Genomic DNA, 57,671 nt, shown 5'->3' on the forward strand with positions numbered 1-57,671 from the left:
TGGTCCACGGCGAATCGGGTACAGGCAAGGAACTGGTAGCCCGTGCGCTGCACGCCTGCAGCCAGCGCGCCGATGGGCCTCTGGTTGCCGTCAACTGCGGCGCCATTCCCGAGAACCTGCTCGAAGCCGAATTCTTCGGTGCACGCAAGGGCTCGTACACCGGCGCCACTCAGGACAGGCCCGGCTATTTCCAGGCCGCCCAGGGCGGCACCTTGTTTCTGGACGAGATCGGTGATCTGCCGCTGGCCATGCAGGCCAAGCTGCTGCGCGCGATTCAGGAACGCAAGATCCGCTCCCTGGGCAGCACGCAGGAGGAGGCCGTCGATGTGCGCATCGTCAGTGCCACCCACCGCGACCTGGCTGCGCAGGTTCAGGCCGGACAGTTCCGCCAGGACCTGTTCTATCGCCTCAATGTGATCGAGATCGCCCTGCCGGCCCTGCGCGAGCGTCGCGGCGACCTGCCCGACCTCTGCCGCGCGCTGCTGGCCAAGCTGGCCCATGAATCAGGCCTGCACACCCCCGAGCTCGACGAAACCAGCCTGGCCCAGATTGCCCAGCTGGAGCTGCCGGGCAATGTGCGCGAGCTGGAAAACGTGCTGCATCGCGCCATTGCCTTGGGTGACGAAGGGCCGCTGCGCCTGCCGCCGTCCATGGAGTCGTGCGAGGCAACACTCTCCAACCAGCCCTCGTCATCCACGCTTGCGCCAAAACCACCGCAAGCCGCAACGGCCGACACACCAGCCGAGCTGCCCCAGGACCTGCAGGCCTGGCTCGATGAAAAAGAGCGCAACATTCTGGTGCAGGCCCTGCAAGACAACGGCTTCAACCGCACCGCCACCGCCACCCGCCTGGGCATAAGCCTGCGCCAGATTCGCTACCGCATTGAACGCCTAGGCATCGACCTGCCCTCGGAAGGAAACAAGCACCATGGCGACAATGCCTGAGCCATCCGGCAGCCAGACGGCATGGCAAGCCGGTTGGTGGCAACCCGCGCAGCAGTTGCCCTCGCCCAATTTCGGCCTACGCCCGCAAGGCGCGGTCATCGATCTGGTGGTCATCCACTCCATCAGCCTGCCCCCGGGCCAATACGGCACAGGCGCCGTTCAGCAGCTGTTCACCAATCAACTGGACTGGGATGCCCATCCCTACTACCAGGGCATTCGCGGCCTGGAAGTTTCCTCACATTTTTTCATCACGCGCCAGGGCGAGATCTGGCAGTTCGTCAGCTGCGACGATCGCGCCTGGCATGCGGGCGTGAGCCAGTGGCGGGGACGCGATCGCTGCAACGATGACTCCATCGGCATCGAGCTGGAAGGCCTGGAGGGACTGCGCTTTGAAGCGCCGCAATACCAGGCCCTGCAACGGCTCTGCGAAGCCATAGCCGCCGAGTACCCGGTGCACTACATTGCCGGGCACGAGCACATTGCCCCAGGACGCAAGCAGGACCCCGGCCCCGGCTTTGACTGGCCCAGGCTGCAGCAGCAACTGGGCGGTGCCCCAGGCACCCGGACCTGGGAACTTCCTGCGCCTGCGGTCTGAAGTTTTCATAGCGTCTTCCGCAACTCAACCAGCGGCCCCAACGCCAATACTTGCTACAGCCGGCTGCAGACTGGCGCCCCAAGCTCACATTTTGAGAGCATCATGACCGCCACTTCATAACCCAAGCCCCGCGCCCGCATGTCAATGCGCACCTGCAACAACTGTCGCCTGCATCAAACACGCAAATTTTTTACATATTTCCCGTGCGGAATCAGCTGCTTCGCAACCCCGCCACAAGCCTTTATTCATGCGGGATGAGGTCATTTCCGAAGCTGTCAAGCGGCTGCAGAAATGTCCGTTTCAGTAGTTTCATCAGGTCGGCCAGATTGAAGAGCGATACACTACCGGTAGTGTTTTAGAGCGCCTCAGACCCCACATATAGTGTTTACAAGTTGTGCACACCCTGTGCAAACTGTGTGCAAACCCGGCGCCGAATCGTTTGTTTGCTGGCCTGCTTAGCGTGCAGGCCTTTGTCTGCCTATCCACCATTTGAACCAGAGGAAACTTATGCAAGAAGCGTTGAACCCACTGTCTTCTGCCGCGCCCGACAGCGCAGCCAATTCTTCCTCCCAGTCCGACAGCTACCAGGTCATCCGCCGCAGCGGTGACGTGGTTTCCTTCGCCCCCCAGAAAATCGCCGTGGCCCTGACCAAGGCATTTCTGGCTGTGCGCGGCGCACAGGGTGCAGCCTCCGCCAGCGTGCGCGATACCGTCAACGAATTGACCGAAGGCGTGGTTCGCGCTCTGCAGCGCTCGCGCCCCAACGGCGGTACCTTCCACATCGAGGACATCCAGGACCAGGTCGAGCTGGGCCTGATGCGCGGCGGCCACCAGGACGTGGCCCGTGCCTATGTGCTGTACCGCGAGGCCCGCAACCAGGAGCGTGCCGAGCAGAAAAAGGCCGCCGTGGCCGCTGCCGCAGCAGCCGCTGCCAAGCCCGCCCTGCAGGTGACCGATAACGGCCAGCGCGTGCCCCTGGATCAGGAACGCCTGCAGTCGCTGATAGCATCGGCCTGCCGCAATCTGAATGCCGACATCCAGTCCGCGCCCATCGTGACCGAGACGCTGCGCAATCTGTATGACGGCGTGCCTATCGAAGAAGTGTTCAAGGCTTCCATCCTGGCGGCCCGCACGCTGATCGAAAAAGATCCCGACTACACCTATGTCACGGCCCGTCTGCTGCTGCACACCATCGTGCGCGAAGTCATGGGCCGCGATGTGGCACCTGCCGAAATGCAGGCCGCCTATGCCAACTACTTCCCCGGCTTCATCCAGAAGGGCGTGGACAACGAGCTGCTCAACCCCGAGCTGCTGAACTACGACCTGCCCCGTCTGGCCAAGGCCCTGAAGGCCGACCGCGACCAGCAGTTCGACTACCTGGGTCTGCAGACCCTGTACGACCGCTACTTCCTCCATGTGCGCAAGACGCGCATCGAACTGCCCCAGTCCTTCTTCATGCGCGTGGCCATGGGCCTGGCGCTGCAGGAGCAGGACCGCAATGCCCGCGCCATCGAGTTCTACGAGCTGCTGTCTTCGTTCGACTTCATGTCGTCCACCCCCACGCTGTTCAACAGCGGCACGCTGCGTTCGCAGCTGTCTTCCTGCTACCTGACCACCGTGCCCGACGACCTGGACGGCATCTACGAATCCATCAAGGAAAACGCGCTGCTGTCCAAGTTTGCTGGCGGCCTGGGCAACGACTGGACCCGTGTGCGCGCCCTGGGCTCGCGCATCAAGGGCACGAACGGCGAATCGCAAGGCGTGGTTCCCTTCCTCAAGGTGGTCAACGACACGGCCGTGGCCGTGAACCAGGGCGGCAAGCGCAAGGGCGCGGTCTGCACCTACCTGGAATCCTGGCACCTGGACATCGAGGAATTCCTCGAGCTGCGCAAGAACACCGGCGACGATCGCCGCCGCACCCACGACATGAACACGGCGAACTGGATTCCCGACCTGTTCATGAAGCGCGTGATGGAAAAGGGTGACTGGACGCTGTTCTCACCCGCCGACACTCCCGACCTGCACGATCTGTACGGCGAAGCCTTCGAAAAGGCCTACACCGCCTACGAAGCCAAGGCCGACAAGGGCGAGCTCAAGCTGTTCAAGCGCGTGCCTGCCGTGGATCTGTGGCGCAAGATGCTCTCGATGCTGTTCGAGACCGGCCATCCCTGGATCACCTTCAAGGATCCTTGCAACATCCGTTCGCCCCAGCAGCATGTGGGCGTGGTGCACTCGTCCAATCTGTGCACCGAAATCACGCTGAACACCAGCGACACCGAAACCGCGGTCTGCAACCTGGGCTCGGTCAATCTGTCGCGCCACATCAAGGACGGCCAGATCGACCACGACAAGCTGCGCAAGACCGTGAACACGGCCATGCGCATGCTGGACAACGTGATCGACATCAACTACTACGCCGTGCAAAAGGCCAAGGACTCCAATCTGCGCCACCGCCCCGTGGGCATGGGCCTGATGGGCTTCCAGGACGCGCTCTATGAAATGCGCACGGCCTACGCCAGCCAGGGCGCCGTGGAATTCGCCGACGAATCCATGGAAGCCATCTGCTACTACGCCTACTGGGCTTCGACCGAGCTGGCCAAGGAGCGCGGCACCTACTCCACCTTCAAGGGCTCGCTGTGGGATCAGGGCATCCTGCCCCCCGACACCCTGAAGCTGCTGGAAAAGGCCCGCGGCGGTTATGTGGAAGTGGACCGCTCCGCCAAGCTGGACTGGGATGCCCTGCGCGCCAAGATCGCCAAGGACGGCATGCGCAACAGCAACTGCGTGGCCATTGCGCCCACCGCCACCATCTCCAACATCGTGGGCGTGGATGCCTCGATCGAACCTTCGTTCGGCAACCTGTCCGTGAAGTCCAATCTGTCGGGCGAATTCACCGTCATCAACCAGTACCTGGTGCGCGACCTGAAGCGCCTGGGCCTGTGGGACGACGTGATGGTCATGGATCTCAAGCATTTCGACGGCTCGCTGCGTGCCATCGACCGCGTGCCGCAAGAGATCAAGAATCTTTACGCCACGGCGTTCGAAGTCGCGCCCGAATGGCTGGTGGAAGCCGCCTCGCGCCGCCAGAAGTGGATCGACCAGGCCCAGAGCCTGAACATCTACATGGCCGGTGCCTCGGGCAAGAAGCTGCACGACACCTATATGCTGGCCTGGCTGCGCGGTCTGAAGACCACCTACTACCTGCGCACCACCAGCGCCACCAATATCGAGAAGTCCACCGTGCAAAGCCGTGTGCTGAACGCCGTGTCCTCCGGTGCTCCTGCCGCTTCGGTAGCCCCTGCGGCCAAGCCTGCAGTGAGCGCACTGGAAGCCGCTGCCGCCGCTGCCCGTGCCCAGGCACCCGCCACGGACATCAAGTTCTGCGCGATCGACGATCCTGGTTGCGAGGCTTGCCAATAATTGGCAAACACCCCCTGAGGCGCTTTGCGCCTTCCCCCTCTCTCTACGGGAGGGGGACGACATCCTCGCTGCGGGGCGGCCCTTGCTCGATGTCTCTCGCGTGGGCCACGCCAGTTTTCACTGGCATTGACTAAATAGATAAATCAGAAGGCTGGATGTTGATTTCAATGCACCCAGCTTTTCCCTTAAAGGAATAACTCATGCTGAGCTTTGACGACGACACTTTTGCGCCTTCCGCCCCCAGCAGCGAAGCCGCTGCGTCCACCAGCACGCACAAGCGCGTGAATGCTGCCGACAAGCGCATCATCAACGCCAAGACCGACGTGAACCAGCTGGTTCCGTTCAAGTACAAGTGGGCCTGGGAAAAGTATCTGGCCACCTGCGCCAACCACTGGATGCCGCAGGAAGTGAACATGACGCGCGACATCGCGCTGTGGAAGGACCCCAACGGTCTGACCGAAGACGAGCGCCGCATCGTCAAGCGCAATCTCGGCTTCTTCGTGACGGCCGACTCCCTGGCCGCCAACAACATCGTGCTGGGCACCTACCGCCACATCACAGCGCCCGAGTGCCGCCAGTTCCTGCTGCGCCAGGCATTTGAAGAAGCCATCCACACCCATGCCTACCAGTACATCGTGGAATCGCTGGGCCTGGACGAATCAGAAATCTTCAACGCCTATAACGAAGTCCAATCCATCCGCGACAAGGACGAGTTCCTGATCCCCTTCATCGAAGCGATCATGGACCCCAACTTCAAGACCGGCACGCACGAAACCGACCAGACTCTGCTCAAGTCGCTGATCGTCTTTGCCTGCCTGATGGAAGGTCTGTTCTTCTACGTGGGCTTCACGCAGATCCTGGCCCTGGGCCGCCAGAACAAGATGACGGGCGCTGCCGAGCAGTACCAGTACATCCTGCGCGACGAGTCCATGCACTGCAACTTCGGCATCGACCTGATCAACCAGCTCAAGCTCGAAAATCCCGGTTTGTGGACTGCCGAGTTCAAGCAGGAAATCACCGCTCTGTTCCAGAAGGCCGTGGAGCTGGAATACCGCTATGCCGAAGACACCATGCCACGCGGCGTGCTGGGCATGAACGCATCGATGTTCAAGGGTTATCTGCGCTACATCGCCAACCGCCGCGCCACACAGATCGGTCTGGAAGAGCTTTTCCCCGGTGAAGAAAATCCCTTCCCCTGGATGAGCGAAATGATCGATTTGAAGAAAGAACGTAACTTCTTTGAGACACGAGTGATCGAGTATCAGACCGGAGGCGCACTTTCTTGGGATTAATTGCTTCTAAGCAGGCACAATGCGAGTCATGACTTGCTTCACTTCATTGCTACAAAAAACGAGATTTGGCGTGAAGCAAATTTGTGTTCCTAGCGATGCGTAACTCCACATCGCTTTGAATCGTCCGGCACTGCAAAGAGCCGGACGTCTTATGCAAATCAACGAAGGAGAAAATGATGGCAACTGCGAAGAAGACGGCCGCCAAGGCCACAACCGAGAAAAAAACACCTGCCAAGAAGGCGGCCGCGCCCAAGGCTGAAGCTGTGAAGAAGGCAGCGACAACCAAGACCGCAAGCTCCAAGGCAGCTGCGCCAGCAAAGGCCGCTGCTCCCAAGAAGGCTGCAACTGCTGCCAAGGCCGCTCCCGCCAAGAAGGCTGCAACGGCTGCCAAGGCCGCTCCTGCCAAGAAGGCTGCAACGGCTGCCAAGGCCGCTCCCGCCAAGAAGGCTGCAACTGCTGCCAAGGCCGCTCCCGCCAAGAAGGCTGCAACTGCTGCCAAGGCCGCTCCTGCCAAGAAGGCTGCAACTGCTGCCAAGGCTGCGCCCGCCAAGAAGGCTGCAACTGCTGCCAAGGCTGCTCCCGCCAAGAAGGCTGCAACGGCTGCCAAGGCCGCTCCTGCCAAGAAGGCTGCAACGGCTGCCAAGGCCGCTCCTGCCAAGAAGGCTGCAACGGCTGCCAAGGCCGCTCCCGCCAAGAAGGCTGCAACAACTGCTGCCAAGGCCGCTCCCGCCAAGAAGGCTGCAACGGCTGCCAAGGCCGCCCCCGCCAAGAAGGCTGCAACGGCTGCCAAGGCCGCCCCCGCCAAGAAGGCTGCAACGGCTGCCAAGGCCGCTCCCGCCAAGAAGGCTGCAACTGCTGCCAAGGCCGCTCCTGCCAAGAAGGCTGCAACTGCTGCCAAGGCCGCTCCTGCCAAGAAGGCTGCAACTGCTGCCAAGGCCGCTCCTGCCAAGAAGGCTGCAACTGCTGCCAAGGCCGCTCCTGCAAAAGCTGCAACCAAGAAGGCTGCCAGCAAGAAGGCCGCAGCTCCTGCACCAGCCGCTGTTGAAGCTGCCGCACCTGTCGCTCAGACTCGCCTGGCACCTCAGGCTGCATGGCCCTTCCCTACTGGCAACAAGCCCTGAGCGATCTACTGATCAACTCGCCATAAAAAAAGCCCGATCTCTCTACCGAGAGATCGGGCTTTTTTCTGCTGGCCCCCGGTTCAAGGCCCGGGATGCAAGCGGATTCTCATCAAGGCTGGAAGTCCAGCTGATAGTTCTGCGGGCCACGGTGGGCAATCTTCAGCGCACCCATGCGGTTACCCAGCTCGGCGCAGCGCACCAGATCCCAGCCACGCTCCAGGCCAAACAAAAAGGCTCCGCGCCAGGCGTCGCCACAGCCTGTGGGGTCCACCACCGCAGCAGGCTTGACGGATGCAACCAGGCTCTTCTTGCCTTGCTCCCAGACTTCGCAGCCCTCAGCGCCCAATGTGACTATGAGACCTTTGACCTGATGCGAAATCTGCTCGAAGCTCAGGCCCGTGCGCTCGCTCAGCATCTTGCCTTCATAGTCGTTCACCGCAACCCAGTCCGCCTGTTCGATAAAGGCCTTCAGTTCGTCGCCATTGAACATGGGCAGCCCCTGGCCCGGATCGAAGACAAACGGAATACCCGCAGCCTTGAACTGAGCCGCATGCTCGATCATGGCCTGGCGACCATCGGGAGCCACGATGCCGACCTTGATCTCGGCAGCCATCTCGGCCGTGATCCGGTTTTCGTGTGCCTGCATCATTGCGCCAGGGTGGAAGGCCGTGATCTGGTTGTTGTCACGGTCCGTCATGATCATGCATTGCGCCGTGTGCGTGCTCTGCAGCTGGCCCACATGGCGTGTCTCGATGCCCAGATCCTTGAAGCGCTGCACATAGTCGGCGCCATCGCTGCCCACCATGGCCATGGGCTGGGCATCGCCGCCCAGCAGCCTCAGGCTGTAGGCGATGTTGCCGGCGCAGCCGCCGAAGTCGCGGCGCAGCGTGGGCACCAGAAATGACACGTTGAGGATATGCAGCTGGTCAGGCAGGATCTGGTCCGCAAAACGACCTTCAAAGGTCATGATGTTGTCAAACGCCAGCGATCCGCAGATCAAAGCAGCCATGGTGTTGTTCTCTTTCTATGAGGAATTAAGGGTAGAAGACCAGTGCTCGGTAACCGGCCACAGATGCAGACAAGTCCTGCACCCGCACTGGCACATTCACACTCCACTCCTGACGGGGCTGCAGCTGCTCCGGAGCACCCAGAGACTTGAGGTCCACAACGCGCCGCAGCAAGGGCTTGTCCTGTGCATCCGTGAGCGTCAGCTCGGCCACGGGTGTGGCCACCGGCGTATCGGAGCGATTTTCCAGCGTCAGGCTCCACTGATATTGATGAGCATCCGCCAGTTGCTTGAAGCCCGAGCCACTGATCACCACATCGCCAATCTCGCGCCTGGCATGCAACTCGCAACCAGCAGCCTGGCAGGCTTTGGCCAGCACCGGGGCCAAAGCGGGATACTCTGCCGCCAGCGCATCGCGCTGCTGCCACGCATACTGCGCAGCCATGCCGCCAGCGGCCAGCACACTGCCCAGCACCAGAGCCACACGCATGCCGCGGGAATGCCAAAAGGCCTGGCGTCGGGCCTGGCGTACAAAATCAGGCTCATCCAGAGCTGCGGTGGAGCTTGCGGCTGCAGCTTCATCATCGGCTGGCTGTGCGGCATCGACCTCGCGCCGCACCTGATCCACATCGGGTGACGGCAGTACGGAAACCGCCTGCGCATGAGCATCGACATCCGGTGGGTCGGCCTGCTCCGGCACAGACTCCGGCGCTGTCTCGATTGAAGCTTCAACGGACTTGCCTGCCGCGTCCGGCGCCTGCTCAGCCTGCGCGAGCACAGAGGCCTCTGTGCTTTCAACCGCCTCCAGCACAGCCTCAGGCTCGTCCAGCAAAGGCCTGGCATGGTCGATAAACGATGACTCGGGCGGCTCCGGCTCCAGTCCTGCAGCCACTGGCGCAACCTCGGGCTCAGGCTCGGCTTGCAGGTCTGCAGGAACCGACTGCACCACAGCGCCAGCCTCGTCGGCGGGTACAGAGGAATTCAAGTCGAAACGGCTTTCAGCCCTTTCCTGACTTGCGCCATCAGCTTCCAAAGAAGGAGCATCCGGTTCCTCGGGCTGCACCTGTGCCGAGGACTTCGATGCTTCGGCGGCCTGGGCCTGCTCCACGGCCGACTGCAGCACCTCGTCCGGTACGGACTGCAAATCCTCGGAGGCATCGAACACGCTCTGGCACATCCCGCAGCGCACCCAGCCTTGCGAAATACGCAATTGGTCGGCAACCACTTTGAAGCGGGTTCCACAAGAGGGGCAACGGGTGACTTGGCTCATCGGTTTGCAATTGTAGGCAGCAACCACCGGCTCACCTGGCGGAGCACGGATGGTGTCGCAATCAGGCGGCTCGCTGGGCTGTCATCAGGATCCAGCCATCTTCGCTGTCGGCAACTTCCAGCTTGACATAGGGCGCATAAGCTTCTTTGAGCTCGTCCGCCTGACGCTCCAGAATACCGGCCAGCACCAGATGGCCGCCAGCCTGTACACGGCCGCACAGCAACGGCGCCAGCACCTTGAGCGGCGTCGCCAGAATATTGGCCAGCACGGTCTGGTACTCACCACCGGCTGCCTCGGGCAGGCCAGCCTTGACTTCCACATGGTTGGCGCTGGTGTTGTAGTTGGTGGACTCCACCGCTGCGGGGTCGATATCCACGGCATCAATGTCGGAGGCACCGAACTTGGCAGCACCAATGGCCAAGATGCCCGAGCCACAGCCATAGTCCAGCGTACGACCCAGCGAGCCCTTGGGCTGACGCGCAATCCAGCGCAGGCACATGCGGGTGGTGGGGTGAGTGCCCGTGCCAAAGGCCAGACCGGGATCCAGACGGATGCTGACCTTGGCCTGCTCTGGCAGTTCATGCCAGGTGGGCACGATCCAGAACTCGGGTGTGATCTCCACGGGCTCGAACTGCGATTGCGTCAGACGCACCCAGTCCTGCTCGGGCACAGGCTTGACGGCCAAAATCTTGCAGCCTTCAAAGAAGTCCTGCGGCAGCAGCAGATCGCGCGCTTCGGTGGCGGCTGCTTCATCGGGATACAGGGCAATCACGCGGCTGCGATTCCAGCCTTCCTTGGGCGCAGGCATGCCAGGCTCGCCAAACAGCGCCTGCTCGGCATCAGTCTGTGCGTCGGCATCTTCCACGGACACGCTCAGCGCATCGAGGGCATCGAGCGCATCGCTAATCGTCTCGACCCGGTCCTCCGGGCACAACAGGCTCAGCTCGTACATGGCCAATCCTTTCCTGGGCCTGCCGCTACGCACGGGTGCGCTGCTGCAGGCCGTTTATTCCTGAAAAACGAAAATGCTGGCCTCCGTTGCCAGAGGCCAGCATGAGAAGTCAAAGCGGCAAATGCCAGCTCATCGCTTGGTGGGATTGCGGCGTGTCAGCCACTCTTCCAGATAGTGGATATTGGTGCCGCCTTCGAGGAACTTCGCATCCACCATCAGATCCTGGTGCAGCGGAATATTCGTGCTGATGCCTTCCACCACGGTCTCCAGCAAGGCGGTGCGCATGCGGGCAATCGCCTGCTCGCGGGTGTCGCCATACGTGATGACCTTGCCAATCATCGAGTCATAGTTGGGCGGCACAAAGTAATTGTTGTACACATGCGAGTCCACGCGCACACCGGGGCCACCTGGGGCATGCCACATGGTGATGCGGCCAGGCGAGGGCGTGAACTTGTAGGGGTCTTCAGCGTTCACACGGCATTCAATGGCATGGCCCTTGAACTCGATCTGACGCTGGGTGAACGGCAGCTTTTCGCCGGCGGCCACCATGATCTGGGTGCGCACGATGTCCACACCGGTGATCAACTCGGAGATCGGGTGTTCCACCTGCACGCGGGTGTTCATCTCGATGAAGTAGAACTCGCCGTTCTCGTAGAGGAACTCGAAGGTACCCGCACCGCGATAACCGATCTTCTTGCAAGCGGCCACGCAGCGGTCACCGATGCGCTCGATCAGCTTACGTGGAATGCCGGGAGCCGGCGCTTCCTCAATCACCTTCTGGTGGCGACGCTGCATGGAGCAGTCGCGCTCGCCCAGGTAGACGGCATTCTTGAAGGTATCGGCAATCACCTGAATTTCCACGTGACGTGGGTTCTGCAGGTACTTTTCCATGTACACGGCAGGATTGCCAAACGCGGCAGCCGCCTCGGCCTTGGTCATCTGCACGGCATTGATCAGCGCGGCTTCGGTATGCACCACGCGCATGCCGCGGCCACCGCCACCGCCAGAGGCCTTGATGATCACAGGATAGCCAATGGTCTTGGCAATGCGCTTGATCAGCGCAGGATCGTCGGGCAACTCGCCGTCCGAGCCCGGCACGCAGGGCACGCCGGCCTTGATCATGGCCTGCTTGGCAGACACCTTGTCGCCCATGATGCGGATGTTTTCGGGAGTCGGGCCAATGAAGGTGAACCCGCTCTTTTCCACGCGTTCGGCAAAGTCGGCGTTCTCCGCCAGGAAGCCGTAACCGGGGTGAATGGCTTCCGCATCCGTCACCTCGGCGGCCGAGATGATGGCCGGCATGTTCAGGTAGGACAGCGGAGATGGAGCCGGGCCGATACACACGGCTTCGTCGGCCAGCTTGACGTACTTGGCATCGCGGTCGGCTTCGGAATACACCATCACCGCCTTGATACCCAGCTCACGGCAAGCGCGCTGGATGCGCAGGGCGATCTCGCCCCGATTGGCAACCAAAATTTTCTTAAACATGAAGTTCCTCGCAGCTTGGTGCCCGCGCCTCAGCGCAGGCCACTGCCAATGACCCAGTCGCGCAGCCAGTGGCTTGCGCACCTCGGCGCTGCAATGCCAGCCGCATGCAACGCCTCATGATCTATCACTCGATCACGAACAGAGGCTGGCCGTATTCCACAGCCTGGCCGTTTTCGCCCAGAACGCGAACAATGGTGCCGCTCTTGTCGGCTTCGATCTCGTTGAGAATCTTCATGGCTTCAACGATGCAGATGGTGTCGCCTTCCTTGACCTGGCTGCCCACATCGACAAAAGGCTTGGCGCCTGGGCTGGAAGCACGGTAGAAAGTGCCGACCATGGGCGACTTGACCACATGACCTTCGACAGCAGCAGCAGCCGGTGCAGCAGCGGGGGCTGCGGTCACAGGAGCGGCAGCTACGGGTGCAGCCATCACAGGGGCTGCCTGCACGGGAGCAGCGACGAACTGCTGCACCACACCTTCGCTCTTGACGATACGGACCTTGCCCTCTGCTTCGGTGATCTCCAGTTCCGACACATTCGATTCGGACACGAGATCAATAAGGGTCTTGAGTTTTCGCAAATCCATGGGAGCTCCAGCGACGTAATTCTAAACAGGGCGCGAATTTACCTCAAATTCGCCCTTCTGCGTGCATTGGCGCATATTTTTCAGTAACGTCACCATGGAATTCAGTTACCTACACTTTTCTGACGACAACAGCAAGGCTCATTCGCTCTACTTGCTCCAATTCGCCAGATCTTCACTGGAAAGCTCGCCTATTTTACGCTGCCGTACCTGCCCCTTGGCATCGAAAAGCACCGAAAAAGGCAGTCCCCCTTGAAGGTTACCCAGAGCCCGTGATAGGCCTAATCCCCCTTGCATCGCCAGGGCAACTGGAAATTGCACAGGTTGACGCTGCAAAAAGCGCAGCACCGCCTCCGGCTTGTCCACCGCCAGCCCCACGACCTGAATACCGCCCGCGCCCTGCTTGGCAGCGAATTCGCTGAGCATGGGCAGCTCCTTGACACAAGGTGGGCACCAGGTAGCCCAGAAGTTGACCAATAAAGGCTTGCCCTTGAGGTCCGCCATGCCAAAAGACTGACCATCGGGGGTCGTGAATACCTGACTCCAGAGCTGCGCCTCGGCACTGGGGCCCATGGCCTGGGGCTGACTGCGCCACCAGGCGACACCAGCACCCGCCGCCGCCGCTGCGGCCGCCACAGCCCCGGTCAGCCACAGCCGGCGCGAGCCGCCTTGCGGCTTGGCATCAGTGCTTGGTACCTCAGTCATCGCTTTCCTCCTCCAGCAGTTTGCGCAGCGCCTTGGCATCGCCACGCGGACTGCGCCCGCCGGAGTCCGGCTTCATCGCTCCACGCATATCGTCACGGTCATAAATCATCAGATGCACGCCCACGGTTTCACCGAGTGGTTGGCACAGCGCATGAATGGATAGCGCCTCTACAGGCTTGCCCTGAAAGCCCGTCACCGTGCTGGGTTCGTACTGCACATGGTTGTTGATCAGCGCAATCTCGGCAGACTTTGGATCATCGCAAAACAGTTGCAGATATATATCTGACAAACGTGTAGCGGTACCGCGCCAGACCGCTCCCGCCAGATATGGGCGGAACTCCTGCAGCCTGTCCATCCATACCAATGCCAGCTCGCGCAAGGCATGCAGCTCCTGTGGCTGGGTGTCGCCACAGAACAACTCTATATATTCACGGATCGCCGCTTCCAGCTGGTCGTTGTCTGGCAAGGCTGTGCGAGCGGGCAGGCCCAGCTGCCTCACGGCACGCTGCTTGGCGGGGCCCCATTCCAGACCCTCCTCCACCACCATGCGGGCCGCCGTCTGGGCAATTTCAGCAGTCACATCATCCAAACTCATAGCGCACTTCCATTGGGCCGGCGCAGTATGCGCCATGGGCCGAGCAGCCATTGTGACTCAGATGGCTGCAGGTCTTTTTCCCATTCCGCACAGGTCAGGCAGGCAGTCTGCATTTTTCATAGCTGCTACCGTAGAAAGAGTCTCATCCTTCAATTCATAACATCTTGGAAAACATGACAAACAAGCGCATGCAGCTATCAATTTGATAAGAAAGGTTACTGCCAGCGCCATACCAGCCCACAGCTTGCTTCCAGGTCATGCCCGCAACCGTAGAATCCCCGACCATGCACATACATATTCTGGGCATTTGCGGCACCTTCATGGGAGGTCTGGCCGCCTTGGCACGTGAAGCCGGCCACAAAGTCACCGGTTGCGATGCGGGCGTTTACCCGCCGATGAGCGATCAGCTGCGTCAACTGGGCATAGAGCTGATCGAGGGCTACGGCGCCGACCAGATCGCCCTGCAGCCCGATATGTATGTGATCGGCAATGTGGTCAGTCGCAAGCGCCTTCCCGACGGCTCGCCCAAGTTTCCGCTGATGGAAGCGATTCTGGATACAGGCGCGGCCTACACCAGCGGCCCGCAATGGCTGGCCGAGCATGTCTTGCGCGGCCGCCATGTGCTGGCCGTGGCTGGCACGCATGGCAAGACAACCACCACCTCCATGCTGACCTGGGTACTGGAATGCGCAGGCCTGCAGCCTGGCTTTCTGGTCGGCGGCGTACCGCTGGACTTTGGCGTCTCGGCCCGCCTCGGTGCGGCCAGGCGCCCCGCCCGCGGCCCCGGCCCTGTGGGCGATGAACCGGTGTTTGTGATCGAAGCCGATGAATACGACACGGCCTTCTTCGACAAGCGCAGCAAGTTCGTGCACTACCGCCCCCGCACGGCCGTGCTCAACAATCTCGAATTCGATCACGCCGACATCTTTGATGATCTGGCAGCCATCGAGCGCCAGTTCCACCACCTGATCCGCACTGTGCCTTCGACCGGCCGTGTTGTCACCAATGGCCTGGAAGAAAGCCTGACCCGCGTGCTGAGCCAAGGCTGCTGGAGCGAAGTGCGCAATTTCGGCTCTGCCGTCAGCGACTTCAGCGCCGAAGGCGACCCCAGCGACTTTGCAGTGCTGCACCATGGCAAAAAAGTTGGCCAGCTGACCTGGTCGCTGACCGGCGTGCACAACCAGCTCAATGCCCTGGCGGCCATTGCGGCAGCCGATCACCTGGGCGTGAGTGCCGAAGTGGCCTGCGAAGCCCTGTCGCGCTTTCAGAACGTCAAGCGCCGCATGGAACTGCGCGGCACGGTGAACGGCATCGAGGTCTATGACGACTTTGCCCACCACCCCACGGCCATCCGCACCACGCTGGACGGCCTGCGCCGCAAACTGGGCCCCGATGCCCGCATCCTCGCCGTCTTCGAGCCCCGCAGCAACACCATGAAGCTGGGCACCATGAAGAGTCAACTGCCCTGGTCGCTTGAAAATGCCGACCTGGTTTTCTGTCACACCGCAGGTCTGGACTGGGATGCCGCCGAAGCACTGGAGTCCATGGGCGTAGGCCCCGGCCAGCGCGCCCAGGTAGCAGGCGACATCGCCACGCTGATCGAGCAGATTACCGCCGTGGCCCGCCCCGGCGACCATATCGTCTGCATGAGCAACGGCGGCTTTGGCGGCATACACGCCAAGCTGCTGCAAGCGCTGAAATAAGCCCCGATAAAAGCAAATGCCCGCTCTACGCGGGCATTTTTCATTAGCGATCTTCAAAACTGGCATGCTTCCACATGGGGACAGCAAGCAAGAGCCGTCTCGCAGCGAGGCTGTCGCCCCCTCCGCGAAGCAGAGAGGGGGAAGCCGCGCAGTGGCTCAGGGGTGTCAATAACTAATCGACATCGCCGGCACATCCACCCGGATCAATGGTTTGGACAACACGGCCTGGGCGGCTACAGCATAGGTGTTGCGCCAGTCTTCGTTGTCAAACAGCTCGGGACGGTTGCGAGCTTCACGCGCTACCACAACCAATTTGTCGGCCAGCAACACCTTGCCTGTGGCGCGCAAAGGTTCACAGTCCAAAGAGACAAACTGCTGATCCAGCCAGCGGCGGCCTTCGTCCGAGCTCACAGGTGTCAGCGCCTGGGTATCCACCCGGTATTCATGATCACCATCCAGAATCACAATTACTTCACTACGCATAGATCTCCTCTCACTTCCTGACACATCTGGCGCCAGTCATTGTCATGACCACAGCTTAATGGCGGCCGCATGGACTGAAGACGCCGCAAGCTGACTGCATGCACACTGCCTTGATCGCAATACAGGGCATGATCGACTCACTAGACATCACAGCAGTTACATAAGAATAGTCAATCAGAGAGCATGAATTCCTCAATATTCATAGCATCCATCACATGATTGATAACAATATATGGGCGCTCTCATGTATTTCAAGTGCTGTTGAAGAGAAGTAACTCCCTCGTTATCGAGACAAGGCCACGGACTTGAAATCCGTACGAGAGGGCTTACATACTTGGCAACATATTTGTGCCAAGCACAGCCTCGGAGCCCATCACCATGACCACCCCAAACATCCACAACGAACTGCGCGAGCAACTGCAGCAACTGCAGGCTGAGCTGCAGCTGCAAAAGCTGTGGTCATCCGTGGCGCCTGACCCCAAGGCGCTGGAGTCCACCGTCCCTTTCATGTATGACACGCTCAAGATCCATGAATGGCTGCAGTGGGTCTATATCCCGCGCCTGCATGCGCTGATCGATGCCGATGGCGTTCTGCCACATCAAAGCCATGTCTTCCCCCTGGCCGAGCATGAGTGGGAAAAGCGCACCGACTTTGACAAACAGCATCTGCTGCGCCTCATCAACCGCATCGATGCCACACTCAACGGCTGCGCAATGACACCAGACCTGCCGCAAGAATCCCAGGGCTGACCCTCTTCTGCAGAAGGCATACCCAATAGAAACAGGCCACGGAGCAAATCGCTCAGTGGCCTGTTTTTATTCATACGACTCGCTTCTCGCTTCAGGCAGCGACTGCCGCTTCCTTCTTGCTGACCGCTGCCGCCTCACGGCGTTGCAGCACGGCTTGTGACAGCTCTTCCAGCGTGGACAGAGAGTCGTCCCAGCCCAGGCATGCGTCGGTAATGCTCTGACCATAGGTCAGATTGCAGACCTCATCCTTGCCCGGGGTGAACTTCTGGGCGCCGCCGACCAGATGGCCTTCGATCATCACGCCGAACACGCTGCTCGAGCCACCAGCAATCTGGCCGGCGATATCGCGCGCAACATCCTTCTGGCGTTCATGCTGCTTGTTGCTGTTGGCATGGCTGCAGTCCACCATCAGCGAAGGCGTCAGACCCGCAGCCTCCAGGTCTCTGCAGGCGGCTGCCACATGCTCGGCGTCATAGTTGGGGGTCTTGCCGCCGCGCAGAATCACGTGGCAGTCCTGATTGCCGCCCGTGTGCACGATGGCGACCTGGCCGTTCTTGTGCACCGACAGGAAGTGGTGACCGCGGCTGGCCGACTGAATCGCATCGGTGGCAATGCGGATATTGCCGTCCGTGCCGTTCTTGAAACCTATCGGCGCCGAGATGCCCGAAGCCAGCTCGCGGTGCACCTGGCTTTCGGTGGTGCGGGCACCGATCGCGCCCCAGCTGATCAGGTCGCCAATGTACTGGGGCGAGATCACGTCCAGGAATTCGCTGGCCGCAGGCACACCCAGGCGGTTGATGTCGATCAGCAGTTGGCGCGCGATGCGCAGGCCTTCGTCAATGCGGTAGCTCTGATCCAGGTAGGGATCGTTGATCAGCCCCTTCCAGCCCACGGTGGTACGGGGCTTTTCGAAGTAGACACGCATCACCACTTCCAGCGTGTCCTTGTACTGCTCGCGCACCACGGCCAGTCGGCGTGCGTAGTCCAGAGCCGCAGCGGGATCGTGAATCGAGCAAGGGCCGACGATGACCAGCAGACGGTCATCCTGCGCACGCATGATGTTGTGGATGCTGCGGCGGGTATCGCCGATCAGAGTCTCGACGGCCGTACCGCGAATCGGGAAGAAGCGAATGAGGTGCTCTGGAGGGGGTAACACTGTGATGTCCTTGATACGTGCGTCGTCGGTCTGGCCTGTCTTGGGAGAACCGGTGCGATACCAGGAATCGGTAGAGGAAGTGTTCAGAGCAGTCATGGCAATCTTTCGTGAGGTGTTTGATCGTTGAAAACCGGGGGTGCTGAAACGTAGGGTGAAAAAAAACCGCCGGGCTTTGCAGCTTCGGCGGTTCTTTGGGAGGTGTTTGCAGGGTGCGCGCTCTTACCTCTCAGCCGCCGGGGGCGAGAACCAAAAGTAAAAGAAATAGGCGCGTTGCGTTTGCATGTCTTTCAATGTAGCACAGCTCTTTTGCATTGCAACATCCGCCACCCGCGCCACTGTCCTGTCAAAAATTGCTTCCTCCTCTGAAATAGTGCATTTTTCAAAATTTCTTACATTGCAGTATTTTTGTGTTTTTTCTTATTTTTTAGAATTTTATTGAAATCAATTCTTTAAATACAAGAATTTATGCAATTTTCCATCAAACCAACAATATTCACGCTCGAACCCCACAAAGCCCTCAAAAAACCCTGCGGGTAGGCGATCTACTGCAGTTTTCCGCAGACGTTTTGGCCGCAAACGGTGTTTAGCGAATGGTCCTTGCAGCACTTTGAAATGAAAAAACCCCGCTCTGCCATGCAAAGCGGGGTTTGGTGCTCACAGCGGGCAGACCCGCCTGAAACCTCTATCAGGCCGTTCCGCCGACGGTCAGGCCGTCAATGCGCAGCGTAGGCTGGCCCACGCCCACAGGCACGCTCTGGCCTTCCTTGCCGCAGGTGCCCACGCCCGAGTCCAGGCGCATGTCGTTGCCTATCATGCTGATGTGCTTGAGCGACTCCGGGCCGCTTCCGATGATGGTAGCGCCCTTGACGGGGTACTGGATCTGGCCGTTCTCCACCCAGTAGGCTTCGCTGGCGGAGAACACGAACTTGCCGCTGGTGATGTCCACCTGGCCGCCGCCGAAATTGGTGGCGTACAGGCCTTTCTTGATGGAGCCGATGATTTCCTGCGGGTCCTTGTCGCCACCCAGCATATAGGTGTTGGTCATGCGCGGCATGGGGATATGGGCATAGCTTTCGCGGCGGCCGTTGCCCGTGGGTTTGACGCCCATCAGGCGGGCATTCATCGAGTCCTGGATATAGCCTTTGAGGATACCGTCCTCGATCAGCACATTGCTCTGGCTGGCATGGCCTTCATCGTCCACATTGAGCGAGCCACGACGATCGGCAATCGTGCCGTCATCCAGCACCGTGACGCCCTTGGCCGCCACACGCTGACCGATGCGACCGCTGAAAGCGCTGGAGCCCTTGCGGTTGAAGTCGCCTTCCAGGCCATGCCCCACGGCCTCGTGGAACAGCACGCCGGGCCAGCCCGGGCCCAATACCACCGTCATCACACCGGCGGGGGCAGGTCGTGAATCCAGGTTCACCAGCGCTGCATGCACGGCTTCGTCTACATACTGGCTGATCTGCTCGTCGCTGAAATACGCCAGGCCGAAACGTCCGCCACCGCCCGAGGAACCCACCTCGCGGCGGCCCTTTTGCTCGGCGATCACGGTCACGGACAAACGCACCAACGGGCGCACGTCAGCGGCCAGCGTGCCGTCTGCACGCGCCACCAGCACTACATCGTATTCGCTGGCAAGACCTGCCATGACCTGCACCACGCGCGGATCCTTGGCGCGGGCCAGCTTTTCCACCTTGCCCAGCAGCTCGACCTTGGCCGTGCTGTCCAGAGTGCCGATGGGGTCCAGGCTTGGATACAGCGAGCGGCTTTGCGCAATCTTGGACGCACCGGCCTTGACGCGGCGGGCCTGAGACGCGGCAGAGATGGAGCGCACGGTACGCGCTGCATCCAGCAACGAGGCCTCGGAAATATCGTCGGAATAGGCAAAAGCCGTCTTCTCGCCGCTCACGGCGCGCACGCCCACACCTTGATCGATGGAGAAGGAACCGGTCTTGACAATGCCCTCTTCGAGGCTCCAGCCTTCAGCGCGCGTGTACTGGAAGTACAGGTCGGCATCATCCACCTGGTGCGAGCGGATTTCAGCCAATGCACGGGAGAGATGGGTCTCGTCCAGGCCAAAGGGCTCAAGCAACAGTTGACGGGCCGTGGCCAGACGTTCGATGGGGGGTTCGCGGGAGATCATGGATGCATTGTAGGCAGGCTTGCATGTCCTCGCGGCTGGCAGGCCGCAGACCGCGCCACCCGGTTTACGCAAACAGACCCAGGCAAGCGCTTTGCCTCAACGAAACCGTCTTGCACCCCTCTTGTCAAGCCCCAAAAAGAAAGAGCGGAATGCCACCCCACCAGGCTGGACAACATTCCGCTCCATTCAATCGCTTCACTGACTCAGTTTCTGCACCACCCGCTATGCAGCGCAGAAACCGCCTTGGGCCTTGCCGCTCCCTCTTAATCGGTCTTATGGCCCTCCCAAAGTCGTTTGTAAACGCTGTTTACAGCACAGGCAATAGGCTAAAAAGAGTACTGACAATTTTCAACGATCACGCCAGGCACTGATACAAAGAGAAATCGTCATCAAACGCTTATGTATCAAGCGCTTGCAGCTTCTTTATCAAGAGCATCACATATTCTACGGGTCTTCACCCATGGGGTATGTGCCCATCCCCACCCGGCAGCTGCCGCTGTGCCCGGGCAACCGACATCAGCACGCCCAGCGACAGCCCCAGCGTCACCATGGCCGTGCCGCCATAGCTGATGAAAGGCAGGGGCACACCCACCACGGGCAGGATGCCGCTGACCATCCCCATGTTCACAAAGGCATAGGTAAAGAAGATCATGGAAACGGCCGCCGCCATCAGGCGCCCAAACAGCGAGTTGGCGCTCATTGCGATGGCTAGACCACGCCAGACCAGAAACAGAAAGCAAACGATGATGAAGAGATTGCCCACCAGGCCAAATTCCTCGGAATAGGCGGCAAAGATGAAGTCGGTGGTGCGCTCTGGAATGAATTCCAGGTGGGTTTGCGTGCCGGCCATGAAACCCTTGCCCCAGACGCCCCCCGAACCGATGGCAATCATGCCCTGGATGATGTGAAAGCCCTTGCCCAGCGGGTCACGCGTGGGATCCAGCAGCGTACAGACCCGGGTGCGCTGGTAATCGTGCAGAAAGTACCAGCTCACGCCGTCGGCGCAGAGCTGAGGCTCATACCAGATCACCAGAAAGATACCGACCACGCCCAGAACCACGGGCGGCACGATCAGCTTCCAGGGCAGACCGGCAAAGAAGATGACGGACAGGCCCGCGGCCATCACCAGCAAAGAGGTTCCCAGGTCAGGCTGCTTCATGATCAGCCCCACGGGCACCATCAGCAGCACAAAGGCGATGGCAAAGTCCGAAGCGCGCAGATTGCCTTCACGGCGCTGGAACCACCAGGCCAGCATCAGCGGTGTGGCGATCTTGAGCAGCTCGGAAGGCTGAATTACCACCCCCACGTTGACCCAGCGCGTTGCCCCCTTCTTGGTGATACCGAACAAGGCGACAGCAACCAGCAAGGCCACCCCCAGGGTATAGAGCGGCACCGCCACCTTCATCAGTTGCTGGGGATGGATTTGCGCAATCACGAACAGCAGCCCGGCCGCAATCAACATATTGCGCCCATGGTCCGTGAAACGTGTTCCATGGTCGAAGCCCGATGAATACATGGCCAGCAGCCCCGCGCTGGCCAGCAGCAGGACAAACAGGAGCAGCAAAAAATCAAAGCCGCGAAACAGCGGAACAATGCGCTGCAACAGCGAGGGTTTGTCGAATTCGGTGGCGGACATGGGCGGCAATTATCGTGGGAGCCAGTCGCCGTGTGCATTGCAGGGTTGCAGCTTTGCTGACAGTGCAAGGCGCTTGCACCCTGAGCAGTTCTTGATAAGTCTTCTACGCTGATAGGCTCAGAGCTGTCGGCCGCACAATGAGGCGCAGACATTGCCTGTTGACCCAATGATTGCTAACCAGAGGAGATTGCCGCCATGACAACCACCCACCTGCTGTATCTGCACGGCTTTCGCTCCTCTCCCCAGTCCAACAAGGCACGCATCCTGGCCGACCATATTGCGACCAAACATTCGAAGGTCCGCTGGTGGTGCCCGCAATTGCCGCCCTCCCCGCGTGAGGCCACGGCCCTGATTGCCGAAGGCATTGCCAACTGGCCCCGCCAGAATATGGCCGTGGTCGGCTCTTCGCTGGGTGGCTATTACGCGAGCTGGGTGGCCCAGCTGGCACGCTGCAAGAGCGTGATGATCAACCCCGCCGTGAACCCGGCCCGCGATCTTGAGCACCATATCGGCGAGCAAAGCAACTGGCATGACCCGGAAGATGTTTTCTATTTCCGTCCCGAATACATTGAGGAATTGCGCCAGCTTGATACCCGCGACCTCACGGCCGCCGCGCCCGAGATGGTGCTGATCGCCCAGGGCGACGAGGTTCTGGACTGGCTAGAGATGAGTGAGCGCTACCCACACGCGCTGCAACTGGTGCAGGAAGGCGGCGACCATGCGCTGTCGAATTTCCCCGAATATCTGGAGCGCATCGACGAGTTTCTGGCCTTGGCTTGAGCTGCGCCATGAACTCTGTCAGCGGCAGATTGCCCGCTCGTGGGAAAATGCGCGGTTATGCACGCACTGTTTGAAGAAGCCGGCAAATTTCTGGCCGGACGCATCCTCTCCGAAGCCGAATCCTCTGCCCAGGTCGAACTGGACTCGGGCAAGCGGGTCAAGGTCAAGGCCGCCAATATTCTGCTCAAGTTCGAGAAGCCGGCCCCTGCCGAGCTGATGGCCCAGGGCCAGGCCCAGGCCGCCGAGATCGATCTGGACCTGGCCTGGGAATTCGCGCCCGAGGAAGAGTTCGGCTTTGCCGACCTGGCGCGTGACTATTTCTCCGAATCCGCGACGCTGGCCCAGCAGGCCGGTGCGCTGTTCCGTCTCTACGACGCACCCCATTATTTCCGCCGTGCGGGCAAGGGGCGCTTCAAGAAGGCACCGGCCGAAATCCTGCAGCAGGCACTGGCCGCCATCGAGAAGAAAAAGCTGATTCAGGCCCAGATCGACGGCTGGGCCGAGGAGCTGGGGCGCGGCGAATGCCCACAGGCCATTCGCGAGCAGCTCTACAAGATTCTGTTCAAGCCCGACAAGAACGCGCCTGAATACAAGGCCGTGGTCGAGGCCAGCCGCGCCACCAAGCTGGCCCCGCTGGAGCTGCTGCACCGCGCCGGCGCCATCGACTCGTCCTACCAGTTCCACTGGAAGCGCTTTCTGTTCGACAACTTCCCCAAGGGCACGGGCTTCCCCGCCGTGCAGGCTCCCCAGCCTCCGGCCGATCTGCCTGTGGCCGATGTAAAGGCCTTTTCCATCGACGACTCGGCCACCACCGAAATCGACGATGCGCTGTCCGTTACCGGCCTGGGCACGGGCACCGTCACCGTGGGCATTCACATTGCCGCTCCCGGTCTGGCCATCACGCCCGGCGGCGAACTCGACAAGCTGGGCCGCGCCCGCCTGTCCACCGTCTACATGCCCGGCTACAAGATCACCATGCTGCCCGACGACGTGGTGCATATCTATACGCTGGACGAGGGCCGCTCCAACCCTGCCGTGTCGCTATACGTGCAGATCAACGAGGAAACGCTGGAGACCATCTCCAGCGAAACCCGTCTCGAGCGCGTACCCGTGGAAGTCAACTTCCGCTATGACAAGCTCGACCACATCGTCACCGAGCAATGGCTGAGCGACTCCTCAATCGAGGTTGAAAACACGCCTGACTCCTTGCTGGGCAAGCGCAAGGAGCTCACCTTTTTGCAGCGCTGGTCCAAGTTCCTCAAGGCCAATCGCGAAGTGGTGCGCGGCAAGCCCGAGAACTTCAACCGCCCGGACTACAACTTCCGCCTCGTCGGCAACGACGGCGCCGAGCCCAATGGCAGCGAGCAGGTGCAGATCACCGTGCGCAAGCGCGGCGCGCCGCTGGACCTGATCGTGGCCGAGGCCGCAATCGTGGCCAACAGCACCTGGGGCCTGATGCTGGCCGAGCACGGCGTGCCCGGTATCTACCGCAGCCAGGCCAGCCTGGCCCCCGGCGTCAAGGTGCGCATGAGCACCAAGGCCCTGCCCCATGCCGGCATCGGCGTGAAGGCCTATTCCTGGGCCACCTCCCCGCTGCGCCGCTATGTGGACCTGGTCAATCAGTGGCAGATCATTGCCTGTGCCCGCCACGGCAAGACAGCGGCCCTGGCCGCCCCGTTCAAGCCCAAGGATGCCGAGCTGTTCGGCATCATCAGCAGCTTTGACGGCGCCTACAGCGCCTACAACGGCTATCAGGCAGGCATGGAGCGTTTCTGGACGCTCAAGTACCTGGAGCAGAACGGCATCACCGAGCTGACGGCCAGCGTCTTCAAGGAAGGCCCTAACGGCTCCTTCCTGGTGCGCGCCGACCATCTGCCGCTGGTGCTGCCCGTACTGGGTGCGCAGAATCTGCCGCGCGGCGCCCATGTGCGCGTCAAGCTTGGCGAGATCGACGAAATCTCGCTGGACATCTCGGGCACGCTGATCGAGCGTCTGGATACCGAAGCCGAGGCTCAGGTCGAAGGCGATGACAGCGGTGATGACGATGATGATGCCGTCGCCGGCCCCATCTCCATTGCCGTGGACATGAACGATGCCGAGACACCCGGTACCGACTCAACGCAGTCCTGATTCCCCCAGGACTTACGCAAACAAGGATGCGCCAAGGACTGCGGCCCAGAGGCGAAGCTCTTGCCTGAACCTGATTTGCGTAAGTCGTATCACTTATTCCGTTCTAGCGCTGCCGTGAAACTGCCAACCTCACTTCAACGACTGAGCACCCTGCAACTGGCGCTGGGCGTCTCCATCGCCGTCCATGCCGTGCTGCTGACCGTCAAGTTCGTGGACCCGGAGCGCTTTGAGCGCGTGTTTCAGGACACGCCGCTGGAAGTCATCCTCGTCAACGCCCGCGCCAATGAGACGCCGGACAAGGCCCAGGCCATTGCCCAGACGGCACTGGCTGGCGGTGGAGATGCCGACAAGGGCCGGGCCACCAGCCCCATGCCCTACTCGGCCCTGACGGCCGTGGGCGATGACTTTGAGGAAAAGCAGCGCCAGATCGACGCCATGCAGCAGCAGCAAAACCAGTTGCTGACCCAGCTGCGCCAGCAGGTCGCCTCGCTGCCGCCGCTGGACCCACGCCTGTCCGCCGATGCCAAGGCCCAGGAAGCGCAGGAAGAAAAGCGGCTACAGCTCATCAAGATGCTGGCCGAAATCGAAAAGCGCATCAACGAAGAAAACGCCAGACCCAAGAAGCGCTACATCAGCCCCGCCACCAAGGAGGCCGTCTACGCCGTCTACTACGATGCGCTGCGCCGCAAGGTCGAGGACAAGGGCACGGAGAACTTCCCCGAAAACAAGGGCAAGAAGCTCTATGGCGAACTGGTCATGATCCTGACCGTGAACCATGACGGTCATGTGCTCTCTACCGAGGTGGTGCAAGGCTCGGGCAACCGCATGCTCGATACCCGCGCCGAGGCCATCGCCCGCGCCGCCGGTCCCTATGGCCACTTCGGCCCGGCCATGCGTTCCAAGGCCGACCAGATTGCGGTGGTTTCGCGCTTCCGCTTCACCCGCGAGCAGACGCTGGAAACCAGCGTGCATTAGGGCCCAACGCTTGTCACAACCTGCACAGCGCTGCCCCTCAACCGGGCGCCCACCACGGTGGTCCACCCCGGCTGCACCGCTTGGGGCGGCCTGGCGGCAATCCTCCCATCTACCGCTTTTGCCATGACTACGACCCACTCCGGACAACCCGGCACCGACCCATACTGCGTCATGGGCAACCCCGTTGCCCATAGCCGCTCCCCCTGGATTCATGCGCGCTTTGCCGAACTGACGGGCCAGCCCGTTCGCTACGACCGGGCTCTGGTTCCGCTTGACGGTTTTGCCGACTTCGTGCGCGACTTCGCGGAGCAAGGTGGCAAGGGTTGCAATGTGACCGTGCCCTTCAAGTTGCAGGCCGCCGAACTGGCCACCAGCGCCAGCGAGCGCGTGCGCCTGGCCGGTGCAGCCAATACCCTGGTCTTCAGCGCCAGCGGCATCCATGCCGAAAACACCGATGGTCTGGGCATCGTGGCCGACATCACCCGCAACGCCGGCGTGCAGATTGCCGGCCGCGATGTGCTGCTGCTGGGTGCAGGCGGCGCAGCTGCCGGCGCACTGGGTTCGCTGATCGAGCAGCAACCGCGCCGCATCGTCGTCAGCAACCGCACACAGGCCAAGGCCGTGGCGCTGATCGCGCAGCATGCCGCCATGGCTTCGCTACACAAAGTAGAGCTATCTGCGCTTGACAGACAAGCGCTAGAGGCCGATCCGACTCAGAATTTCGACATCGTCATCAATGCCACGGCCAGCAGCCTGGCCGGAGCCGAAGTGCCGGCGCCTGCCAGCGTGCTGCATGCACGTACTCTGGCCTACGACATGATGTACGGCCCCGCCGCCCAGAATTTTCTGGACTGGGCCAGCAGCCATGGCGCTCTCGCCCGCGACGGCCTGGGCATGCTGGTCGAACAGGCCGCAGAATCCTTTGCGCTGTGGCGTGGCGTGCGCCCTCCATCGATCCAGGTGCTGAGCGAACTGCGGGCCCTGCTTCAGGCCGAAGCCGCCCGCTGACCCACTGCGATTGACCCACACCATGAAAGCCCTGGGCCGACTGCTGCTGCTCGTGCTTTGCGCTGGCTTGCTGCTGCAGCTGTTTTTTGTAGCACGCATCGCAATCATGGTATGGGTTGGCCCTGAATCGACCACATATCAACGCTCTGAAGCCTGGCAGCTGACCCACAGTGCGGACGGCCTGCGCTGGCGCCAGCAGTGGGTGGATTACCAAAACATCTCCGGCAATCTGACGCGGGCAGTGATCGCCTCCGAAGACGCGGGCTTCATGGAGCACCATGGCGTGCAATGGGATGCCATCCAGAAGGCCTATCAACGCAATATCAAGGCCGAAGCCAGGGCGGAGCAAGCCGAAAAAGCGGGAAATAGCGGCAAGCCCGCCAAGGTCTATGGCGGCTCCACCATCACCCAGCAGCTGGCCAAGAATCTGCTGCTCTCGGGCGAGCGCAATATGCTGCGAAAAGGCCAGGAGCTGGTGCTGGCCCAGTTGCTGGAGCTGATGCTGGACAAGCAACGCATTCTGGAGATCTACCTGAACAACGTCGAATGGGGCATGGGCATATTTGGCGCCGAGGCCGCCGCCCAGCATTACTTCCGCAAGAGTGCAGCACAGCTCAGCGCCAGTGAAGCCGCCCGGCTGGCAGCCATGCTGCCCGCCCCCAAGCGCTTTGAAAAAATGCCTCAGTCGCGCTATTTGGCCGTGCGCACGCGCACCATCACACGCTACATCCCGATGATTAGTCCCCCCTGAGGCGCTTTGCCTGGGCGGCCCCGCCGCGAGGCGGCTCTTGCTCGGCGTCCCTAAGCATGGACCATGCTCACTTCCGGCCATGGCATCCCTGCATAGGCGTGGATAATCCACAGCCATGCGCATTCTAGGAATCGACCCCGGCCTGCAGACCACGGGCTTTGGCGTCATCGACATGGACGGTCAACGGCTGTCCTATGTGGCCAGCGGCACCATCCGCACCCACAAGATGGAGCTGGGCGACCTGCCCGGTCGCCTCAAGGTGCTGTTTGACGGCATCTCCGAAGTCGCGGCCCGCTACCAGCCCGAGGTGGCATCGGTGGAGATCGTCTTTGTCAACGTCAACCCCCAGTCCACCCTGCTGCTGGGGCAGGCCCGGGGTGCGGCACTGACGGCCCTGGTCAATGCCAATCTCACGGTTTCCGAGTACACCGCGCTGCAGATGAAAAAAGCCGTGGTCGGCCATGGCCGCGCGGCCAAGAACCAGATCCAGGAAATGGTCAAACGTCTGCTGCAACTGCCCGGCCTGCCCGGCCCCGATGCAGCCGACGCGCTGGGGCTGGCCATTACTCATGCGCATGCCTCTGCCGCCATGAATCTGATGGCCAAGTCCACGGATCTGCACCGCAAGCAGCACGCCATGTATCGGGGCGGAAGAGTGTATTGAATCCCCCTGAGCCGCTTTGCGGCTTCCCCCAAAGGGGGACGGCAGCTTCGCCGCAGGGCGGCCTTTGCTTGCTGCCCCTGAGTTGGAGCTGAGCCTGCGCCCTGTGCAAAAAGCCGTGGCATGCCACGGCTTTTGTCTGGGTCACATGCTGACCGCCTTAATAGTTGCCCAGCACCAAGGAAGCAATCACGCCCGTGGCGATGGCCACCAGCAGGTAGTCATTGCCGTTCTGAATCCAGTGATAGCCACGTGGCGGGGCCGACAGGCGGTGTCCGCGCCAGTCGTTGACCACATAGTTATAGCCTCGGTACTGCGGCGGCACACGCGAGCCACGCACCCAGTTGTGATTGGGGCCGGCGCCGCGGTGGCCATCATGGCGGTCGTAGCGGGAATCATGACGGCGATCATTGCGATGATCATTACGACCACGGTCATCATGATGACCACCATGGCGCATATCGTTCTTGCCATGGCCCGGAGGCGGGCCTGGCTGGGCATAGGCGGCCAGGCTGCCCAGCCCCATGCAGGCTGCAATGGAAGCGGAAAGAATGCGGGTTGTCCAGCGAGATGTCATGGGATGTCCTCCTTTTCAATCCTGGCAGGCGAAAAACTTGCCATGGACTGCATGTTCACCCAGATACAGCCTGAGGCAATGCAGGACAGCTCTGCTTTACCCCTGTTTTTCCCGCGCTTTACAAAGCAGAGACACGCTTACATTTTCGTGAAAATTCATAGCATTCAGCGCTTGCTCTGCAAGCGAAAGCGCCACTGTCTATTCAGATGATGCGCCCGACAAACATCACGGCAAAAAAGGCCAGACCTGCAATCACCGTCCACTTGAACAGCAGAAAGCCAAAGCGTTTGTATTGCGCCTTGCCAGTTCCCAGATAGAAGGCAAAGCTCAGGGCAGACGCCAGGATCAGCAGGGTCGCCAGCCAGCGAAAGATCAGCATATCGCCCTGCTCACCATGCCTGCGCGGGCATGGCAAAACCCTGGGGCGCCTGACGCTCGCTCTCGAAGGTCATGATCTCCCAGGTCTCGGGCTGCTCCATCATGGCGCGCAGCAGCTTGTTGTTGAGGCCGTGGCCCGAGCGAAACGCGCTGTAGGCACCGAGAATGGGCTTGCCGATCAGGTACAGGTCACCGATCGCATCGAGGATCTTGTGCTTGGCAAACTCGTCGTCATAACGCAGACCGTCGCTGTTGAGGACCTTGTAGTCGTCCATGACGATGGCGTTGTCCAGCCCGCCGCCCAGCGCCAGGCCATTGTTGCGCAGCATCTCCACATCCTTGGTAAAGCCAAAGGTGCGGGCGCGTGCAATATCGCGTGTGTAGTTGTCCAGCCCCATGTCGAACTCCACGCATTGGCCAGTCGAATCCACGGCGGGGTGAGCGAAGTCGATTTCAAAGCGCAGCTTGAAACCGTGATAGGGATCGAAGCGCGCCCATTTGAGATTCTGGCCCTCGCCTTCGCGCACTTCCACAGGGCTCTTGATACGGATAAAGCGCTTGGGCGCCTTCTGCAGCTCGATGCCGGCGCTTTGCAGCAGAAACACGAACGAGGACGAGGAGCCATCGAGAATCGGCACCTCTTCGGCCGTGATGTCCACGTAGAGGTTGTCTATACCCAGGCCCGCAATGGCCGACATCAGATGCTCGACCGTATGCACCTTGGCACCGCCCGTGCCTATGGTGGACGCCATGCGCGTATCGGTCACGGCCTCGGCGGAGATGGGAATATCCACAGGCTCAGGCAAATCCACCCGACGGAACACGATGCCGGTATCAGGCTGGGCAGGACGCAACGTCAGCTCGACACGCTGGCCGCTGTGCAGACCCACGCCTACGGCACGGGAAATGGTCTTGATGGTGCGTTGCTGAAGCATCTCTGTATTTTAAATGGGACAACCCCGAGAAGGCGCCAGCCCACCCAGGGTTGTCTTAATCGCTGCGATACAGCGAACTGATGAAGGCCTCAGTACTTAACGCACCAGAGGGCTTTGCGGCTGACCGCTTCGATACTGGCGCCCCCAATACCAGGGATGCCGAGCAAGAGCCGCCCTCGCAGCGAAGGCATCGTCCCCCTCCCGCGAAGCGAGAGAGGGGAAGGCGCAAAGCGCCTCAGGGGGTGGCCGACAATCAGTCGGCTTGTTTTCTCAGGAACGCCGGGATCTCCACGTCGTCCATACCGCCAGACGCCAGTGCGCTCACGCGCTCCGAAGCCTGGGTGCGGTTGGTGCGCCAGACGCTGGGCACATTGGTGTTGGCCGTGCCGTAGTCCATGCCGCCCAGGGGAGGCAGGCCCACAGCCACGTTGTCGGTACCGGTACGCAGACCGCCTTGCACCACCTGGATGTTCTGGCGACGAGCGTTGGGACGCGACAGGCCTGTAGCCACCACGGTCACGCGGATTTCATCACCCAGCGAGTCGTCGTAGGCGGCGCCGTAGATCACATGCGCATCGGGCGAAGCGTAGGCATTGATGGTGGACATGGCCAGACGCGATTCGGACAGCTTCAGGCTGCCCTTGGCGGCCGTCACCAGCACCAGAACGCCCTTGGCGCCGGACAGGTCGATGCCTTCCAGCAGCGGGCAGGCCACGGCCTGCTCGGCAGCGATGCGAGCGCGGTCGGGACCTGCGGCCTTGGCCGTGCCCATCATGGCCTTGCCGGGCTCGCCCATCACGGTGCGCACGTCTTCAAAGTCGACGTTCACATGGCCGTACTCGTTGATGATTTCGGCAATGCCGCCCACGGCGTTCTTGAGAACGTCGTTGGCATGGGCAAAAGCCTCATCCTGGGAGATATCGTCACCCAGCACATCGAGCAGCTTTTCGTTGAGCACCACGATCAGCGAGTCCACATTCGCTTCCAGCTCGGACAGGCCGGCGTCAGCGTTCTGCATGCGGCGACCGCCTTCCCATTCGAAAGGCTTGGTCACCACACCCACCGTCAGAATGCCCATTTCCTTGGCCACGCGCGCGATCACAGGAGATGCGCCCGTACCTGTGCCACCACCCATGCCGGCCGTAATAAAGAGCATGTGCGCGCCTTCGATGGCAGCGCGAATGTCTTCCACAGCCAGCTCAGCAGCTTCGCGACCCTTGTCAGGCTTGCTGCCTGCACCCAGACCACTGCCACCCAGATGAATGGTGCGATGAGCACGGCTGCGCAGCAGAGCCTGCGCGTCCGTGTTGGCGGTGATGAACTCAACGCCTTGCACGCTGCGTTCAATCATGTGGTCGACGGCATTGCCGCCGCCACCGCCGACGCCGATCACCTTGATCTGCGTACCTTGGTTGAACTCTTCAACTTCAATCATGTCAATTGGCATGGTGGTGCTCCTGTTCTTTAGTGGTGGTTAGTCGCTGCTGAGGAAAAGAAATCTGTGATTCGTGGGGCGGTCTAGGTCTTCGGCGTCTGAAACGCACGAAGTCCATCATGGGTGGACCGGTAATGAACATGCGATAGGTGCTCATGTCAGAAGTTCCCCACGATAAAGTCCTTGAACCGGCCAAAAGCGGTTTTCATGGAGCCGCTCTTCTGGGCCACTTTGTAGCCACGCATGCGTGCCAGGCGCGCTTCATCGAGCAGGCCCATCACGGTGGCGGCACGAGGCTGGGCGACCATGTCGGCCAGCGCACCCGAATACTTGGGCAAGCCACGGCGCACGGGCTTGAGGAAGATGTCTTCGCCCAGCTCGATCATTCCGGGCATGACGGCGCTGCCGCCCGTGAGCACGATGCCCGAGGACAGCACCTCTTCGTAACCCGACTCGCGGATCACCTGCTGCACCAGCGAGAAGATTTCCTCGACTCGGGGTTCGATCACGCCGGCCAGGGCCTGCTTGCTGATCATGCGGGGGCTGCGATCGCCCAGGCCCGGTACCTCGACCTGGGCATCGGGGTCGGCCAGCAACTGCTTGGCATAACCGCTTTCGACCTTGATGTCCTCGGCGTCCTTGGTGGGCGTGCGCAGGGCCATGGCGATGTCGCTGGTGATCAGGTCACCGGCGATCGGAATCACGGCCGTGTGACGAATCGCGCCGCCCGTGAAGATGGCCACGTCGGTCGCGCCCGCGCCGATATCGACCACGGCCACGCCAAGCTCGCGCTCGTCATCGGTCAGCACGGCCTGGGCTGCAGCCAGCGGGTTCAGCAGCAGCTGCTCCACTTCCAGACCGCAGCGGCGCACGCACTTGATGATGTTCTCGGCCGCGCTCTGCGCACCGGTCACGATATGGATCTTGGCTTCTAGGCGGATGCCGCTCATGCCGATGGGCTCGCGCACCTCCTGGCCGTCGATCACGAATTCCTGAGCTTCCACCAGCAGCAGGCGCTGATCGGAGGAGATATTGATGGCCTTGGCGGTCTCCATCACACGCGCCATGTCGGTGGCCGAGACTTCCTTGTCCTTGATGGCCACCATGCCGCTGGAGTTGAGACCGCGGATATGGCTGCCCGTGATGCCCGTGCAGACGCGCTGGATCTTGCAGTCGGCCATCAGCTCGGCCTCCTTCAAGGCCTGCTGGATGCTTTGCACCGTGGCATCGATATTGACGACCACGCCGCGCTTCAAGCCGTTGCTGGGCGCAACGCCCAGGCCCGCCAGCTTGAGTTCGCCGTTGGACATGACCTCGGCCACCACCGCCATGACCTTGGCCGTGCCGATATCCAGCCCAACAATCACATCCTTGTATTCTCTTGCCATATCAGCATCCGCCCCCGGTAGGTTCTGTCTTGTCTTTATCTGCGCCTTGCATAGGTGATTCCCCCGTTCCTCTTTATCTTCTTGCCCGCACAGGTGCTGCCGGGGCACTGGAACCAGTGGTCACGCCCTTGAGTCGCAAGGCATAGCCATCGTCGTAACGCAGATCGGCGGACTCCAGAGCCTCGGCCGTGCGTTTGTATTGAGAAGTGATCTGGGACAAGGTGCGCACAAAGCGCTGAACGCGCTGCAGCACGTCCTCTGTGGTGCCGCCGCCGAGCTTCACCATGGCTTCGTTGTCCAGCACCATCTCCCAGCTGCCGCGGTTATCCAGCGTCAGGTTGTCCAGGCTGACCTTGAGCGGATCCAGCACCGGAGCCAGTGCCCGGTACATCTGCAAGACGCGGGGAGCGGATCCCTCAGGCCCCTGCAGACGTGGCAGGCCTTCGCGGTCCAGCTCACCCAGATTGGCTTCAAACACTTCACCGCTCTTGTCCACCAGACCGGTCCCGGTATCCGGGCCCCAGAAGGCTTCGGCAGCGTGTTCCTTGAGGATCACGCGCAGGCCGTTGGGATACTCGCGGCGCACCTGCGCCTCATGCACCCAGGGCACCTGCTCGAAGGCATGCTGTGCCGCCTTCAGATCCACGGTAAAGAAATTGCCCTTGAGCACCGGCGCCACATTGGCACGCAGTGTCACGGCGTTGTTGTGCACCAGTTCGCCCTCGACCACGATGCGGCCGATGTTGAACGCCGGCGTGCGCATCAGCCACCAGCCCACGGCCATCACGCACGCCGCCAAGCACCCCATGAACATCACCGTGGCGGTGATGTTCATGAGCTTGACGTCGAACGGGACGTTGGCAGTGGGCAGATTGCGGTTCATGGCTGCTCCGCTTCTCCATCCAGTGCGCTGCTGGCCAGAATGCCCAGGCACAGGTTTTCATAGCTCACGCCGGAGGCTCGCGCAGCCATGGGGACGAGAGAATGCCCGGTCATGCCCGGCGATGTATTGATCTCCAGCAGGAAAGGCTTGCGGTCGCTGGCGCGGATCATGATGTCGGCACGCGCCCAGCCACGGCAGCCCAGGGTGCGGAAGGCTTTTTCCACAATGCGCTGGATCTCCAGCTCTTCCTGCTCGGGCAGCCCGCTCGGGCAGTGATATTGCGTGGTGTCGGTGAAATACTTGTTCTGATAGTCGTAGTTGCCTTCGGGTGCCACGATGCGAATCACCGGCAAGGCACGGGCACTGGCGCCGCTGCCCAGCACGGGGCAGGTGGTTTCGTCACCGGCAATGAACTGCTCGCACAGCACTTCCAGGTCGTACTGGGCTGCCAGCTCATAGGCCTTGGCGCATTCCTCGGCATTCATCACCTTGGTCAGGCCGATGCTGGAGCCGTCGCGCGCAGGCTTGACGATCATGGGAGCACCCAGCGCTTCAAACGCAGCGCGGGTTTCGTCGGCCGACGAGACCATACGCCAGTCGGGAGTGGGCAGGCCTTCAAAGCGCCAGATGCGCTTGGTCATGACCTTGTCCATGGCGATGCTGGAAGCCATCACGCCCGAGCCGGTGTAGGGAATGCCCAGCAGCTCCAGCGCACCCTGCACCGTGCCGTCCTCACCATAGCGGCCATGCAGTGCGATGAAGCAGCGGTCAAAGCCTTGCACCTTGAGCTGATCCAGGCCTTGCTCTGCCGGATCGAACTTGTGGGCGTCCACGCCCTTGGACTGCAGCGCGGCCAGCACGCCCGAGCCCGACATCAGCGAAACCTCGCGCTCGGACGAAGTGCCGCCCATGAGCACGGCAACCTTGCCCAGTGCCTTCACATCAATATTTGTGCCAAACACGCTCATTGCGCTTGTCCTTTCTGCGCAGCCCGCTCATTTTTCGAGAGCATCTCAACCAATTTTCCGGACACCGAACCGATAGAGCCCGCGCCCATGCACAGCAGCACATCGCCGGCCTGTGCATTGGCGGCAATTGCCGCGGGCAGCTCGTTGATGTCTTCCACAAACACGGGCTCAACCTTGCCTGCCACGCGCAGCGCACGGGCCAGGGAACGGCCGTCGGCGGCGACGATCGGTGTTTCGCCCGCCGCATAGACCTCGGTCAGCAGCACGGAATCGGCATTGCCTATGACCTTCACAAAGTCCTCAAAGCAGTCGCGCGTACGGCTGTAGCGGTGCGGCTGGAAGGCCAGCACCAGACGCTGCCCCGGGAAGGCGCCACGCGCCGCAGCCAGCGTGGCCGCCATTTCCACGGGGTGGTGACCGTAGTCGTCAATGACGGTGAACGAGCCGCCGTGGCTGGCGGGCAGATCGCCATAGCGCTGAAAGCGGCGGCCCACGCCCTTGAAGCCGTCCAGCGCGCGCAGCAGCGCCTCGTCGGAGATTTCGAGCTCCATGGCCACTGCCACGGCCGACAGTGCGTTGAGCACGTTGTGCTCGCCCGGCAGGCTCAGCACTACCTCAAGATCGGGGTAGACATGCTCGCCCAGCTGGCGCTTGACGGTAAAGCGCATGCGGCCGGCTTCGGCACGCACATTGATGGCGCGCACCTGGGCATCTTCGGCAAAGCCGTAAGTGGTCACGGGGCGCGCCACCTGGGGCAGGATTTCGCGGATCGCAGGGCTGTCTATGCACAGGATGGCACGGCCGTAGAAAGGCATGCGGTGCAGAAAGTCGACAAACGCCTGCTTGAGACGGCCGAAGTCATGGCCGTAGGTTTCCATGTGGTCGGCGTCGATATTGGTGACGACAGCCATCACGGGCAGCAGATTCAGAAACGAAGCATCGGACTCGTCGGCCTCGACCACGATGTAGTCGCCATGACCCAGCTTGGCATTGGCACCGGCGCTGTTGAGCTTGCCGCCAATCACGAAGGTCGGGTCCAGCCCGGCTTCGGCCAGCACACTGGTCACCAGGCTGGTGGTCGTGGTCTTGCCGTGCGCGCCGGCAATGGCAATGCCCTGCTTGAAGCGCATCAGCTCGGCCAGCATCAGTGCGCGGGGCACGACGGGGATTTTCTTCTCGCGAGCGGCAATCACCTCGGGGTTGCTGCCTTGCACCGCCGTGGATGTCACCACCGCTTCGGCGCCCAGAATATTGTCTGCGGCATGACCCACAAAGGTCTTGATACCCAGGCTGGCCAGACGTCGCAGCGTGGCACTGTCAGACAGGTCGGAGCCCGAAATCACGTAGCCCAGGTTGTGCAGAACCTCTGCAATACCGCTCATGCCGGCGCCGCCAATGCCGACAAAATGAATGTGATGAATGGCGTATTTCATGCGGCCAACTCCTCACAAGCGGCAACCACCTTTTGAGTGGCATCGATTTTTTGCATTTTCTTCGCTAGTTCAGCGCGCTCCAGCAGCGTCGCACGCTGCATATTTTGTAGCATTTCGGCCAACCCTTGGGGGCTCAAAGTACTTTGCGGCTGTAACCAACCTGCACCTGCATCCACGAGAAAGCGTGCATTGCTCGTCTGGTGGTCGTCCACAGCAGCCGGGAAAGGCACATAGACCGCTGCCGCACCGATGGCAGCGATCTCGGTCACGGTGCTGGCGCCCGAGCGGCAGACGATGATGTCGGCATCGGCAAAGGCCTTGGCCGTGTCTTCGATAAAGGGGGTCAGCTCGGCCTGCACACCTGCGGCCTGATAGTTGGCGCGCAGCGCATCGATCTGGGCCGTACCGCTCTGGTGCGTGACCTGGGGCCGCTGCTCTGCGGGGATCAAGGCCAGGGCCTGGGGCACGATCTCGTTGAGCGCCTTGGCTCCGAGGCTGCCGCCAACCACCAGAAGCTTGAGCGGGCCTGAGCGGCCGGCAAAGCGCTGCGCCGGAGCTGCCTGATCGACAAAGGCCTGGCGCAGCGGGTTGCCCACCCACTCGCCCTTGGCAAATACATTCGGAAACGCCGTGAACACGCGCCTTGCAATTTTGGCCACCACCTTGTTGGCCATGCCGGCCACGGAGTTCTGCTCGTGCAGCACCACGGGCACGCCAGACATCGCAGCCATCAGCCCTCCGGGCACCGTGAGATAGCCACCGAGACCTATCACCACATCAGGCTGCACACGCTTCATCACGGCACGCGCCTGAGAGAAGGCCTTGGCCAGCTTGAACGGCAGCTGCAGCAGGGTCTTGACGCCCTTGCCGCGCACGCCGCCGAACTCTATGGTCTCCAGCGCAAAGCCTTGCGGCGGCACGATGCGCGACTCCATGGAGCCCGGCGCACCCAGCCAGTGCACATTCCAGCCACGCGCACGCAACTCCTGCGCCACGGCAAGGCCCGGGAAGATATGGCCACCGGTACCTCCGGCCATCACCAATGCGGTGCGCTGCTTGTTTTGTTGAACGGGAAGCGTCATGCGTGACCTCCCTTCATCAACAGCTTGTTTTCGTAATCGACTCTGAGAACCACGGCTATCGCAATCAAATTCATCAAAATGGCCGAACCGCCAAAACTCATCAACGGCAAGGTCAGGCCTTTGGTTGGCAAAGCGCCCAGGTTCACCCCCATATTGATGAAGGCCTGGAAGCCCATCCAGATGGCCACGCCCTCGGCCACTAGCCCGGCAAAGACCCGGTCCAGTGCGATGGCCTGACGGCCGATCAGCATGATGCGGCGGGTCAGCCAGAAGAAGACGACCGCAATCAGCAGCAACCCGAGCAGGCCGAACTCCTCGCCGATCACGGCCAGCAGGAAGTCGGTGTGCGCCTCGGGCAGCCAGTGAAGCTTTTCCACGCTGCGGCCCAGGCCTACGCCGAAGATCTCGCCCCGGCCGATGGCAATCAGTGCGTGCGAGAGCTGGTAGCCCTTGCCCAGCGCATGCTTTTCATCCCAGGGGTCGAGATAGGCAAAGATACGTTCACGGCGCCATTCGGAGGTCGCAATGATCATCGCAAAGGCCAGCACCACCAGCAGCGCGATGATGAAGAACATGCGAGCATTCACGCCGCCCAGGAACAGAATGCCCATGGAGATCACCACGATCACCATGAAGGCCCCCATATCGGGCTCGGCCAGCAGCAGCACACCGACCACCACCACGGCCAGGCCCATGGGCAGCACGGCGCGGAAGAAGCGCTCCTTGACTTCCATCTTGCGCACCATGTAATCGGCCGCATAGATGAGGATGGAAAACTTGGCCAGCTCGGACGGCTGGAAGTTCATGATGCCCAGCGACAACCAGCGCCGCGCGCCATTGACCACCGTGCCCACATGCGGAATCAGCACGGCCACCAGCAGCACGATGGAAACCACGAACAGCTTGCGCGCCACCTTTTCCCAGACATTCATGGGCACCTGGAAGGCCAGCAGCGCCGCCACAAAAGCCATGCCAATGGACATGCTGTGGCGCAGCAGGAAGTGATAGGGCTCGATCTTGCCGAAGCGCGGGTTGTCCGGCATCGCAATCGATGCCGAATACACCATGACCAGACTCCAGGCCAGCAAGCCGATCACCACCCAGATCAGCGCCTGATCCAGGCCCAGCACGCTGGCCGGAGTGCGGGTGGGACGGTCGTACTGCGGCCCGCCCACGCGCACGGGAAGCACGTCTATGGGCTTGTCCTCTGCGCTGCGAAACCACGAGCGCATGCGGCCGGAGAGGCTGGTCAGGAAGGCGGCAGTCATGCACCGTCCTCCAGTTGCTGGCCGGCGTCCAGCGCCAGCTCACGCACCGCTTCCACAAACTGGTGGGCACGGTCCGCATAGTCCTTGAACATATCCATGCTCGCGCAGGCGGGCGAGAGCAGCACGGCATCATTGGCATGGGCCAGACGCGCGGCCTGCTGCACGGCCTCCTGCATGCTGGCGGCATCGGCCAGCTTCACGCCAGTGTCGGCCAGCGCTTCGCGGATCTGCGGTGCATCCTGGCCGATCAGCACGGCCGCGCGCACATAGCGCGAGACGGGAGCGGCCAGAGGGGCAAAGTCCTGCCCCTTGCCCAGACCGCCCAGGATCACCACGATGCGGTGATCGGGCCCCAGGCCCATGAGGGCAGCCACGGTGGCGCCCACATTTGTGCCCTTGCTGTCGTCAAAGTATTCAACGTCGCTAACGCGGCCCACGGGCTGCACGCGGTGCGGCTCGCCCCGATATTCGCGCAGGCCGTAGAGCAGCGGAGCCAGCGTGCATCCGGCACCGGTGGCCAGCGCCAGCGCCGACAGTGCATTGATGGCGTTGTGGCGGCCGCGGATGCGCAGCGCATCGGCGGGCATCAGGCGCACGATATGCAGATCGTCGGCGTTCTTGCCCTTGCTGGTTTCGTCGGCCTCATGGGCGCGCACCAGCCAGGTCATGCCGTTGACGACCTCCAGGCCGAAGTCGCCCGGACGGCGCGGCATGTCACCGCCAAAGGTGATGTATGCACGCTGGAAGGTCTTGCCGCGCTTGCCGGGCACAGGCACCGGCGCGGGCAGCATGGCCATGACGACGGGGTCTTCGCGGTTGAGCACCATCAGGCCCTGCTCGCCAAACACATGGGCCTTGGCCGCCGCATAGGCCTGCATGCCGCCATGCCAGTCCAGATGGTCCTGGGTGATATTGAGCACCGTGGCCGCCGTGGGCTCGAAGTCATGGCAGTCGTCGAGCTGGAAGCTGGACAGCTCCAACACCCAGGCCTGGGGCAGCGTCTCGGCATCGATGCGCTCGGACAAGGTATCGAGCAGCGACGGGCCGATATTGCCGGCCACACCCACGGTCATGCCCGCATGCTCAAGCAACTGGCCGGTCAGCGAGGTGACCGTGGTCTTGCCATTAGTGCCGGTGATGCCCAGCACCTTGGGGGCATAGCCATGGGCTTCGCGCAAACCCTTGAGCGCAAACGCAAACAGATCCAGCTCGCCGCCAGTGGGCAGGCCGATGCTGCGCGCGGCATGAAAGACCGGCGCCACGCTGGCCGGGCTCAGGCCCGGTGAGCGATAGACGGAGCTCAGGTTTTGACCATCGACCAGAGCCCCCGTGAACCCGCCGGCGACAAAGCGCACGCCGGGCAGCTCGGCCTGCAGAGCAGGCAGGAAGGGCGGCGCTTCACGTGTATCTGCCACTGTGACCTCGGCACCGGCTCGCACGCACCAGCGAGCCATGGCAATACCCGAAATACCCAGACCCAGGATCAGCACACGCTGACCCTGCAGATGCTGGGCCGCGCCCTGAGGCCAGTACACGGGCACGGGAGGCAGCTCCACCACCGTCTCTTCAACGGCTTCGGGCTGCTGCTCGACGGTAGTGACCTCGGCATCTGCGGCATCGGAAACGCTGGGGTCGGCAAAAATCTGCGCCACAAAGGCAGCCGCATCCCTGGCTGCCGTCAAGGTGGAAATATCAGGAATCGGCGGCTCGGCCCCCAGCGCCTGGGCCAGCACTGCAACCGAGGCTGGAGCAGCGTCGGACCTTGGTGTCTGTACTTCAACTTCCGTAGCTTCTGCCGCACGCTGTTCAATGACTTCAGAAGGAAATTCATCTGCAATGGTCACCGCATCAGCGTCAACCGCTTGCATTTGCATAGCAGCTTCCAACTGCTGGGCAGGCAGCTGATGGTCGAGCGTGAGGTCTTCGTCTTGCATGGCAATCACCTCAGCTTCAGGGTCGACAGACCCAGCAGGCACAGCAGCATGGTAATGATCCAGAAACGGATCACGACCTGGGTTTCCTTCCAGCCGCTCTTTTCAAAGTGGTGATGCAGCGGGGCCATCTTCAGCAGACGGCGGCCTTCGCCATAGCGCTTCTTGGTGTACTTGAAGTAAGTCACCTGCAGCATCACCGAAATGGCCTCGGCCACGAAGATGCCGCCCATCACGGCCAGCACGATTTCCTGGCGCACGATCACGGCGATCGTGCCCAGGGCTGCGCCCAGAGCCAGCGCGCCCACATCGCCCATGAAAACTTGCGCGGGGTGAGCGTTAAACCAGAGAAAGGCCAGACCGGCACCGGCCATGGCGCCGCAGAACACCATCAGCTCGCCCGTGCCGGGAATGCTGGGGAAAAGCAGGTATTTGGCGTAGGTGGCATTGCCCGTCACATAGGCAAAAATGCCCAGGGCCGTGCCCACCATGATGACCGGCATGATGGCCAGGCCATCGAGGCCGTCGGTCAGGTTCACCGCATTGCTGGCGCCCACAATGACCAGATAGGTCATGACGATAAAGCCCAGCACGCCCAGCGGATAGCTGACTTCCTTGAAGAAGGGCACCATCAGGCCGGCCTTGGGCGGCAGGTCCATGGAAAAGCCCGACTGCACCCAGGAGATGAACAGCGCGAACACCTCGGCGTTGTTGTTCTCGGAAATGCAGAACACCAGATACAGCGCGGCCAGCAGGCCGATCACCGACTGCCAGAAATACTTCTCGCCCGAGCGCATGCCCTCGGGGTCCTTGTTGACGACCTTGCGCCAGTCGTCCACCCAGCCAATGGCGCCAAAGCCCAGCGTGACCAGCAGCACGATCCAGACAAAGCGGTTGGACAGGTCGAACCACAGCAAGGTGGACACGGCAATCGAGAACAGAATCAGCACGCCGCCCATGGTGGGCGTGCCGCTTTTGACCAGATGGGTCTCCATGGCGTAGCCGCGCACGGGCTGGCCGATCTTGAGGGCCGTCAACATGCGGATGGCCTTGGGACCTATCCACAGACCGATCAGCAAGGCGGTCACGGCGGCCAGCACGGCGCGCAGCGTCAGGTACTGGAACACGCGCAGGAAACCGAATTCCGGCGAAATGCTCTGCAGCCATTGAGCCAGCATCAGCAGCATGCGGCCTCCCCGCAGTTGCCCTGCTTCTCGTCTGCACAGGCTTGCATTGCCTGCACCACTTGCTCCATCTTCATGAACCGCGAACCCTTGACCAACACGCTACCTACCTTGGGTAAAACTTCGCAAGCGGCCTGTTGAAGGGCCTGCATGCTATCAAAATGCTGAGCACCGCTGCCAAAGGCAGAGGTTGCTGACATGCTCTGCTCGCCCAGAGCAAAGAAATGCGCAATCCCGGCCTGCCTGGCCAATGCACCGGCCTCGGCATGGAACTGCGGGCCGTTATCGCCCACCTCGCCCATATCGCCCAGCACCAGCAGCTGCGGCGCGGGCAGCTCGGCCAGCACGGCAATGGCGGCAGCCACGGAATCGGGATTGGCGTTATAGGTGTCATCGACCACGGTGACGCTCCGGCCATTGATCTGTACAGCCAGCGCGCGCGAGCGGCCAGTCACAGGCTCGAAGCCCGACAGACCCAGAGCAATCGCGCCCAGCGGAACGCCAGCGGCATGGGCGCAGACCGCAGCGGCCAGTGCATTGCGCACGTTGTGGCGACCGGCGATATGCAGTTGCGCAGCTGCCTGACCTTGGGGGGTATGCAGTTGCAGGCTCCATGCGCCCTGCTCCCAGTGCACATCGCTGGCATAGACCTGGGCGCCATCGGCCTGCTCGCCGAACATCAGGCAGCTACGGCCATCGGCCAACGCCGTCCACAGCGGTGTGTATTCATCGCCAGCAGGGAAGATGGCCACGCCGTCCCTAGGCAAAAACTCCAGCACCGAGCCGTTCTCCCGTGCCACGGCTTCCACTGTGCCCATGAATTCCTGGTGCTCGCGCTGGGCGTTGTTGACCAAGGCCACCGTAGGCTGGGCAATGGCTGCCAGCTCGGCGATCTCGCCCGGGTGGTTCATGCCCATTTCCAGCACGGCAATGCGGTGCTCGGCCGTCATGCGCAGCAGATTGAGCGGCATGCCGATGGAGTTGTTGAAATTGCCGCGCGTGGCCAGAGCCGCATCACCGGCATGGCTGCGCAGAATGGACGCAATCATCTGCGTGACCGTGGTCTTGCCATTGCTGCCGGTCACGGCAATCAGTGGCAGATCAAACTGCGCGCGCCAGGCACGGGCCAGGGCGCCCAGAGCCTGCAGGCTGTCGGGCACCTCGATGCCGGACAGGCCGGCCTCGGCCAGGCCGTGCGACGCCAGTGCGGCCACCGCGCCGGCAGCCTTGGCCTGGGACAGAAAATCATGGGCGTCGAAACGCTCGCCCTTGAGGGCCACGAACAAATCCCCGGCCTGCAGCGTCCGCGTGTCGGTGTGCACGCGCGCCAGCAGGGTCTGGCCATCGCCGACCAAGCGGGCTTGGGGGATATGCGTCTGGATTAGCTCCAGCGCTTTTTGCAAGGTCATCATGACCGCTTCTTTCCTTCGCGGGCCGCCAGCGCCTTCTGCGCTTCGGCCATGTCGGAGAACGGATGGCGCACGCCCTTCGTCTCCTGATAATCCTCATGCCCCTTGCCGGCGATCAGCACCACATCACGCGTATCGGCATGGGCAATGGCTTCGGCGATGGCCGCCGCGCGGTCGACCTGGACATGCAAGGCCTGGCCCGTTTTCATGCCGGCCAGAATCTGGCCGATGATGCTTTCGGGGACTTCGCTGCGCGGGTTGTCGCTGGTGACAAACACGCAATCTGCATGGGTCTGGGCCGCCTGCCCCATCAACGGACGCTTGCTGTTGTCGCGGTCACCGCCACAGCCGAACACGCACCACAGCTTGCCGCCGCGCTGCTGGGCAGCAGGCTGCAGCGCGCGCAGCGCTTTTTCGAGTGCATCGGGCGTGTGTGCATAGTCCACAGCCACCAGTGGCAGCTCGGGCTTGACGATCTGCTGCATGCGGCCGGGCACGGGTTCGAGGTCGGCACAGGCCGCCACGGCCTCATCCAGCGTCAGTCCCAGGCTACGCAAAGCCGCCAGCACGCCCAGCAGGTTGGAGACGTTGTACTGGCCGACCAGGCGCGTATTCATGCGCAGGCTGTGACCGGCCTCCAGCACGGTAAAGCTCAGCCCCTGCTCGCCCAGACCGATGTCCTTGGCCTGCAAGCGTGCAGGACCTTGGATGGAGACACTCCAGACATCCAGAGACTTGGCTTGCAGCTTGGCCCAAAGCTTGGCGCCATGCGCGTCATCGATATTGACCACCGCGGTCTGCAGACCGGGCCAGTCGAACAGCTGGGCCTTGGCTTGCCAGTAGGCATCCATGCTGCCGTGGTAGTCCAGATGGTCCTGGGTGAAGTTGGTGAACAAGGCCACGCGAATCTTCGTACCATCCAGCCGGTGCTCGACGATGCCGATGGATGACGCCTCGATCGCGCAAGCGGCCAGCCCCTGGTCGGCATAGCTGCGGAACACGCGCTGCAGCAGCACCGGATCCGGTGTGGTCATGCCGGTGGACTCCAGCGCAGGCGGTACGCCCACACCCAAAGTACCCACCAACGCACAGCCTGTGCGCGCGTTCAGCTTCACTTTCGATAGCGCGTGCGCCAGCCACCAGGCGGTGGTGGTCTTGCCATTGGTGCCGGTTACCGCCAGCACCTCGATCTCGCCGCTCGGGTGAGCAAACCACTGATCGGCAATCAGACCCGTGGCGGCCTTCAGCCCCTTGAGGGCGGCGACCTTGTCACTATTCAAAGCAAAAGCGTCCAGACCTTCGGCCTCGACCAGTACGGCGGCCGCGCCCTGCTCCAGTGCCTTGGTCACATAGGCGCGGCCATCGGTGGCGGCGCCGGGCCAGGCGATGAAGGCATCGCCCGCCTTGACCTTGCGGCTATCGGTTTGCAGGTCGCCCTGCACGCGTGCGCGCAGCCAGGCCACGGCCTCGGCTGCGCTGTTCAATGTCTGGATAGAGGTGCTCATAGCACAGGCTCCTCAGGTGGTGTGGCCACGATCAGAGGTTTGACTTCCTTGTCGGGCTGAACGCCCATGAAACGCAGGGTCTGCTGAACCACGTCGGCAAACACAGGCCCCGCCACCGTACCGCCGTAATAGGAGCCGGCAGAGGGTTCGTCCACCATCACGGCCACGATGATGCGAGGCTTGTCGATGGGAGCGATGCCGGTGAACCAGGCGCGGTATTTGCCTGCCGCATAGTGACGGCCCACCTGCTTGCGGGCCGTACCCGACTTGCCGCCAATGGTGTAACCCTCGGCCTGGGCCTTCTGTCCCGTACCGCCAGGGCCTGCAGCCAGGCGCAGCATGTGCAGCACGGCAGCGGCATTTTCCTTGGAGATCACGCGCACACCGACCGGAGGCTCCGTGGTTTTCAGGATGGTGGACGGGATGACATTGCCATCGTTGGAGAACACGGTGTACGAGCGCGCCATCTGGAACAGCGAGGCCGACAGGCCATAGCCATAGGACATGGTGGCCTGTTCGATGGGCTTCCAGGTCTTCCAGGCGCGCAGACGGCCCGAAACCGCGCCAGGGAACTGGATCTGCGGCTTCTGGCCAAAGCCCAGCGCGCTGAAGTACTCCCACATCTCCTGAGGGGTGAGCTTTTGCGCAACCTTGGTTGCGCCCACGTTGCTGGACTTCTGGATCACGCCCTCCACCGTCAGCGAACCGTAGTTGTGCGTATCGGTGATGGTGGAGCCCGTGACCGTGTAGCGGCCGGGCGCGGTATCGATGATGGTCGAAGGCTTGACCCGCTTGAGCTCCAGCGCCGTCGCGATGGTGATGGGCTTCATGGTCGAGCCCGGCTCGAAGGTATCGGTCAGCGCGCGGTTGCGCAGCTGCTCGCCCGTCAGATTCTTGCGGTGGCCGGGGTCATAGCTGGGGTAGTTGGCCAGTGCCAGCAACTCGCCCGTATGGGCATCCATCACCACCACGCTGCCCGCCTTGGCCTTGCTGATCTCGACCTGCTGCTTGAGTTTCTGGTAGGCGTAGTACTGAACCTTGCTGTCGATGGACAGCTGGATGTCCTTGCCATCCTGCGGTGGTACTTCGTCGCCTACACCTTCGACCACACGGCCCAGGCGGTCCTTGATCACGCGGCGCGAACCGGGCTTGCCGGCCAGCTCCTTGTCGAAGGCCAGCTCCATACCCTCCTGACCATGGTCTTCCACATTGGTGAAGCCCACGATGTGTGCGGCAGACTCGCCCTCGGGATACTGGCGCTTGTATTCCTTGCGGTTGTAGATGCCCTTGATATTGAGGGCCACGATCTGCTGGCCGACATTCCAGTCCAGCTGGCGCTTGACCCAGACAAAGGTCTTGTCCTCGTCGCCAAGCTTGGCCAGCAGCGCTGGCAGCGGCATCTCCATGAGCTGGGCCACCTGCTTGAGCTTTTGCTGGACTTCCGGGTCCTTGAGATCCACGTCTTCAGGGATGGCCCAGATACTGGCTGCAGGCACGCTGGAGGCCAGGATCAGCCCATTGCGATCCAGCAGCCGACCGCGGTTGGCAGGCAGTTCCAGGGTGCGCGCAAAGCGCACCAGGCCCTGTCGCTTGAAGAAGTCGTTGCCGAACACCTGGACATAGGCCGCACGCGCACCCAGCCCCACAAAGCCCAGGGCCAGAGCAGCCACGATGAACTTGCTGCGCCACAACGGCGTCTTGGACGCCAGCAGCGGGCTGGTGGTGTAGAGCACGCTACGCGTCATTGCGCAGCTCCCGCAGTGCTTCCTTCCTGCACATACTGGGTGATGGCAGGCGATGCGGGACGCATCTGCAGCTTTTCACGTGCCAGCGTTTCAATGCGCTGAGGCGTGGCCTGGGCGCGTTTTTCCACCTGCAGGCGCTGCTGATCGGTGGCCAGACGGCGCGACTCATTCTCCGCACGATCCAGCTCGGTAAACAGTTTTCGCGACTCGTACTGAGTTCCCACCAGAAAAAGGGCGCTCATCATCACGGCCAGCAGCAGCAGCAGATTTATGCGCAGCATGGCAGCCCTTTCACGGCCATGCTCGAGCGGGCATGGCAGTCCATCATGCAGGGACCTCCGTACGCTCGGCCACGCGCATCACCGCAGAGCGGGAGCGCGGATTGGCATCGACTTCGGCTGCACTGGGCTTGATGCGCTCCAGCGCCTTCAGGCGCATGGGCGTGGGTGGCGCAAACGGTGCACGGCGGTCGTAGACCTCCTTGGAGTGCTTGGCAATGAACTGCTTGACGATGCGGTCTTCCAGCGAGTGAAAGCTGATCACGGCCAGGCGCCCACCGGGCGCCAGAACGCGCAGGCTGGCTTCTAGCGCTTGTTCAAGTTCCTGAAGCTCTGCGTTGATGAAAATCCGAAGAGCCTGGAAGGTGCGTGTTGCCGGGTTCTGCCCAGCCTCGCGGGTCTTGACCGCGCCAGCCACGAGCTGGGCCAGCTCGCCGGTGGTACGTAATGGGCCCTGGCTCTCACGCCTAGCAACAATCGCCTTTGCAATGGGGCCAGCAAACCGTTCTTCGCCGTAGTCACGTATCACCTCCGCAATCTGGTGCACTTCCGCATCTTCCAGCCACTCGGCCACGCTCTGGCCACGGGTCGTGTCCATGCGCATATCCAGCGGCCCGTCGAAACGGAAGCTGAAGCCCCGATCGGGGTTATCGATCTGGGGCGAACTCACGCCCAGGTCCATCAAAACCCCCTGCACACTGCCTTCAGGCAGCTCGCCGAGGTGACGAAATCCTTCATGCCGAATCGAAAAACGCGCATCGGTGATGCGCGCCGCTTCAGCGATTGCGTCCGGGTCCTTGTCGAACGCAATCAATCGCCCATCCGGCCCGAGCCGCTGCAAAATGAGCCGGGAGTGACCTCCACGGCCGAACGTTGCATCCACCCAGTGGCCTGCCGGCGGCTGACTCGCGCCACCCAGCAAGGCGTCGACGGCCTCGTCGAGCAAAACGGTGATATGTTGCAACGGCTGATTCACAAGCACGTCTCTTCCTAAAAAACAAAATCCTGGAAAGCCGCAGGCATTTCCTGCTGCATGGCTTCCGCTTCACGCGCCTCATAAGTGGCCTTGTCCCACAGCTCGAAATGGTCGCCCATTCCCAGCAGCAGCACCTCTTTGGTCAGTCCGGCCGCTTCACGCAGCTCAGGCGCAACCAGCACACGCCCCGTGCCATCCATCTCCGCATCCATGGCACTGCCCAGAAAAACCCGCTTCCACCACTGGGCGTTCATGGGCACCTGTGCAATCCGTTCACGGAACTTCAACCACTGAGGGCGAGGGAACAGCATCAAACAGCCATGAGGGTGCTTGGTGAAGGTCACCTGACCTTCGGCCATGGACAAAAGGGCGTCACGATGCCGGGTCGGCACCGAAAGCCGCCCCTTTGCATCGAGATTCAATGAGGACGCCCCTTGAAACACGGCCAGCCTCTCCGGTTATCTGTAGCCGCTCAAGCCTCAAAAACGGGGCGCGAGGGCAGTTTTCACCACTTAATTGCACTTTTTTCCACTGTAGCAGCAATTTTGTAGCCCACCAAACCCGAAGGAACAATTATTTGCAATGAAATCAATCACTTAGACCATTTCAAAAGAACACCTCAAACGCAAAATATCTTTCCTTTACAAGCACTTAGCAAAGTCTGTGCATGTGCAGCCTCAATAGAAACCGTCAATTGCAACCATTCAATTCAATGGAAAGCACGCATTCATCAGACGAACTTCTCCTACAAATGCAAACTGCCCGCAAACGCGGGCAGCTCGCTATGCAAACCTTGAATTTCAAAGGATGAAGCGCGACAGGTCCTCATCCTGGCTCAGTACCTGCAAACGCTGGTCAACATAGCCTGCGTCTATCACCACGGTCTGGCCGGTCAGCTTTGCTGCATCAAAGCTGACTTCATCGAGCAGACGTTCCATCACGGTGGACAGACGGCGCGCACCGATGTTCTCGGTGCTCTCGTTGACGTCAAACGCAATGGTCGCCAGCCGGGTGATGCCTTCGGGCTTGAATTCCAGCGTCACGCCTTCGGTCGCCAGCAACGCTTGATACTGTTTGACCAGGGAGGCGTGAGTCTGCATGAGAATGGCCTCGAAGTCCTGGACCGACAGCGAATCCAGTTCCACGCGAATGGGAAAGCGCCCCTGCAGCTCGGGAATCAGGTCGCTGGGCTTGGACAGGTGGAAAGCGCCGGATGCGATGAACAGAATGTGATCGGTCTTGACCACACCGTATTTGGTGGACACCGATGTGCCCTCCACCAGCGGCAGCAGGTCGCGCTGCACGCCCTGGCGCGAGACATCGGAGCCGCTGGCTTCCTGACGCGTGGCCACCTTGTCGATCTCGTCGATGAAGACAATGCCGTTTTGCTCGGCATTCGCAATGGCGCGGGTCTTGACGTCCTCCTCGTTGACCATCTTGGCCGCTTCCTCGTCGGTCAGCAGCTTCAGCGCCTCGGCGATCTTGAGCTTGCGCGTCTTGCGCTTTTCCTGGCCCATCTGGCTGAACATGCCGCGCAGTTGCTCGGCCATCTCTTCCATGCCCTGGGGCCCCATGATCTGCATCTGAGGCATCTGTTCGGCGATGTCGATCTCGATTTCCTTGTCGTCGAGCTGACCCTCGCGCAGCTTCTTGCGGAAAACCTGGCGCGCCGTGTTGTCGGCAGGCACTTCCCCGGTGCGGGCCTGGGGTACCAGCACATCGAGAATGCGATCCTCGGCGGCGTCTTCGGCGCGCGCGCGCATTTTCTTCATGTCCGATTCACGCGTCTGCTTGACGGCCACCTCGGCCAGATCGCGGATGATCGCATCCACATCCTTGCCCACATAACCGACTTCGGTGAACTTGGTCGCCTCGACCTTGATGAAAGGCGCATCGGCCAGTTTGGCCAGACGGCGGGCGATCTCGGTCTTGCCCACGCCCGTAGGGCCGATCATCAGAATGTTCTTGGGGGTGATTTCCTGGCGCAGGCCGTCGGCAACCTGCTGGCGGCGCCAGCGGTTGCGCAGCGCGATGGCCACGGCGCGCTTGGCGCCGTTTTGCCCGACGATGTGCTTGTCCAGCTCGGAGACAATCTCCTGGGGAGTCATGGCAGAAGACATGTGAATTCTCAGTCAAATATACCTCTAGCGCCCATTCATCAAGCGCTAGCAGCTATCAATTGGGATAGATCTGGCGCTTACAGCGTCTCGATCGTGTGATTCATATTGGTGTAAATGCACAGCTCGCCGGCAATCGCCAGCGACTTGCGCACCACATCCTCGGCCGACAGCTCGGTGTTGTTCAGCAGCGCCTTGGCCGCAGAGTGCGCATAGGCTCCACCCGAGCCGATGGCCACAATGCCCTGCTCGGGCTCCAGCACATCGCCATTGCCGGTAATGATGAGCGAAGTGGTCGCATCAGCCACGGCCAGCATGGCTTCGAGCTTGCGCAGCACACGGTCGGTGCGCCATTCCTTGGTCAGCTCGATTGCGGCACGGGTCAGATTGCCCTGGTGTTTTTCCAGCTTGGCCTCGAAGCGCTCGAACAGCGTGAATGCATCTGCGGTCGCGCCCGCAAAGCCCGCCAGCACCTTGCCGTGGTAGAGCTTGCGCACCTTGCGCGCCGTGCCCTTGACAACGATGTGACCCAATGTGACCTGACCATCACCGCCGATGGCGACTTGCACGCCCTCGGGAGTCTGGCGGCGCACGCTCAAAATGGTGGTGCCGTGAAACTGTTCCATCTGCTGCAGATGGGGATGCTCAAGAACATCCTCAAGAGCTAGAACAAAGAAAATTTATAGCAAGACAGGTGCCACCCAAAACTGGCGCGACCTAAAGGTCAGGATGCCAAGCAAGCGCCGCCGCGCAGCGAGGGCATCGACCCCCTCCCATAGCGCGAAGCGCGTAGAGAGAGGGGTGAAGGCGCGCAGCGCCTCAGGGGGTGCTAATCCCGTCTAGGAATTACCTGTGCATGCTCCTGAATGCCCACGACATTGAAGAACACCGCCACCAGCTGATGCAGCTGGCTGAACTGCAGCACATGGCCCAACGACTGCATTTCAGCCGCCCAGTTGAGCACCGAGCCCGCCGCGGCAAAGTCCATGCGCACCAGGCGCGAGCAGTCAATCGCCACCGTCTCGCCCAGTTTGGCCTTGTCCTGCACCTGGGCCAGCCAGGGCAGCGCGTCACCGTCAATCACGCCCTGCAAGGCAAAGCGCGGGGCACGCTCCCGCCACAACACATCGGGAGTGAGGGTATCCGGCCCTTGCACAGAAATGCTCTTGGCCGGGCTGCCACTTTGCCCTTCCTGCAGGAACTGGCTCACCGGATCCACCCAGGATGGAGGGGAAACCTCGTAGGTTACGCAGTAGTCGAGGGCCGTCAGCTCAAAATCGTCCTGCCTGTGCATGAGCCGCAGCAGTGCCAGGCGCAGATGCCACCAATCCGGCACCACATCGGACTGGCCTGAGGGGCAATGCTTGCCCATGACGGCCAGCAAGCGCTCATGGCCGGCAAACACCAACTCACCTTTTTCATCGCTCCACTGCTGCACAGCCGTCAGCAGCGGCATCAGCACACCTGCCTCGATTTCTTCCAGCGCGCTCCAGTCCATGGCCCAGGGGCCTGCGCTGCGCGCCTTGCTGGTCAGAAGGGCCTTGAGGCTGGATTCACCCAGCAACACCGGAGCCTGCCAGCGGAAACCCACAGCAGCCGTCCCGGCGTCGCTACCGGTATCGCGCAGCTCGCCTGCCTGCTGCGGCATGGCAAACCATTGCGGCGCAGAGCGGCCGAAGCGGGATGCGAAGTCCATGCCCGCGTCGTCAAACTGCTCCTGCCAGCCTGCCGCACGGTACAGATCCAGCAAGGCCAGCCAGAGCGACAGCTGGGCCGGCGCATCATGGCTGCGGCGCTCGATCAGGGCCTTGAGACTGAGCTCTGCTCCTGCCACGTCGCCATTGGCAAACACAATGGCAGGCTCTTCCAGCGCCACATCATGCTCGTAGCGCGTGAATGATGGGGGCACCATGCTGGCCTCGGCGGGCGCAGACACTTCGGTGGGAGCAAAGCCCGGAGAAAAATCGGTTTCGCCGCGCATGCTCGCCAGACCGGGAATACCGGTGCCACTCATCAACGGCGCCTGCGCCGAGGCGTTGCCAGGCAGCTTCAGATCGCTGGGCAGCGCATCGCTGAGCAAGGGAGGAGAGCTTCCGGGTGGCGGAGAGCGGAACGAGGAAGGCAGGGCATTGCCGCCCTCAGGCAGCGACAAGGGCATGGTTGCGGCATCGCCAGCCTGCTTGCCGCGCCACCACTGCTGGGCCATCTGGGCTTCGATCTCGTCAATCTTCTTGATCGTATCGGCACGTTCACCAGAGTCGCCGCTGTATACCGTCTGCAGAAAAGAGGTTGCAACCGGGGTCGGACGGGTCTGGCCCACCCCTGCTGTCTTGGAGGACTGCGCCAGCTGCGCCTGACGCAGCTTGCGCAGATGGTCAAACTCCCGCTTGCGCGCAAAGTCGTTCTGGCGCTTGCGCTCCAGCATTTCCTTGAGTGCCTGCTTGCTGTACTGACTTTCTTCGCTTTCCTGGCTCAGATGATCCAAATCGGACCAATTGACGGTCGGGTGACGCACAAAGCGCGCCACCTTGGACAGCAAGCCCCCCGATTTGTTTTCTTCTTTTGCCATGGTCAACTACTTTGATGCCAAGTACGCAGCGGGCACTTGACGCACATCAATCGCCGTACATCTTCTGCTTGAGCTCACGGCGCTGCTGCGCTTCCAGCGACAGCGTGGCCGTGGGGCGGGCCAGCAGACGGCCCACGCCGATGGGCTCGCCGGTCTCGTCGCAGTAGCCGTAGTCGCCTGCATCGATACGGGCGATGGACTGGTCGATCTTCTTGAGCAACTTGCGCTCGCGGTCACGGGTGCGCAGCTCCAGAGCATGCTCTTCCTCGATGGTGGCGCGGTCTGCGGGATCGGGCACCACCACGGTGTCCTCGCGCAGGTTTTCTGCGGTTTCACCGGCGTTGACATGCATGTCGTTCTTGAGCGTCACCAGCTTGCGACGAAAGAACGCCAGCTGCGCGTCGTTCATGTAATCGTCGTCAGACATGGCCAGCACGTCCGCATCGGTCAATTCCTCCACCGACTTGGTCTTCCAGGCATTGGCCAGCTTGGGATCTTTTTTGGTCGCAGCTTGCTTTGTGTTGGTCATAGCTTTCGTATCGCTCTTTGTTACCGCAGCACCGGCCTGTATAGGGGCCAGAGGCGAAACTGTCGTTTTGGGCTGCCGCGCAGGAGGCTTTGCAGAACGTTGGGGTTGTGATGTCGCGGAAGCTTTCCGCGGCGCAACGGGCGCCAGCTCCGGCTTGTCCGGCGCGACATCCACCAAAGAGGTCTTGGCGCTGCGGGTACGCAAAGCAAGCTCTGCCGCCTTGTCGGCTGCAGTCATGGGCTTGTCACGTTTCACAGCGTTCACGTCCTGTCTCCTCACAGTACGGTGCACATTGCAAGGCTGGATTGCTCCAACCTCCTCTTCAGGGGCGGCATTGTAGCCATGCCGCCATCCCTGTCCCCTCTCCGTTGCACATACCCCACAAATACAGGGTTGGTCTTCGATCGAGACTCATCAGTTTGCGAGAGATATCGAACAAAAAACGGCCTGCAAAGCAGGCCGTCAGTCATTGTCAGCAATCAGCAAGCCGGGTCACACCAGACACTGATCCAGCCCCTGCTTGAAGATGTCCTGCGGCAGGTCGATACCGATAAAGACCATACGGCTTTCGCGCTTTTCACCGGCTTCCCATTCAGGGCCCAGATCGCTGCCCATGAGCTGGTGCACGCCCTGGAAGATGACCTTGCGGCTGGTGCCCTTCATGTCCAGAACGCCTTTGTAGCGCAGCATCTTGGGGCCGTAGATGTTCACGATGGCGCCCAGGAAGTCTTCCAGCTTGGCGGGGTCGAAGGCGCGATCGGCACGGTAGACAAAGCTCTTCACATCATCGTCGTGGTGATGGTGATGCGGGTGATTGCAGTGCTCGCCATGTTCGTGGTCATGGTCGTCGTGGCCGCAATGCTCGTCGTGCTTGTGCTCATGGCCGTGATCGTGTTCGCATTGACCATGGTCATGGTCGCAAGCACTGTGATCATGATGCTCGTGGCCGTGATCATCTTCCTTGAGGAAGTCGGGGTCGATATCGAGCTTGGCATTCAGGTTGAAGCCACGCAGGTCGAACACTTCGCTCAGGGGCACATCGCCAAAATGAACGGCGCGAATGGGCGCACGAGGGTTCATGTGCTTCAAGCGATGAATCAAGGCATCCTTTTCGGCATCGGTCACCAGATCGGTCTTGGACAGGAACATCTGATCGGCAAAGCCCACCTGGCGGCGCGCCTCCTGGCGGTCGTCAAGCTGCTGGTTGGCGTGCTTGGCGTCCACCAGGGTGATGATGGAGTCGATCAGATAGGTTTCGGCGATCTCATCGTCCATGAAGAAGGTCTGGGCGACGGGGCCGGGATCGGCCAGGCCCGTGGTCTCGATGACGATGCGGTCGAAGTCCACCAGGCCCTTGCGACGCTTGGCGGCCAGCAGTTGCAGTGCCTCGCGCAGGTCCTCGCGGATGGTGCAGCAGATGCAGCCATTGCTCATCTGCAGGATCTGCTCCTTGGATTCGGTCTTGAGAATATCGGTGTCGATATTCTCCTCGCCGAACTCGTTCTCGATCACGGCGATCTTCATGCCGTGCGACTCGTGCAGCACGCGCTTGAGCAGCGTGGTTTTGCCCGAGCCCAGAAAGCCCGTGAGAATGGTGACTGGAATGAGAGCCATGCTTTGAAACCTCTTGCTGCGGTCTGTCGCCTGATGCGCCAGCCCTGGAAACACGGACGGCGCCATTGCGCGCCGCCTCGGTAATAACAGCTGGGGAGTGTAGCGGCGCTTTCAAGCGCGCATTGCCAGCAGGGCTGCCCAAATTTTCAAGCCAAATCAACCTCTGGCGCTTATCCACAAAGCGCCACAAGCTATCAAATCAGGATTATCTAGTCTTCGGTATCGCGCGAAGCAGCAGGCTTGTCTTCGCCTTCCTGCCGCCGTGCACGCGGATGCGCGCTTTCGTAAGCCTGGGCCAGATGCTGAAAGTCCAGCCGGGTATAGATCTGCGTGGTCGTGATGCTGGAATGCCCCAGCAGCTCCTGCACCGCCCGCAAATCGCTGCTGGACTGCAGCATGTGGCTGGCAAACGAGTGGCGCAGCACATGGGGATGCACGCCGGACGCCAGCCCCGCCTGCTGGCCCCGCAGCTTGATGCGGGCCCAGACGGACTGCGTACTCAGCCTCTCCCCCCGGTGCCCGATAAACAGCGCAGGCTCGCCCAGGGCCGCCTGCTGCGCAGCTCCGGCCAGCCCCTGGGTCCGCAACGCCAGCCAGGCATGCAGAGCCTCCAGCGCCTTGCCGCCCACGGGCACGATACGCCGCTTGCTGCCCTTGCCTTGCACATGGGCATCGCCCGCCGCCAGGTCAATCCAGCCACGGCCTTGCTGCTGCGTGCTCTGGTCAGGCTGCACATCCAGCCCCGCCAGCTCGGCCACGCGCAAGCCGCAGCTGTAGAGCAGCTCGGTCATGGCCGCATCCCGCGCCTCTATCCAGGGGTCGGCATCGGCATTGTGAAAGCTGGCCAGTTGCACTGCGTCGTCCACGCCCAGCGCCTTGGGCAGGGGCTTGGCCGCCTTGGGGCCGCGCACACCTTCAACGGGATTGAAAGGCACCAGCTCCTGCTGGGCCGCCCAACGAAAAAAGCTGCGCCAGCCCGAAAGAATCAGTGCAATACCGCGTGGACTGCGGCCAGCGCTGTGCATCTGCGCGGCAAAACGGCGGATATGCGCAGGCTGCAGCGTCAGCAATGGCTGATCTGCCTGCTGTGCAAACTGCTTCAGCTTGAGCAGGTCCAGCGCATACAGCGTATGGGTGCGGTCGGCCAGGCGCTTTTGCACGCGCACATGCTCAAGATAGCGCTGAACCACCTCGGGCAACTGCGCGCATTGCTCCTCGAATGAGAGCTGCTCGCGTTCTTGCGGCAAGCTCATGCGGGTATTCAGCCGTGGGCCAATGTCAACGCAGGCAGGCGCATGCGCGACAGCGAGGCACTGGCCAGCTCGGCAATGCGCGAGAGGAATTCCGTGCCCATGGTCGCGTCAAAGCGGTGGGGATCGGGCGAGCCCAGCACCAGCATGCCAAAGCTGTTGGAAGTGCTGTCCATGGCGCCGTCATGCAGCGTCAGCAGCGCCAACGACTGCACGGCATTGGGGTTGGGCAGCCAGTTGACAGGCTCGAAGCCCATGTTGGGACCACAGAACGGCATGGTCAGCGAAGCGGCAAAGGCCTTGGCGTCATCGCTTACACCCATGGTGTACACGGTGCCCGAATGCGCGCCCGACACATTCCACAGGCGCAGCGCCACCTGGGGCACATCAAACGTATGCTGCAGGCTGGCCGTCAGTGCATGAGGCAGCTCGCGCAGGTCCTGCACCTTGACCAGGGCATGGGTCCACTGGTGAATCTTGCTGGCGATGGCGGCGTTCTCGCTGCCGTGGCGCATCATGTCCATGATGCGATGCTCCAGAGCCTTGATCTTCTCGCGCAGCATCTCGGCCTGACGCTCCTGCAGACTCACGGCGCGCGGACCATGGCCGCTGATCAGGCGCACGCCTGTCAGCAACTCGGCATGACGCTCGAAGAACTCTGGGTTTTGCTGGAGGAAGTCGGCAATCGACTCTTCGGTCAATGCAATATCGGTCAAGCTGTTCATAGCGTCTCGGGTATGTCGATCTGGCCTTCAAAAACAAACTCGGCTGGGCCGGTCATGCGCACACGGTCCTGCGCGCCGCCAGCCCATTCAATGGTCAGCAGGCCACCGCGCGTGTGGACATCCACGCGCGCATCCAGCAGCCCCCAGCCAATGCCCGCCACCACGGCCGCGCAAGCGCCTGTGCCGCAGGCCAGCGTTTCGCCGGCTCCACGCTCATAGACGCGCAGCTTCACCTCTGCGCGGTTGATGATCTGCATGAATCCAGCGTTCACACGCTGCGGAAAACGCACATGGTGTTCGATCAGCGGACCCTGTGCTTCAACCGGCGCCCTGTCCACATCCTCGACCACCTGCACGGCATGGGGGTTGCCCATGGACACTGGCGCTACCCAAACCGTAGCTGGCTGCGCAGACTCATCAAGGGCAAGAGGCCATTTCTGTGCATTTCCCTGCATCTGGGGCTGCAAGCCTTCGGCGATGAAGGGCACCTTGGCCGGGTCCAGCTGGGGGGCCCCCATGTCGACGGTCACGCGGCCATCCGCATGCAGCTCGGGCGCGATCACGCCGGCCAGGGTGTGAACGCGGATCACGCGCTTGTCGGTCAAGCCCTTGTCATGCACATAACGGGCAAAACAGCGCGCGCCATTGCCGCACTGCTCCACCTCTCCGCCGTCGGCGTTATGAATCACATATTCAAAATCCACGCCCTCGGCAGGCGCTGGGCGCACGGTCAGAATCTGGTCGGCTCCCACGCCGAAATGGCGGTTGGCCAGGTAGCGGTACTGGGCGCTGCTCAGGCCCAGTCGGCCCTGTGTTTCGTCAAGCACGACAAAGTCGTTGCCCGCGCCTTGCATCTTGGTAAAGCGAATCTGCATGATGCCAGACATTATCGGCCTATCCCGCCCTGGTCTGCAGCGGGCCAACCCCGCTGTGGCAGAACTGTGCACGACAGATAGCCCCAACTGGTCAGCGATACAGTTTCTGCAACAGGTTCAGCAACTGCTGCTGCTCCTCAACGCTGAGGTGGCTGACTGCCGCGCTCTCGCTGGCCTTGAGCTGAGGCTCGGCCTGATCCACCAGGGCTCGCCCTGCCTCCGTCAGATACAGCCCCATGGCACGCCCGTCACGGGGATGGGGACGGCGCTCCAGAAAGCCGCGCCGCGTCATGACTTCGATCATGCCCACCATATTGGGCGGCAGCACATCGAGCTGCTGGCACAGCTGACGCGAGGTGATGCCGGGGTTGCCCCCCACCAGGGACAGCAGGGAGAACTCTACGATCTTGAGATCAAAGCCCTCCATGCATTTGACAAACACTCCCACCAGGGACAGGGAAGCGCGC

Annotated in this window: 50 protein-coding genes and 1 pseudogene (2 of these 51 only partly in view); 13 read left to right on the forward strand and 38 right to left on the reverse strand. The window is 61.6% G+C overall.

The window, feature by feature from the left end; genetic code table 11:
• The 5 genes and pseudogenes from QMY55_RS20130 to QMY55_RS20150 form a co-directional block, all read left to right on the forward strand.
• Positions 1–944, forward strand: partial view of a sigma-54-dependent transcriptional regulator gene (locus QMY55_RS20130; RefSeq protein ID WP_283485883.1) — the 3' portion only. It extends 553 nt beyond the left edge of the window; only the last 944 of its 1,497 coding nucleotides appear in the window; its start codon lies off the left edge, out of view; its stop codon occupies positions 942–944.
• Complete coding sequence (gene ampD, locus QMY55_RS20135; RefSeq protein ID WP_283485884.1) at positions 928–1,539, forward strand: 1,6-anhydro-N-acetylmuramyl-L-alanine amidase AmpD; 612 nt, start codon at positions 928–930, stop codon at positions 1,537–1,539. The genes QMY55_RS20130 and ampD overlap by 17 nt, the downstream gene beginning before the upstream one ends.
• A 507-nt stretch (positions 1,540–2,046) precedes the next feature.
• Positions 2,047–4,959 carry a ribonucleoside-diphosphate reductase subunit alpha gene (locus QMY55_RS20140; protein ID WP_283485885.1) on the forward strand — a complete coding sequence of 971 codons (2,913 nt, stop codon included), beginning with the start codon at positions 2,047–2,049 and terminating at the stop codon, positions 4,957–4,959.
• Positions 4,960–5,159: 200 nt separating this feature from the next.
• Positions 5,160–6,251, forward strand: a complete 1,092-nt coding sequence (locus QMY55_RS20145) for a ribonucleotide-diphosphate reductase subunit beta (protein WP_283485886.1) — start codon at positions 5,160–5,162, stop codon at positions 6,249–6,251.
• Positions 6,252–6,682: 431 nt separating this feature from the next.
• A pseudogene (locus QMY55_RS20150) lies at positions 6,683–7,372 on the forward strand (hypothetical protein); the annotation flags it as partial.
• Between the two features lie 109 nt (positions 7,373–7,481).
• Here QMY55_RS20150 and QMY55_RS20155 read toward each other — a convergent pair.
• The 7 genes from QMY55_RS20155 to QMY55_RS20185 all read right to left on the reverse strand — a co-directional run bounded on the left by QMY55_RS20155 (position 7,482) and on the right by QMY55_RS20185 (position 13,971).
• Positions 7,482–8,381: a carbohydrate kinase family protein gene (locus tag QMY55_RS20155; protein ID WP_283485887.1), complete on the reverse strand. Its 900-nt coding sequence runs from the start codon at positions 8,379–8,381 to the stop codon at positions 7,482–7,484.
• Positions 8,382–8,406: 25 nt separating this feature from the next.
• The gene (locus QMY55_RS20160) at positions 8,407–9,648 is read right to left on the reverse strand and encodes a zinc-ribbon and DUF3426 domain-containing protein (protein WP_283485888.1); all 1,242 of its coding nucleotides are present in this window, start codon (positions 9,646–9,648) and stop codon (positions 8,407–8,409) included.
• A 61-nt stretch (positions 9,649–9,709) separates the two neighbouring features.
• The gene (prmA, locus tag QMY55_RS20165) at positions 9,710–10,600 is read right to left on the reverse strand and encodes a 50S ribosomal protein L11 methyltransferase (RefSeq protein WP_283485889.1); all 891 of its coding nucleotides are present in this window, start codon (positions 10,598–10,600) and stop codon (positions 9,710–9,712) included.
• A 129-nt stretch (positions 10,601–10,729) separates the two neighbouring features.
• On the reverse strand, positions 10,730–12,088 hold the full coding sequence (accC, locus tag QMY55_RS20170; protein WP_283485890.1) for an acetyl-CoA carboxylase biotin carboxylase subunit: 1,359 nt from the start codon (positions 12,086–12,088) through the stop codon (positions 10,730–10,732).
• A 124-nt stretch (positions 12,089–12,212) separates the two neighbouring features.
• Positions 12,213–12,674: an acetyl-CoA carboxylase biotin carboxyl carrier protein gene (accB, locus tag QMY55_RS20175; protein WP_283485891.1), complete on the reverse strand. Its 462-nt coding sequence runs from the start codon at positions 12,672–12,674 to the stop codon at positions 12,213–12,215.
• Positions 12,675–12,821: 147 nt separating this feature from the next.
• Complete coding sequence (locus QMY55_RS20180) at positions 12,822–13,376, reverse strand: TlpA family protein disulfide reductase (protein WP_283485892.1); 555 nt, start codon at positions 13,374–13,376, stop codon at positions 12,822–12,824.
• A complete protein-coding gene (locus QMY55_RS20185) occupies positions 13,369–13,971 on the reverse strand; it encodes a hypothetical protein (protein WP_283485893.1) in 603 nt (200 codons plus the stop codon). The genes QMY55_RS20180 and QMY55_RS20185 overlap by 8 nt, the downstream gene beginning before the upstream one ends.
• 284 nt (positions 13,972–14,255) lie before the next feature.
• Between QMY55_RS20185 and mpl the strand changes: the two genes are divergently transcribed.
• The gene (gene mpl, locus QMY55_RS20190; RefSeq protein WP_283485894.1) at positions 14,256–15,674 is read left to right on the forward strand and encodes a UDP-N-acetylmuramate:L-alanyl-gamma-D-glutamyl-meso-diaminopimelate ligase; all 1,419 of its coding nucleotides are present in this window, start codon (positions 14,256–14,258) and stop codon (positions 15,672–15,674) included.
• A gap of 165 nt (positions 15,675–15,839) precedes the next feature.
• Here the strand turns inward: mpl and QMY55_RS20195 are convergent, their stop codons facing one another.
• A complete protein-coding gene (locus QMY55_RS20195; protein ID WP_283485895.1) occupies positions 15,840–16,157 on the reverse strand; it encodes a hypothetical protein in 318 nt (105 codons plus the stop codon).
• 378 nt (positions 16,158–16,535) lie between these two features.
• Between QMY55_RS20195 and QMY55_RS20200 the strand changes: the two genes are divergently transcribed.
• Positions 16,536–16,907 (forward strand): YqcC family protein, encoded by a 372-nt coding sequence (locus tag QMY55_RS20200; protein WP_283485896.1) that lies wholly within the window; start codon positions 16,536–16,538, stop codon positions 16,905–16,907.
• A gap of 91 nt (positions 16,908–16,998) precedes the next feature.
• On the opposite strand, the gene QMY55_RS20205 is transcribed toward QMY55_RS20200, so the two are convergent.
• The 3 genes from QMY55_RS20205 to rodA form a co-directional block, all read right to left on the reverse strand.
• Positions 16,999–18,159 carry a 3-deoxy-7-phosphoheptulonate synthase gene (locus tag QMY55_RS20205; protein WP_283485897.1) on the reverse strand — a complete coding sequence of 387 codons (1,161 nt, stop codon included), beginning with the start codon at positions 18,157–18,159 and terminating at the stop codon, positions 16,999–17,001.
• 589 nt (positions 18,160–18,748) lie between these two features.
• Positions 18,749–20,209 (reverse strand): metalloprotease TldD, encoded by a 1,461-nt coding sequence (gene tldD / locus QMY55_RS20210; protein WP_283485898.1) that lies wholly within the window; start codon positions 20,207–20,209, stop codon positions 18,749–18,751.
• A gap of 454 nt (positions 20,210–20,663) precedes the next feature.
• Complete coding sequence (rodA, locus tag QMY55_RS20215; RefSeq protein ID WP_283485899.1) at positions 20,664–21,845, reverse strand: rod shape-determining protein RodA; 1,182 nt, start codon at positions 21,843–21,845, stop codon at positions 20,664–20,666.
• Positions 21,846–22,040: 195 nt separating this feature from the next.
• Between rodA and QMY55_RS20220 the strand changes: the two genes are divergently transcribed.
• From QMY55_RS20220 to ruvC, 6 genes are all read left to right on the forward strand, one after another.
• A complete protein-coding gene (locus tag QMY55_RS20220) occupies positions 22,041–22,625 on the forward strand; it encodes a YqiA/YcfP family alpha/beta fold hydrolase (protein ID WP_283485900.1) in 585 nt (194 codons plus the stop codon).
• A 57-nt stretch (positions 22,626–22,682) separates the two neighbouring features.
• The gene (locus tag QMY55_RS20225) at positions 22,683–24,755 is read left to right on the forward strand and encodes a ribonuclease catalytic domain-containing protein (protein ID WP_283485901.1); all 2,073 of its coding nucleotides are present in this window, start codon (positions 22,683–22,685) and stop codon (positions 24,753–24,755) included.
• Between the two features lie 114 nt (positions 24,756–24,869).
• The gene (locus QMY55_RS20230; RefSeq protein WP_283485902.1) at positions 24,870–25,730 is read left to right on the forward strand and encodes an energy transducer TonB; all 861 of its coding nucleotides are present in this window, start codon (positions 24,870–24,872) and stop codon (positions 25,728–25,730) included.
• Positions 25,731–25,853: 123 nt separating this feature from the next.
• Positions 25,854–26,738, forward strand: coding sequence for a shikimate dehydrogenase (aroE, locus tag QMY55_RS20235; protein WP_283485903.1), 885 nt, complete (start codon positions 25,854–25,856; stop codon positions 26,736–26,738).
• Positions 26,739–26,760: 22 nt separating this feature from the next.
• Complete coding sequence (gene mtgA, locus QMY55_RS20240) at positions 26,761–27,489, forward strand: monofunctional biosynthetic peptidoglycan transglycosylase (protein ID WP_283485904.1); 729 nt, start codon at positions 26,761–26,763, stop codon at positions 27,487–27,489.
• A gap of 115 nt (positions 27,490–27,604) precedes the next feature.
• Positions 27,605–28,153, forward strand: coding sequence for a crossover junction endodeoxyribonuclease RuvC (gene ruvC, locus QMY55_RS20245; protein WP_283485905.1), 549 nt, complete (start codon positions 27,605–27,607; stop codon positions 28,151–28,153).
• Positions 28,154–28,310: 157 nt separating this feature from the next.
• Here ruvC and QMY55_RS20250 read toward each other — a convergent pair whose 3' ends face one another.
• The 27 genes from QMY55_RS20250 to QMY55_RS20380 all read right to left on the reverse strand — a co-directional run.
• The gene (locus QMY55_RS20250) at positions 28,311–28,727 is read right to left on the reverse strand and encodes an RcnB family protein (protein WP_283485906.1); all 417 of its coding nucleotides are present in this window, start codon (positions 28,725–28,727) and stop codon (positions 28,311–28,313) included.
• Between the two features lie 202 nt (positions 28,728–28,929).
• On the reverse strand, positions 28,930–29,106 hold the full coding sequence (locus QMY55_RS20255; protein ID WP_283485907.1) for a hypothetical protein: 177 nt from the start codon (positions 29,104–29,106) through the stop codon (positions 28,930–28,932).
• Positions 29,107–29,116: 10 nt separating this feature from the next.
• A complete protein-coding gene (gene lpxC, locus QMY55_RS20260) occupies positions 29,117–30,040 on the reverse strand; it encodes a UDP-3-O-acyl-N-acetylglucosamine deacetylase (protein ID WP_283485908.1) in 924 nt (307 codons plus the stop codon).
• Positions 30,041–30,293: 253 nt separating this feature from the next.
• Positions 30,294–31,487 carry a cell division protein FtsZ gene (ftsZ, locus tag QMY55_RS20265; protein WP_283485909.1) on the reverse strand — a complete coding sequence of 398 codons (1,194 nt, stop codon included), beginning with the start codon at positions 31,485–31,487 and terminating at the stop codon, positions 30,294–30,296.
• A gap of 146 nt (positions 31,488–31,633) precedes the next feature.
• Positions 31,634–32,863, reverse strand: coding sequence for a cell division protein FtsA (gene ftsA / locus QMY55_RS20270; protein ID WP_283485910.1), 1,230 nt, complete (start codon positions 32,861–32,863; stop codon positions 31,634–31,636).
• 73 nt (positions 32,864–32,936) lie between these two features.
• Entirely contained in the window at positions 32,937–33,746 is an 810-nt protein-coding gene (locus QMY55_RS20275) for a cell division protein FtsQ/DivIB (RefSeq protein WP_283485911.1), read from the reverse strand.
• Complete coding sequence (locus tag QMY55_RS20280) at positions 33,743–34,714, reverse strand: D-alanine--D-alanine ligase (RefSeq protein WP_283485912.1); 972 nt, start codon at positions 34,712–34,714, stop codon at positions 33,743–33,745. The genes QMY55_RS20275 and QMY55_RS20280 overlap by 4 nt, the downstream gene beginning before the upstream one ends.
• Positions 34,711–36,147, reverse strand: a complete 1,437-nt coding sequence (gene murC / locus QMY55_RS20285; RefSeq protein ID WP_283485913.1) for a UDP-N-acetylmuramate--L-alanine ligase — start codon at positions 36,145–36,147, stop codon at positions 34,711–34,713. The genes QMY55_RS20280 and murC overlap by 4 nt, the downstream gene beginning before the upstream one ends.
• Positions 36,144–37,229: an undecaprenyldiphospho-muramoylpentapeptide beta-N-acetylglucosaminyltransferase gene (gene murG, locus QMY55_RS20290; protein WP_283485914.1), complete on the reverse strand. Its 1,086-nt coding sequence runs from the start codon at positions 37,227–37,229 to the stop codon at positions 36,144–36,146. Before murG ends, murC begins: the two co-directional genes overlap by 4 nt.
• Entirely contained in the window at positions 37,226–38,497 is a 1,272-nt protein-coding gene (gene ftsW, locus QMY55_RS20295) for a putative lipid II flippase FtsW (RefSeq protein WP_283485915.1), read from the reverse strand. The genes murG and ftsW overlap by 4 nt, the downstream gene beginning before the upstream one ends.
• A complete protein-coding gene (murD, locus tag QMY55_RS20300) occupies positions 38,494–40,431 on the reverse strand; it encodes a UDP-N-acetylmuramoyl-L-alanine--D-glutamate ligase (RefSeq protein ID WP_283485916.1) in 1,938 nt (645 codons plus the stop codon). The genes ftsW and murD overlap by 4 nt, the downstream gene beginning before the upstream one ends.
• A 5-nt stretch (positions 40,432–40,436) precedes the next feature.
• Entirely contained in the window at positions 40,437–41,615 is a 1,179-nt protein-coding gene (gene mraY, locus QMY55_RS20305) for a phospho-N-acetylmuramoyl-pentapeptide-transferase (protein WP_283485917.1), read from the reverse strand.
• Positions 41,606–43,024 carry a UDP-N-acetylmuramoyl-tripeptide--D-alanyl-D-alanine ligase gene (locus QMY55_RS20310; RefSeq protein ID WP_283485918.1) on the reverse strand — a complete coding sequence of 473 codons (1,419 nt, stop codon included), beginning with the start codon at positions 43,022–43,024 and terminating at the stop codon, positions 41,606–41,608. Before QMY55_RS20310 ends, mraY begins: the two co-directional genes overlap by 10 nt.
• Positions 43,021–44,526 (reverse strand): UDP-N-acetylmuramoyl-L-alanyl-D-glutamate--2,6-diaminopimelate ligase, encoded by a 1,506-nt coding sequence (locus QMY55_RS20315; protein WP_283485919.1) that lies wholly within the window; start codon positions 44,524–44,526, stop codon positions 43,021–43,023. Before QMY55_RS20315 ends, QMY55_RS20310 begins: the two co-directional genes overlap by 4 nt.
• Complete coding sequence (locus QMY55_RS20320; RefSeq protein ID WP_283485920.1) at positions 44,523–46,271, reverse strand: peptidoglycan D,D-transpeptidase FtsI family protein; 1,749 nt, start codon at positions 46,269–46,271, stop codon at positions 44,523–44,525. The genes QMY55_RS20315 and QMY55_RS20320 overlap by 4 nt, the downstream gene beginning before the upstream one ends.
• On the reverse strand, positions 46,268–46,552 hold the full coding sequence (gene ftsL / locus QMY55_RS20325) for a cell division protein FtsL (RefSeq protein WP_283485921.1): 285 nt from the start codon (positions 46,550–46,552) through the stop codon (positions 46,268–46,270). Before ftsL ends, QMY55_RS20320 begins: the two co-directional genes overlap by 4 nt.
• Before the next feature lie 43 nt (positions 46,553–46,595).
• On the reverse strand, positions 46,596–47,525 hold the full coding sequence (gene rsmH, locus QMY55_RS20330; protein ID WP_283485922.1) for a 16S rRNA (cytosine(1402)-N(4))-methyltransferase RsmH: 930 nt from the start codon (positions 47,523–47,525) through the stop codon (positions 46,596–46,598).
• Positions 47,526–47,539: 14 nt separating this feature from the next.
• On the reverse strand, positions 47,540–47,968 hold the full coding sequence (mraZ, locus tag QMY55_RS20335; protein ID WP_283485923.1) for a division/cell wall cluster transcriptional repressor MraZ: 429 nt from the start codon (positions 47,966–47,968) through the stop codon (positions 47,540–47,542).
• A gap of 357 nt (positions 47,969–48,325) precedes the next feature.
• Positions 48,326–49,645, reverse strand: a complete 1,320-nt coding sequence (hslU, locus tag QMY55_RS20340) for an ATP-dependent protease ATPase subunit HslU (RefSeq protein ID WP_283485924.1) — start codon at positions 49,643–49,645, stop codon at positions 48,326–48,328.
• A 77-nt stretch (positions 49,646–49,722) separates the two neighbouring features.
• Complete coding sequence (hslV, locus tag QMY55_RS20345) at positions 49,723–50,268, reverse strand: ATP-dependent protease subunit HslV (protein ID WP_283485925.1); 546 nt, start codon at positions 50,266–50,268, stop codon at positions 49,723–49,725.
• Between the two features lie 203 nt (positions 50,269–50,471).
• Positions 50,472–52,211, reverse strand: a complete 1,740-nt coding sequence (locus tag QMY55_RS20350) for an STAS domain-containing protein (protein WP_283485926.1) — start codon at positions 52,209–52,211, stop codon at positions 50,472–50,474.
• 46 nt (positions 52,212–52,257) lie between these two features.
• The gene (gene dksA / locus QMY55_RS20355) at positions 52,258–53,004 is read right to left on the reverse strand and encodes an RNA polymerase-binding protein DksA (RefSeq protein ID WP_283485927.1); all 747 of its coding nucleotides are present in this window, start codon (positions 53,002–53,004) and stop codon (positions 52,258–52,260) included.
• A gap of 228 nt (positions 53,005–53,232) precedes the next feature.
• Positions 53,233–54,354: a CobW family GTP-binding protein gene (locus tag QMY55_RS20360; RefSeq protein ID WP_283485928.1), complete on the reverse strand. Its 1,122-nt coding sequence runs from the start codon at positions 54,352–54,354 to the stop codon at positions 53,233–53,235.
• Between the two features lie 209 nt (positions 54,355–54,563).
• Complete coding sequence (locus QMY55_RS20365) at positions 54,564–55,607, reverse strand: tyrosine recombinase XerC (RefSeq protein WP_283485929.1); 1,044 nt, start codon at positions 55,605–55,607, stop codon at positions 54,564–54,566.
• Positions 55,608–55,615: 8 nt separating this feature from the next.
• The gene (locus tag QMY55_RS20370) at positions 55,616–56,329 is read right to left on the reverse strand and encodes a DUF484 family protein (RefSeq protein WP_283485930.1); all 714 of its coding nucleotides are present in this window, start codon (positions 56,327–56,329) and stop codon (positions 55,616–55,618) included.
• Positions 56,326–57,204 (reverse strand): diaminopimelate epimerase, encoded by an 879-nt coding sequence (dapF, locus tag QMY55_RS20375; protein WP_283489025.1) that lies wholly within the window; start codon positions 57,202–57,204, stop codon positions 56,326–56,328. Before dapF ends, QMY55_RS20370 begins: the two co-directional genes overlap by 4 nt.
• A gap of 91 nt (positions 57,205–57,295) precedes the next feature.
• Positions 57,296–57,671: the 3' portion of a MarR family winged helix-turn-helix transcriptional regulator gene (locus QMY55_RS20380; protein WP_283485931.1), read on the reverse strand. Its footprint extends 170 nt past the window's final position; the window shows 376 of its 546 coding nt (coding positions 171–546); its start codon lies beyond the right edge, outside the window; its stop codon occupies positions 57,296–57,298.

The organism is Comamonas resistens (assembly GCF_030064165.1).
GTDB classification, from domain to species: Bacteria; Pseudomonadota; Gammaproteobacteria; order Burkholderiales; family Burkholderiaceae_C; genus Comamonas; species Comamonas resistens.

What these genes read in the sequence shown, in the direction of transcription:
- ampD (WP_283485884.1), top strand. Translation starts at nt 928, where the DNA reads ATGGCGACAATGCCTGAGCCATCCGGCAGCCAGACGGCATGGCAAGCC.
- QMY55_RS20140 (WP_283485885.1), top strand. Translation starts at nt 2,047, where the DNA reads ATGCAAGAAGCGTTGAACCCACTGTCTTCTGCCGCGCCCGACAGCGCA.
- QMY55_RS20145 (WP_283485886.1), top strand. Translation starts at nt 5,160, where the DNA reads ATGCTGAGCTTTGACGACGACACTTTTGCGCCTTCCGCCCCCAGCAGC.
- QMY55_RS20155 (WP_283485887.1), bottom strand. Translation starts at nt 8,381, where the DNA reads ATGGCTGCTTTGATCTGCGGATCGCTGGCGTTTGACAACATCATGACC.
- QMY55_RS20160 (WP_283485888.1), bottom strand. Translation starts at nt 9,648, where the DNA reads ATGAGCCAAGTCACCCGTTGCCCCTCTTGTGGAACCCGCTTCAAAGTG.
- prmA (WP_283485889.1), bottom strand. Translation starts at nt 10,600, where the DNA reads ATGTACGAGCTGAGCCTGTTGTGCCCGGAGGACCGGGTCGAGACGATT.
- accC (WP_283485890.1), bottom strand. Translation starts at nt 12,088, where the DNA reads ATGTTTAAGAAAATTTTGGTTGCCAATCGGGGCGAGATCGCCCTGCGC.
- accB (WP_283485891.1), bottom strand. Translation starts at nt 12,674, where the DNA reads ATGGATTTGCGAAAACTCAAGACCCTTATTGATCTCGTGTCCGAATCG.
- QMY55_RS20180 (WP_283485892.1), bottom strand. Translation starts at nt 13,376, where the DNA reads ATGACTGAGGTACCAAGCACTGATGCCAAGCCGCAAGGCGGCTCGCGC.
- QMY55_RS20185 (WP_283485893.1), bottom strand. Translation starts at nt 13,971, where the DNA reads ATGAGTTTGGATGATGTGACTGCTGAAATTGCCCAGACGGCGGCCCGC.
- mpl (WP_283485894.1), top strand. Translation starts at nt 14,256, where the DNA reads ATGCACATACATATTCTGGGCATTTGCGGCACCTTCATGGGAGGTCTG.
- QMY55_RS20195 (WP_283485895.1), bottom strand. Translation starts at nt 16,157, where the DNA reads ATGCGTAGTGAAGTAATTGTGATTCTGGATGGTGATCATGAATACCGG.
- QMY55_RS20200 (WP_283485896.1), top strand. Translation starts at nt 16,536, where the DNA reads ATGACCACCCCAAACATCCACAACGAACTGCGCGAGCAACTGCAGCAA.
- QMY55_RS20205 (WP_283485897.1), bottom strand. Translation starts at nt 18,159, where the DNA reads ATGACTGCTCTGAACACTTCCTCTACCGATTCCTGGTATCGCACCGGT.
- tldD (WP_283485898.1), bottom strand. Translation starts at nt 20,209, where the DNA reads ATGATCTCCCGCGAACCCCCCATCGAACGTCTGGCCACGGCCCGTCAA.
- rodA (WP_283485899.1), bottom strand. Translation starts at nt 21,845, where the DNA reads ATGTCCGCCACCGAATTCGACAAACCCTCGCTGTTGCAGCGCATTGTT.
- QMY55_RS20220 (WP_283485900.1), top strand. Translation starts at nt 22,041, where the DNA reads ATGACAACCACCCACCTGCTGTATCTGCACGGCTTTCGCTCCTCTCCC.
- QMY55_RS20225 (WP_283485901.1), top strand. Translation starts at nt 22,683, where the DNA reads ATGCACGCACTGTTTGAAGAAGCCGGCAAATTTCTGGCCGGACGCATC.
- aroE (WP_283485903.1), top strand. Translation starts at nt 25,854, where the DNA reads ATGACTACGACCCACTCCGGACAACCCGGCACCGACCCATACTGCGTC.
- mtgA (WP_283485904.1), top strand. Translation starts at nt 26,761, where the DNA reads ATGAAAGCCCTGGGCCGACTGCTGCTGCTCGTGCTTTGCGCTGGCTTG.
- ruvC (WP_283485905.1), top strand. Translation starts at nt 27,605, where the DNA reads ATGCGCATTCTAGGAATCGACCCCGGCCTGCAGACCACGGGCTTTGGC.
- QMY55_RS20250 (WP_283485906.1), bottom strand. Translation starts at nt 28,727, where the DNA reads ATGACATCTCGCTGGACAACCCGCATTCTTTCCGCTTCCATTGCAGCC.
- QMY55_RS20255 (WP_283485907.1), bottom strand. Translation starts at nt 29,106, where the DNA reads ATGCTGATCTTTCGCTGGCTGGCGACCCTGCTGATCCTGGCGTCTGCC.
- lpxC (WP_283485908.1), bottom strand. Translation starts at nt 30,040, where the DNA reads ATGCTTCAGCAACGCACCATCAAGACCATTTCCCGTGCCGTAGGCGTG.
- ftsZ (WP_283485909.1), bottom strand. Translation starts at nt 31,487, where the DNA reads ATGCCAATTGACATGATTGAAGTTGAAGAGTTCAACCAAGGTACGCAG.
- ftsA (WP_283485910.1), bottom strand. Translation starts at nt 32,863, where the DNA reads ATGGCAAGAGAATACAAGGATGTGATTGTTGGGCTGGATATCGGCACG.
- QMY55_RS20275 (WP_283485911.1), bottom strand. Translation starts at nt 33,746, where the DNA reads ATGAACCGCAATCTGCCCACTGCCAACGTCCCGTTCGACGTCAAGCTC.
- QMY55_RS20280 (WP_283485912.1), bottom strand. Translation starts at nt 34,714, where the DNA reads ATGAGCGTGTTTGGCACAAATATTGATGTGAAGGCACTGGGCAAGGTT.
- murC (WP_283485913.1), bottom strand. Translation starts at nt 36,147, where the DNA reads ATGAAATACGCCATTCATCACATTCATTTTGTCGGCATTGGCGGCGCC.
- murG (WP_283485914.1), bottom strand. Translation starts at nt 37,229, where the DNA reads ATGACGCTTCCCGTTCAACAAAACAAGCAGCGCACCGCATTGGTGATG.
- ftsW (WP_283485915.1), bottom strand. Translation starts at nt 38,497, where the DNA reads ATGACTGCCGCCTTCCTGACCAGCCTCTCCGGCCGCATGCGCTCGTGG.
- murD (WP_283485916.1), bottom strand. Translation starts at nt 40,431, where the DNA reads ATGCAAGACGAAGACCTCACGCTCGACCATCAGCTGCCTGCCCAGCAG.
- mraY (WP_283485917.1), bottom strand. Translation starts at nt 41,615, where the DNA reads ATGCTGCTGATGCTGGCTCAATGGCTGCAGAGCATTTCGCCGGAATTC.
- QMY55_RS20310 (WP_283485918.1), bottom strand. Translation starts at nt 43,024, where the DNA reads ATGATGACCTTGCAAAAAGCGCTGGAGCTAATCCAGACGCATATCCCC.
- QMY55_RS20315 (WP_283485919.1), bottom strand. Translation starts at nt 44,526, where the DNA reads ATGAGCACCTCTATCCAGACATTGAACAGCGCAGCCGAGGCCGTGGCC.
- QMY55_RS20320 (WP_283485920.1), bottom strand. Translation starts at nt 46,271, where the DNA reads ATGACGCGTAGCGTGCTCTACACCACCAGCCCGCTGCTGGCGTCCAAG.
- ftsL (WP_283485921.1), bottom strand. Translation starts at nt 46,552, where the DNA reads ATGCTGCGCATAAATCTGCTGCTGCTGCTGGCCGTGATGATGAGCGCC.
- hslU (WP_283485924.1), bottom strand. Translation starts at nt 49,645, where the DNA reads ATGTCTTCTGCCATGACTCCCCAGGAGATTGTCTCCGAGCTGGACAAG.
- hslV (WP_283485925.1), bottom strand. Translation starts at nt 50,268, where the DNA reads ATGGAACAGTTTCACGGCACCACCATTTTGAGCGTGCGCCGCCAGACT.
- QMY55_RS20350 (WP_283485926.1), bottom strand. Translation starts at nt 52,211, where the DNA reads ATGGCAAAAGAAGAAAACAAATCGGGGGGCTTGCTGTCCAAGGTGGCG.
- QMY55_RS20360 (WP_283485928.1), bottom strand. Translation starts at nt 54,354, where the DNA reads ATGGCTCTCATTCCAGTCACCATTCTCACGGGCTTTCTGGGCTCGGGC.
- QMY55_RS20365 (WP_283485929.1), bottom strand. Translation starts at nt 55,607, where the DNA reads ATGAGCTTGCCGCAAGAACGCGAGCAGCTCTCATTCGAGGAGCAATGC.
- QMY55_RS20370 (WP_283485930.1), bottom strand. Translation starts at nt 56,329, where the DNA reads ATGAACAGCTTGACCGATATTGCATTGACCGAAGAGTCGATTGCCGAC.
- dapF (WP_283489025.1), bottom strand. Translation starts at nt 57,204, where the DNA reads ATGCAGATTCGCTTTACCAAGATGCAAGGCGCGGGCAACGACTTTGTC.